This is a genomic window from Pantoea sp. AS-PWVM4 (genome assembly GCF_000468095.1).
Classification (GTDB): Bacteria; Pseudomonadota; Gammaproteobacteria; order Enterobacterales; family Enterobacteriaceae; genus Pantoea; species Pantoea phytobeneficialis.
In genome coordinates this window covers 1-57,671 of record NZ_ASZC01000005.1, presented here as the reverse complement: position 1 = coordinate 57,671, position 57,671 = coordinate 1, and the positions used below count along the sequence as shown (strand labels likewise).

Genomic DNA, 57,671 nt, shown 5'->3' with positions numbered 1-57,671 from the left:
GGCCCTGCAACTTGTCTGCCGGGATCCCGGCGCGTTCCAAATCGCCGCGCCGCAGCCAAAAATCCCCGTTCTTTTGTTCAACCGGGACGATATTGCCCTGTTCTCCCTGATTGATGATCAGCTCCAGCATGTATTGCTGTCCCGCCGCGTTATTTTGCAGGGCAGGGGGAGGCGGCAGCTCGGAGAACGTCTCCGCGCTACTTATCAGGGGGATCAGACAGCACAGGGCGCTGGTCACCGCCAGCGCGCAGGGATGTGGCGAAAATCGCATTAGCGCAGAGCAGCGCTACGCCAGTGGCCTTTATTCATCTCGGCCTCCAGTTCTCCGCTCACGCTGCTGTTAAGCGGCCAGCGGTTGCTGCTGTTTGCCAGAACGTAGCCGAACAGACCGTCACCCAGCTTGCGCCCGCCAATGGTGACATTGCTCAGGCGCGCATGGCCGTTGCCGTGATTGGTCAACAGCAGCCAGCGCCTGCCCCCGCTGTTCTCCACCTGCCAGCTCAGGTCGGGTTTGGCACTTTCGACAGTCAGACCGCTGCCATACACAAACAGAGGCACCGAGTAGCGCATCTGGAAAGTGAGCCCAGCCTGATTGGCACCGGGACTCCGTGGCGTAGGGATTTCATCCAGTACCACGCGATAGGCCATCTCCTGACCGGCAGCAGGCGGGGTTTGCTTGATTAAGCGCACCAGCTGTTTCTGCCCCGGCTCGACGCGGACCAGTGGCGGGCTGGCGACCACCTCAGTCTGGGTCTGATATTGTTCACGTTGATTTACCTGCTGCCAGGCGAAAATCCGTACCTGCATTAAGGTGGTCGCATCGCCACGATTCTCCAGCCAAAGCTCACTGGCTTTGTCGTCGGGATTGATGGCGGGATCAATCGGCCAGATCATCAGCGAGTTAGCAGCATGGCTGAGAGCGCTGAACGTGAGCAGCCATATCAGCAGCAGGTTTTTCATGTGTTATTCCTTCTTTGTTGTTCCTTCACCAACTCAGGGTGACGGTTAGCGTATCGGTGTAAACCCCGGCGCGCGTCGGCCCGGGTAACTGCAACACGCCGTAAATCGGCAACGTGATGTTGTTGGCGTTGCTGTAACTCAGCGTGATGGGTGAATTCACCCCAATCGCGGTGGTGTGGCTGGCGTTGCTGTATAAGCTGTAGGCCACGGTATTGGTGAAACTGGCCAGTTTCAGGTTGCGGGTGGTGGTGTAGTTGCTGCCGCCATTGATCGACATGCTGACCGTGGTGCCTGGCGTGCAGGCAAGGCTGATGGTGGAACTCTGGACAAAAGTGGCACTGACGCTGTTGCTGGCGACGCCAGACTGGGTGCCAAAATTGAGCGTGCCAAAAACGCCGGGATTAGTACCGGAAACCACGCAGCCAGCCACCACTGAGGCAGAGACCTGAAAGGTTGCGCTCGGCAACCCCCAGGCGTTGACACTCCCTATCAGCAGGGCCAGACCGCCAACAATGCGCGTCCACCCATTGACCACTCTCACCCTGTTTAACCGAAGTTTCTGCCTCAGTAATTCACAGCAACGTTAATGGTATCGGTGTAAGTTCCCGCCGGAATCAACGGGTTGAAACCACCACCGACTACGCGACCATAAATGGCGTAGTTGGTCCCCAGGGTTGGATCGGTGGTTCCGCTCGGCGCGATATTGGTGTTATTGGCGATAGCGGTGGTGAAGGCTGCATCGCTGTACAGGGTGTAGGCGATGCCTTGTGTGTTGTTGGAACCGAGGATTAAATAGCGTGGTTGTCCACTCACGGTGCCATAAATGGTGGCTGGCGCAGCATTGCTGCTGGTGACCTGCACGTTAAAGGTTTGACCGGTGGTGCAGCGAACATAGATACCATTGCCAGATGCCCCAACCAGGGTGGCATTCAATGTATCAAAAGTGGCAGCGCTGCTACCGAAGTTCAATGTACCGAAGTTCACCCCGGTCGTGGCTGATTGACCATTCACCAGGCAACCGGTCGTCAGGGTGAGCGTCGCGTTAATGGTTCCCGTTGTGGTGGCGGCGAAAGCAGCGTACGGCGGGAAGGTGGCGCTCAGGCTGGCGGCCAAAAGAAAAAGCTTGAGTTTCATAATCATTCCTTACTGATTATCCAGGGTCAGTGCTTTTTCACCTGATGATGTATTTATGAAATCAACCGAAAAATAACAAGAAGCCATGTTTGGCGGTACAGCAAAACCCCTGCTGTCTAAGAAAGTTCTTATGCGGCAGGGAAATGATTTATATCAGTTTTCTTTACTATAGTTCAGCAAAGCGAAGCCTGTCAGGTCCACCAATAATTTTTCCCTAATCAATTTATTCAATTCGCCGATAATTCAGTGATAGCAAGGGATCCCGGCAGGTCAAAAAAACTAAACAAGGAATTATTTCTCCCTCTACCGCGATGCAAGGTTCAGTGTTATGTTCATGCATTAATCAGACATAATAACGATTCTCCACTTAGCGATAGATAATGAACATAAAAAAGCCCCAGCGCGCTAATCCCCAGATTCTCCTGGCTCGATTAGCGGCTGCATCGCTTTAAAAGTTAACTGACCGTTTATGCATGCTTTTTAATCTTTGTTCCTGTTCGATAATTCAGCACCTGCTCGCTAGCGGGTTAGTGAGGAGCGCTCATGTTGCTGATTACCTGGGATAGCGTTCTGGTGACGAGCTCATTAATCGTCGCTTTTATCGCCTCATTTACGGCACTGGATACTGCCGGACGCGTTGCGGTGTCGCGTGGCTGCATCGCTCGTTTGTGGTTGGTGGCTGGTGGCACCGCGATGGGTATTGGTGTCTGGGCGATGCATTTCATCGGTATGCTGGCGATGATGCTACCGATGACCATGCGTTACGATGTGCCGCTCACCTCATGGTCACTGGCGGTGGCGATCGTCGCAGCCATCTTTTCGTTTGCCCAGGTGGTACGCGGTAGCCACCTGACATGGCGTCGGTTGGTGCGCGGTACATTAATCCTCGGCAGCGGGGTGGTGGCGATGCACTATCTCGGCATGAACGCGCTGATGATCGAACCGGCCATTCACTGGAATATCGAGCTGGTTGCGTTGTCGGTGGTGATTGCTTATGCCGCATCCGGCGCTGCGCTCTGGCTGGCATTTCATCTGCGCCAGGGCGATGGCCTGTTGTTGATGCGGGGTTGTGCCTCCCTGGTCATGGGGGCTGCCGTTGCCGGAATGCATTATGTCGGAATGGCCGCTGCGCAGTTCAACAACACCAGCAGCATGATGGAACACGGTGTCAGCGATCAGGGGCTGGCAGTATGGGTGACCATCATCACCCTGACCATATTAGGGATCACGTTGTTGCTGTCGATGTTGGATGCGCAGCTGCGCGCGGCGCGACTGGCAGCGAAGCTGAAGCATGCCAACAATGAATTACGCCAACTGGCGATGCACGACAATCTCACGACCTTACCTAACCGGGTGTTGCTGGAGCAGCAACTGGACGCCGCCGTCAAACATGCCACGCTCAACGACCAAACCTTCGCATTGATGTTTATGGATCTGGATGGCTTTAAGGCGGTCAACGATACCTGGGGACATCACGTTGGTGATCGCTTACTTGTCGCGGTAGCTGCGCGCCTGCGTAATCAACTGCGTGAGGATGTCATTCTGGCGCGTCTCGGGGGCGATGAATTTGTGCTACTCAGTCCCGACAGTGACGGTTTACAGGCCGCGACCATCGCCCAGCGCCTGGTGAATACCATCGATGCCCCTTTTGAACTCGACCGTTATTCGCTACGGGTGTCACTCAGCGTTGGCATCGTCATCTTCCCGCTGCATGGCCGCAGCAAGCAGGAGATGATGTTCAACGCCGATTCCGCGATGTATCACACCAAACACAGTGGGCGTAACGGCTGGTGCCTGTTTGAACCGGCGATGAGCACGGTTGCGCAGCATCAGCTGGCGTTGGCTAATGATCTGTGGCACGCGCTGGAACATCAGGAGATGCGCCTGTTCTATCAACCGAAGTTTCGTGCCGGTGGGACCTTGCTGATGGGGTTTGAGGCCCTGCTGCGCTGGCAGCATCCGCGCCGTGGCTTGTTGATGCCGGATATGTTCCTGCCGCGAGCGGAGAAAACCGGGCAGATCATCGCGCTGGGCAACTGGGTGATCAACGAAGCCTGTCGCCAGCTGCGCCAATGGCATGAGGAGGGGAACAGCCACTGGAGCGTCTCCGTTAACCTGTCGGCATTGCAATTCCATCAGCGCGACCTGATCGACAGCATCAGTGAAATTCTGCAACGGCATGCTTTACCGGAAGGCGCGTTGATGCTGGAAATTACCGAAACTATCGCCATGCGTGACCCGCAATTCAGTCAGCAACGTATTGCCGAGCTGCACCAGTTGGGGGTGAAGGTCGCGATTGATAATTTCGGTATTGGTTATGCCAATCTGCTGCATCTGAAACATCTTGAAGCGACCGAGCTGAAAATTGATCGTAGCTTCATCAATAGCCTGCGTGCCGACAGCGAAGACGCCACCGTCGTCAGTGCGATGATTACCCTGGCACAAAGCCTGAATTTGCGCATGGTCGCCGAGGGTGTGGAGACGGAAGAACAGCAACGCTTATTAACCGGGTTGGGTTTTGATACGTTGCAAGGTTATTTACTGGGCAAACCTACCCCGGCAGATCGTATCGGCGAGTTCACGATGACAATGGCCGCACCGCTGGTTATTCCTGAAAATATCGCCCCCCTGGCGGGTGCGTGACGAGCAATTTTGATTTTCTGAATCGTAATCTTTCATCGTTCAACGACCAATAACGGCAGCATGACTGCCGATAAATAATACAATAATATTTATATATTTTACGTTTTATTAACAACACCACAGCTGTTAATCCAGCTATGACTTGGGAACTCACTATGTTAGTGACTTCGTACGATTGGTATACCGTCATCGTCTCGGTGTTGGTGGCGATGCTGGCCTCCTTCACGGCACTGGATATGGCGGGAAGAGTAGCGACTGCCAGTGGCAAATCAGCGCTGGTATGGCTACTGGGCGGCGGCTTTGCCATGGGGGTGGGCATCTGGGCGATGCACTTTATCGGCATGTTGTCGATGAGCCTCGATATGGTGATGAGTTACGACCCAATGCTCACCACGGCATCGATGGTGATTGCGGTGCTGGCATCGATCTTTGCATTGTGGCTGGTGTGCTCGGGCGAACTGCCCTGGCCGCGACTGTGCGGTGGCGCATTGGTGCTGGGTTTTGGCGTGGTGGCAATGCACTACACCGGCATGGCGGCGCTGATGTTCTCGCCTGGCATCGTCTGGAATGGTTACTGGGTTGCGGCATCTGTCGCGATTGCCCTGGTGGCTTCTGGCGTGGCGCTATGGCTGGCGTTTACCCTGCGTGAAGGCACTGGCCGCGTCACCCTGTTGCGCCTTGGCGCGTCGGTGGTAATGGGCTGTGCCATTGCCGGTATGCATTACACGGGTATGGCGGCGGCGAATTTCCCGATGCACAGCCACGCTACCCATATGGGGGTTAACAGCAACTGGCTGGCAATGCTGGTGACGGTAGTGACGCTCGCGATCCTCGGCATCACTCTGCTGGTTTCAATGCTCGATGCTCGCATGCAGGCGCGCACCTCGATCCTGGCCCGTTCACTGGCGGAGGCGAACCGGGAACTGGCGCAGTTGGCGCTGCATGACAATCTGACGCGCCTGCCGAACCGCATTTTGCTGGAAGACCGCCTCGATCAGGCGATCAACAAAGCTGACCGCGAACAGTCTCACTTCGCGTTGATGTTTATGGACCTGGATGGCTTCAAAGCGGTCAATGATGCTTTTGGTCATCATGTCGGAGACAACCTGCTGATTGCCGTGACCGAGCGCATGACCGGACAGATGAAAGGGCATTACACCCTGGCGCGCATGGGAGGCGATGAGTTTGTCCTGCTGATTGAGATTGATGATCCTAATGATGCGGCGGCGGCGGCTGATGCGCTGGTAAAAGCGATCGAGAAGCCGTTCAGCATCTCGCGTTACGAGTTAGTGGTGTCGTTGAGTATCGGTATCGCTGTGTACCCTGGCGATGGTGTGGATGAGCGCGAGCTGATGTTTAATGCGGATGCAGCGATGTATCACACCAAAAACAACGGACGCAACGGCTACAACTTCTTCCAGCCCTCGATGAACACCCTGGCGCAAAGCCAACTGCAACTGAACAACGATCTGTGGCAAGCGCTGGATAATGACGAGCTGCGGTTGTTCTACCAGCCGAAATATTGCGCACCGCGTGGACCCATTATTGGTTTTGAAGCCTTACTGCGCTGGCAGCATCCGACGCGCGGCCTGCTGACGCCGGACAAATTCCTGCCGATGGCGGAAAAGACCGGGATGATCGTCAATATTGGTAACTGGGTGATTAACGAAGCCTGCCGTCAGCTGCATAGCTGGCATTTGCAGGGGCATCCTCACTGGTCGGTGGCGGTGAACCTGTCGGCGTTACAGTTTGAGCAGTGCAATCTGGTGGAAACCGTCACCACCGCCTTAACTCAGCACCAGATTCCGGCAGAGCTGCTGACGCTGGAGGTCACCGAAACCACGGCGATGCGCGATCCTGAAGAGAGCGTGCGTATTCTCACGGAACTGACCAATATGGGGGTGAAAGCCTCGATTGACGATTTTGGTACCGGCTATTCCAGCCTGTTGTATCTCAAACGTTTACCGGCCAGTGAGTTGAAAATTGACCGTGCTTTCGTCAATGAACTGCAAGCGAAATCGGAAGATGCCACCATCGTCTCCGCGATTGTGGCGCTGGCGCAATCGCTGGATTTAAAAGTGGTGGCTGAAGGGGTAGAAACCGAGGAGCAACAGGCGTTTCTCACCGGGCTGGGATGTAATTCATTGCAGGGCTATCTGCTGGGGCGGCCCCTGCCGCCAGACCGCATCGGCGAACTGCCGGAGTTTGTTGCTTCCGCAACCGAACTTGAAACTGCGGCGAAGTAAGCATTTTGCACCGGGTAGCGGCGCGATTTATCGCGCAAGTTTTTCCCACAACGCGCAAGGTATGGCGCGATAAATCGCGCCACTACAATCGCTTGCGGGAGAGGGTTAGGGTGAGGGAAAATCCCCACATTACATTCTGACGGAGATTCAGGTGGCGAAATACCAGCAGCTGGTCGATCAACTGCGCGAACAAATCGAAGCCAATATCTGGCAACCCGGAGAAAAATTGCCTTCGCTGCGTCAGCAGGCCGATCAATCCGGCCTCAGCCTGATGACGGTGATGCACGCCTACGAAGTGCTGGAGAGTCAGGGCTGGATTTTGTCAAAACCACAATCCGGTTATTACATTGCGCCGCGCGCTGCGGCGCTGCGACCGCGTCTGGCGACGCAAACGGTCGAACGCCCGGAGCAGACCGATACCAACAGCTTTGTATTTGATGTCCTCCAGGCGACACGCGATCCGGCGATTATGCCGTTTGGTTCCGCCTTCCCCGATCCGGAGTTGTTTCCTCAGCGCCAGTTGATGCGTTCGCTGGTCAAAGTCTCGCATAACCTGAAACCGACGGACGCGCTCAACAATTTGCCGCCCGGTAACCCTGAGCTGCGCAAAATCCTGGCGCAACGCTACGCACAGCAGGGGATCACCATTTCACCGGACGACATCGTGATCACCAACGGGGCGATGGAAGCCCTCAACCTGAGTTTGCAGGCGGTAACCGAGCCGGGGGATTGGGTGGTGATCGAGAATCCCTCATTCTATGGTGCATTGCAGGCAATTGAACGCCTGAAGCTTAACGCCATCGCCATTGCCAGTGATGTCGAGCAGGGCATTGATTTCGACGAACTGGAACAGGCGCTGCAACGCTGGCCGGTCAAAGCTTGCTGGCTGATGACCAACCGGCAAAATCCGCTGGGTTTTACTCTCAGCAACACGCGCAAGGAACAACTGGTGGCGCTGCTGGCGCGCTATGGTGTGACGCTGATTGAAGACGATGTTTACAGTGAGTTATGGATTGGCGAGGAGAAACCATTACCGGCGAAAGCTTTTGATCGCCTTGGTGATGTCATGCATTGCGGCAGCTTCTCGAAAAATCTGGTGGCGGGCTTTCGCATCGGATGGGTGGCGGCGGGCCGGCATGCGCAACGTGTCCAGCGTATTCAGTTGATGAGTACGCTCTCCACCAGCGCGCCGATGCAACTGGCGCTGGCGGATTTTCTCTCCACCCGCAGTTATGACAGCCATCTGAAACGGCTGCGTCAGACCTTAGCAAAACGTAAACAGCTGGCACGCACTGCGCTGCGTCAGGTACTGCCAGCGGATGCCCGCATCAGCGATACGCCGGGCGGCTACTTTTTATGGGTAGCCTTACCCGAGGGCATCAATACCACGCAGCTTTATCATCTGGCGTTAGAGCAGGGGATCAGTATCGCGCCGGGGCAGCTATTTTCCAGCAGTGAAGATTTCCGCCACTGCTTCCGCTTCAATACTGCCTGGCCGTGGGATGCGCGCGCCGAAGCGGCGGTGGAAAAATTAGGTAAGTTAATCAAACAACTGCACCCGTAGCAGCGCGATTTATCGCGCAGTCTTCTGCTGCCAGACTCCCTCATCCCGACCTTCTCCCGCTAGCGGGAGAAGGAGATGTGCAGTATGCCGGTCAGGTTAAATTTAAACCTGCGCTGCCTGCCGATGTCCCCAGGTCAGGTAATACACATCGTAAAAATCCACTTCGCCTTTCTGCTGCATCAGGCGATGAATACCGCTACGCACGCGGTCCGGCGTGCCTGGGTTATCCAGAATCTTGTTGATGCCCTGGGAGGATACAGGCTGAATGTAATACCACTCGCCGTTGTAACAAACGCGCAGATCCAGCGCATCAATGTCCTCAAAGCGGTATTTCGGATTGATATCCAGCAGCATTAAAAAGCTCATCACCAGCACGAAAACCGTGGCAAACCAGAATGCGGGCCAGCCGAGCATGTCGGTGGAAAAAATCAGCGCTACGCACAGTCCGTAGCACAGGTACATCACCGCCCACAGGCCTGGGTGCGTTTTCAGAAACGAAAAGCTAAAACGTGGCAAATTGTCGCGACGTTCTTCGCGATTCAGTGTGGCGATTTCATCAAGCAGGATTTGTTTTATGGCGTCCATTGTTCACCTCTCTTTCACTGCCTGCCAGTAAAGCACGTAACAGTGAAGGGCGGCAGACACAGATCAGTGAAGAATTTTTATAACAGTTGCGCACAAAATCGCAGGGCAAGGTCATTACGCCCAAAATGTTAAAGAGGTTAATCATTAATTTGGCTTTAGTTAGCAAAATCATGCTTTTATGTGAATTTTGCGGGCCTGAGCACATTGTATTGTCATCCGTTTTTGCCACACTTAAGCAACGTGGCTAACCGGAGAAAGAGTATGACTGTCTACCCATCCAGCCTGCTGTTACTGATGTCTTTCGCCGCTGGCACCTTTTCCGCAGGGGCTTCCAGTAACCCGCAGCATCTGATGTTATCTATCCCGTCTGGCGGGGTGCCGAATAATCCGTTGCCGCTGATCATCTGGCCGGGGGTTGCCCCCGACAACGACAGCGAAGACGAGGAAAATCAGGACACCGCCATCTGGTTTGAAGAAACTTTTACCCGCAACGGCTGGCCCGCTGCGTGGCGTTCCCCCATCTTTCCGTATACCCATTACCACCCGAATACGCATGAAATAATCGGTGTCGGCGCGGGCTGGGCAGAAGTGTTATTTGGTGGCGACAGTGGTCGCATGGTGACGTTGCGCGAGGGGGATGCGGTGCTGATCCCGGCGGGGGTCGGTCATAAACAGATCCACGCCAGTGAGGATTTCTTCACCGTTGGCGCCTATCCTGAAGGTATATCGCCGGAAACGCTGCGCGATGAACCGCGTTTTCTGAGAACCTCTCAGGCGCAGATTCAGCGCGTACCCATGCCGAAGCGCGATCCTTTCACCGGCGGGGAGGGAGCAATGACGGAAATCTGGTTACCGGTCGCGCAGCAGCTTCTGCACCAATAAGGTGCGTTGCACCCATTTCCGGCGTTAACTCACTGATAAGGTGCGCGTGCGGTGCAGCACGCACGCGCCTGGCACAGTTTGTGCAGCAGTGAAATCAGGTCCTCTGATAAGCGCCGGGTAAATCATGAAAGAAAGCTACCAGATAGCATCACACTTCTATGATGAGATGTTGCTGAGCGACGGCCAACACCGCGCTCACTATCAGCACTACTGGGAATGGTTGCAAGCGGCGGACAAAGAGGCAGTGGCGCGTAAACGTGAGGAAGCGGAACTTTTGTTTCATCGCGTTGGCATCACCTTCAACGTCTATGGCGAGGACGGTGGTGCAGAGCGCCTGATTCCGTTCGACAGCGTGCCGCGTATTATTCCTGCCAGCGAATGGGCAATGCTCGATCGCGGTATCCGACAACGGGTACAAGCCCTCAACGCCTTCCTGCACGATATCTACCATCAACAGCACATCCTGAAGGCGGGCATCATTCCTGCCGAGCAGGTGCTGGTCAACGATCAGTACCAGCCTTGCATGCAAGGTGTTGATCTGCATCGTAATATCTATGCGCATATCGTCGGCGTGGATATGGTGCGCAACAACGATGGCGAATATTACGTGCTGGAAGATAACCTGCGCACCCCGTCTGGCGTCTCCTATATGCTGGAGAACCGCAAGATGATGATGCGCCTCTACCCGGAGTTATTTGCCGAGCAGCATGTGGCCCCGGTCGAGCGTTATCCGTCGCATCTGTTGCAGACGTTGCGTGAAAGCTCGCCGGTGAACGATCCGGTGGTGGTGGTTCTGACGCCGGGCCGCTTCAACAGCGCCTATTTTGAGCACAGCTTCCTCGCCCAGCAGATGGGCGTCGAGTTGGTGGAAAGCGCCGATCTGTTTGTTAAAGATGGCGCGGTGATGATGCGTACCACCGCCGGACCTTGCAAGGTGGATGTGATCTATCGACGCGTGGATGATGCCTTCCTCGATCCGCTGGCGTTCCGCCCGGACTCGATGCTCGGCGTACCCGGATTGCTGTCGGTGTATCGTGCCGGGAATGTGGTGCTGGCGAATGCCATCGGCACCGGGGTTGCGGATGACAAATCGATCTACCCTTATGTGCCGGATATGATCCGTTTCTACCTCGACGAAGATCCGATCCTCAATAACGTGCCAACCTGGCAATGCCGCAACCCGAAAGATCTGTCCTACGTTCTGGCCAACCTCGATCAGATGGTGGTGAAGGAAGTGCACGGCGCAGGTGGCTACGGCATGTTGATTGGTCCGGTGGCGAGTCAGCAGGAGCTGAGCGACTTCCGGGCGCGTCTCCAGGCAAGGCCGGATAACTATATCGCGCAGAATACCCTGTCGCTTTCGACCTGCCCGACCTTTATCGACAACGGCCTCGCACCACGGCATATCGACCTGCGTCCGTTTGCGCTGTGCGGGGCGGATATCCGTCTGGTACCGGGCGGTTTAACTCGCGTGGCGCTAACCGAAGGTTCGCTGGTGGTGAACTCATCGCAAGGCGGTGGCACCAAGGATACCTGGGTTCTGGAGGATGACGCATCATGCTAAGCCGCACGGCCAGTGGCCTCTATTGGATGGCGCGCTATCTGGAGCGCGCGGAACAACTCGCCAGGGTATTGGATGTGACTAACCGGCTGTCGTTGATGCCGGTGCGTAACAGCCACGGTGATGAGCTGCTGTTGCCGCTCAATCTTACTGGCACGCGTCAGCTGTTTGAAACGCTCAACGGGCGTTTCACCATGCCGCAGTTGTTCAACTTCTTTGCTCTCGACGATCGCAATCCCAGCAGCATTTTTTGTTGCTGGCAATCGGCATGGAACAACGCCCATGCGGTGCGCGGTAGCCTCTCGTCGGAAGTGTGGGAAAGCATCAACTCCACCTGGATTGAGATGCGTAGCATGCGCCGTCGTGGCATTTCCAGTGCCAATGCCGACAGCTTTTTTGACTGGGTCAAGGAGCGTTGCCATCTGTTTCGTGGTGCGATGTTTGGCACCCTGTTGCGCGGCGATGCCATGAGTTTTATTCGCCTCGGCACCCTGATGGAGCGTGCTGACGGCAGTACGCGCCTGTTGAGCGTCAATCAACAATTGCTGGAGCAGCATCCTGATTCGGTACGCGAATATTATTGCCTCGACACCTTGCTGCGTGCGGTATCCGCTCGCGAGGCCTATAACGCCATCTTCAAACAACAGCTGATGCCGGATCTGGTCAATGAAATGCTGATCCTGCGCAGCGAAAGCCCGCGATCCTTGCACTCCTGCATTGAAGAGATCGCTAACCAACTGGAGCAGATCGGCAGCAGCGGTGAAGATCGCCCGCGCTATCTTGCCACTGTATTGCTGGCTGAGATGCGGTTCAGCACCTGGGAAAGCCTGACGCGTGACGGCCTGAATAACTGGCTGAACCATTTCCTGGCAGACATTAACGCATTGGCTGACAGCATCAATCACACCTATCTGGAGGCGAAATGAGACTGAACATCGAGCATAAAACCTGGTATGCCTGGGAGCATCCGGTCAAACTCAGCACCCAGTATCTGCGCCTGACACCGCAAAACTCGGTGCATCAAAAAATTCTGTCGTGGGAGCTGGCGCTGCCCTGCGATGCGACCCGTACCGTCGATGCTTACGGCAACGTGATGCATGTGCTGACGCTGGACACGCCGCATCAGATGCTGGAGATCGCCGCGCGCGGTGTGGTGGATATTCTTGATGATGGCGAACTGGCGGCCGATCCGGAGTCAACGCTGTCACCGCTGATTTTCCTGCGCGGCACGCCGCTGACGCAACCGGATAGCGCCATCCGCGATTTTGCCCTGCGTTACTGGCGACCCGAAGCACCGCTCGCCAGCCTGGAAAAATTGATGGGAGAACTGCTGCTGAAAATGCCTTATCGTCCCGGCAGCACCCAGGTGAGTGATACCGCTGCGAAAGTATTTGCCGCCGGCTCTGGTGTTTGCCAGGATCACAGCCATGTGTTTCTCGCCTGCTGTCGCAGTCTGGGGATTCCGGCACGGTATGTCAGCGGTTATCTCTATACTGACAATGTCGAACACGTTGCCACCCATGCCTGGGTTGAAGCCTGGTTGGATGGCAGTTGGCACAGCTTTGATATCACCAATAATACCCGCAGCACCCGGCAGCACTTACGGCTGGCGGTGGGCGTGGATTATCTCGACGCCTGTCCGGTTCGCGGCATGCGCCTGGGCGGCGGGGGTGAAGATATGCTGGCGGTGGCTGCGGTGCAACAGGTGCACTCGCAGCAGTAATTCTCTTTGCAGGCGTGACTATGACTTATTGTGTGGCAATGCGTTTATCATCAGGGATGATTTTTGTTTCCGACTCACGCACCAACGCGGGCGTCGACCATATTTCGTCGTTTCGTAAGTTGCATGTGTTTCAGGTGGATGATGAACGCACGTTGGTGCTGCAAAGCGCTGGCAACCTCGCCACCACGCAAAGCGTGATGAGCCTGCTGCGACGCGGTAATGATGACAGCGACCAGCCCAATCTGCTCAACGGGAAATCGTTGTATGACATTGCGTTACTGGTGGGCGAAACGCTGCGCGAAGTGATCAAGCGCGATGGTGAAGAGTTTGGCGGCACGTTGCTGCTGGGTGGACAGATCCGTGGCGAAGAGCCGCGGCTGTTCCAAATCTATCCGCAGGGGAATTTTATTGAAGCCAGCGTCGATACCCCGTATTTCCAGATTGGTGAGAGCAAATACGGCAAACCGATCATTGACCGTGTGCTGCGCTATGAAACGCCGCTCAGTCAGGCGATGCAGTGCGCGCTGATTTCGATGGATTCGACCCTGGCGAGTAATATCTCGGTGGGGTTGCCGCTGGATGTGATGATTTATCACAGCGACAGTTTCAGCGACAACGAGCAGTACCATATCACCGATCAGCACCCCTATTTTTCACAGATCCGCCAGCTATGGAGCAAGGGGCTGCTCAGCGTGTTCTCGCAGCTCCCGCCGCTGAAATTGTAGTTCCTGCCAACAAGCGCGATAAATCGGTGCTGTAGCGGCGCGATTTATCGCGCGTCTGTTAAACCTGATAACGACGTTCATAAATCTGAAAACAAGCCGTTTTACCTTCGGGGCGATAACCGCTCCCTATAAGAAGGTGAACAATGTTTTCTGTTGATCAGGTTCTCAATACTTACTGGCCGGGCTTCCAGGCGGCGGGATGGCAAAAACGCCTGCTGAAATGGGCGCTGCGTGAACACGAATTCCAACAATTTGCCGCTCGCTATCGCCACCTGCAAGGGGTGGACATGGTGGAGCAGGTGCTGGAGCACCTTGATGTGCGCTGCGAGTTAAGCGAGCGCGATCTGGAGCAAATTCCTTCTCATGGCCCGGTGGTGATTATGGCTAACCACCCCCTGGGCGCGCTGGATGGTCTGGCGCTGCTGGCGGCGGTATCGCAGGTCAGGCGCGATGTGAAAATTGTCGCTAACCGCATGCTGATGATGCTGGAACCGCTGAATAACCTGATGCTGCCGGTGGATAACATGGGCAACCGCACCAGCCGTGAGCAGCTGACGCGTATGCAGCAGCATCTCGACAATCAGGGCGTACTGATTGTTTTCCCGGCAGGGGAAGTTTCACGTCTGACCACCCGTGGCGTGCGCGATCGCCGCTGGCATCACAGTTTCCTGCGCCTTGCCGCCCGCGCCCGTGCGCCGCTGGTGCCGGTGCATGTGGTGGGGCGTAACAGCGCGGCTTTTTATGCCGTCAGCCAGATTGCCCAGCCGCTGGCCTTGCTGATGCTGGTGCGTGAGATGTTTCGCCAGCGCGGTTCGCGTATCAAGCTGCATATCGGTGAGCAGATCCCCTTTGCGCACTGGCACGACGGCCACACGCCAGGTAAAGAGCTGGCGAAGCGGTTGCGCAAGCATCTGTACCGTATCAGTCAGGGGCGACGTGGCCTGTTTCAGACCGAGGCAGCCATCGCTCGCCCGGAAGATCGTGCTGAGCTGAGAAAAGCGTTGCTGGAGAGCGAGCGGCTCGGCACCTTGCCGGATGGCAAGCAGATCTACCTGTGGCGGCGCAACGGCGCAAGTTGGGTGCCGCTGTTGCGAGAACTGGGCCGCCTGCGTGAAATTGCTTTCCGCGCGGTAGGCGAGGGCAGCGGCCGACGACGTGACCTGGATAAGTACGATGATGATTACTATCACCTGATTTTGTGGGATGACGCCGAGCTGGAGATTGTGGGCGCGTACCGTTTTATTCCGGGGGCAGAGCAGCTGGAGCGGCGCGGCCTGGAAGGGATCTACAGCGATAGCCTGTTTCATTATGACGAACGTATGCTGCCGATAATTCGCCAGGGACTGGAGCTGGGACGCAGCTTTATCCAACCCGCTTACTGGGGCAAACGGGGTCTGGATTACCTGTGGATGGGGATTGGTGCCTATATCGCCCGCTACCCGGAAACCCGTTATCTGTTTGGCCCGGTCTCGATCTCCGGCGGGATGCCGCTGGCGGCCCGCGACCTGCTGGTGGCGTTTTATCGCCTCTATTTCCCGACCGAGCTGCCGCTGGCAACATCGCGTCGTCCCTATCCGGCTTCGCTACCGGAAGTGCTGGCGCAGTTTACTGGCGACAATTACCAGGAAGATTTACGCCGCCTGAAGCATCTGCTTGCCAACCTCGGTACCGCTATTCCGACGCTGTACAAGCAATACTCGGAACTGTGCGAACCGGGTGGAGTGCAGTTTATTGATTTCGGTAGCGACCCCGATTTTAACCATTGCATCGATGGCCTGGTGTTGGTCGACCTGACGCGCGTCAAAGCCGCACGTTATGAGCGCTATATCGCGATGCATCTGGTCCCGTAGCGGCGCGATTTATCGCGCAGGTTTGTCCCACATCACGCACGTATGGCGCGATAAATCGCGCCACTACTTTTCAGTGGATATCACGGTGCTGTCATCTGAATGCCGTCAACACAACGTAATTCATTGCGTATCCCACTGAACAATTTCTCGCCACTGCCGATAACCAAACTACCAACTTTCGCCTGTAAGCTGATAGCGCTTGTCAACGCTGCGTATTTGCTATTAAGTCTGCAGAGCAATTAAGAATTTTCCTGGGTTACCAGGTGACATCAGGCCAGCAATAGGCAAATAACAATGGATAATAATTCTGACGTCATGTACCGCTTGCTTGTGCAAAGCGTGCTTGATTACGCCATTTACATGCTCAAGCCGGACGGTACGGTAGCGAGCTGGAACGCTGGCGCACAACGCGCCAAGGGCTACACCGCTGAAGAAATTATCGGCAAGAATTTCGCGCTGTTTTACAGTGAAGACGATCGTAAAAATGGCGCACCGCTGCGTGGTTTAGCCAATGCCACCGCCACCGGACGTTTTGAGACTGAAGGCTGGCGTTACCGCAAAGATGGCAGCGCCTTTTGGGCGCATGTGATTATTGATGCGATCCGCGATCAATATGGCGAGCTGCTCGGCTTTGCCAAAATCACCCGTGATTGTACCCAGCAACAGGAGCAACAACGCAGGCAGCGTGAGCAGGAAGAACGGTTCCGCCTGCTGGTGGAGGGTGTCACCGATTACGCCATCTATATGCTGGATCTGGACGGCAACGTCGAAAATTGGAATGCCGGTGCGCAACGCGCCAAAGGGTATGTCGCGGAAGAGATCGTCGGACAGCATTTTTCACGCTTTTACAGCGCACAGGATCGCCTCAACCATATCCCGGAGAAGAACCTCGGTATCGCGTTTAAAACCGGGCGTTTTGAAGATGAAGGCTGGCGTTATCGTAAGGATGGCAGTGCCTTTTGGGCGCATGTGATTATCGATGCCATCCGTGATGATGCCGGCAAGTTGATCGGCTACGCCAAAATTACCCGTGACTGCACCGAACAACAGGCGTTACTGCGCGCCCAGCGTGAGCAGGAAAAAACCTTTCGGCTGTTGGTCACCGGGGTGCGGGATTACGCCATTTACATGCTGGATGTGCAGGGGCGGGTGGTGAACTGGAATGCCGGGGCGCAACGGGCGAAAGGCTATCGTTCCGAAGAGATTGTCGGCCAGCATTTTTCGGTGTTCTACGGTGCACAGGAGCGCCAGTCGAAAGCGCCGGATGCCAATCTGGGTATCGCGCTGAAAACCGGCCGCTTTGAGGATGAGGGCTGGCGTTATCGTAAGGACGGCTCCGCCTTCTGGGCACATGTGGTGATCGATGCAATCCACAATGAAGAAGGCCGACTGATTGGCTTTGCAAAAATTACCCGTGATGTGACTGAACGTCGTGAACATGAGCAGCAGTTGCTGCGTGCACGGGATTTGGCCGAAGCGCAGAGCGCCAAAGCCTCTGAGCTGTCGAAATTCCTCGACACCATCATTACCCATATCCCGTCGTGTGTGATTGTTGAAGACGCCATCACCCGTGAAATTCTGATGGTCAACGACAAAGCCGAGCAGTTGTTCGGCATCAACAAGTTATTGATCATGCATAAACGGCCGCATGAATGTATGTCGGCAGAGCTGAGTGATTACTTCAACAGCCTGGCGGATATTGCCCTGCGCAGTGAAGGTATCCATACACGCGAGCAACTGTTGCTGACGGCGGGCGGCGAGCGCATTCTGCATACCCGCGCCACCACTATCGCCGGAAAAGATCTGCGGCAGAACTTCGTGATGCTGATTGTGGAGGACGTGACCGACCAGCGTGAAGCGGATGCGCGTATTCACCATATGGCGCACCACGACAACCTGACCAGCCTGCCCAACCGCATTCTGTTCCGCCAGAAACTGAGTGAGGCACTGCGCGCGGATACACAGGGCGGGTATATCACCGCCACGCTGTGTCTCGATCTCGATAACTTCAAAAACGTCAACGATGCGCTGGGCCATCAGATTGGTGATGACCTGTTGCGTACGGTGGCGAAGCGTTTGCGGAATGTATTGCGCGATCACGACACCCTGGCACGTATTGGCGGTGATGAGTTTGCGATTGTGCTGCCTGGCATTCGTAACGCCGATGAAGCCGCCGTGGTGGCGCAGCGACTGATTGAAGCGATTCGTCCTCCGGTCAATCTGGAGGGACATAATCTGTCAGTCGGGCTGAGCGTCGGGATTGCGCTGAGTTCACAGGCCGCTAACACGCCGGAACATATGTTGCGCTGTGCTGATATGGCGCTGTACGAAGCCAAACGTAATGGCCGAAATCGTTATGAGCATTTCACGCTGGAGATGGATGACCTGGCACGGAGTCGCCGGGTGATCGAGAACGATCTGCGCGATGCGATTAGTGGACGTCAGCTCAAGCTCTACTATCAGCCGATCACCGATGGTGATGAGAAAGGGATCATTGGCTATGAAGCGCTGATGCGCTGGCATCACCCGATCAAAGGGTTGATCATGCCGAACGATTTTATCCCGATCGCCGAAGAAACCGGTCTGATCCATCTGCTGGGGGCGTACGCGCTGTATGAAGCCTGTCGTGAAGCAGCAAGCTGGGAAGGGGAGCAATCGGTGTCAGTTAACCTGTCGCCGTTGCAGTTCAAAAACAGCTCGTTGGTATCGGTGGTAGAAGGCGCGTTGCGTGAGTCCGGACTGGCACCGCATCGTCTTGAGGTGGAGATCACCGAATCGGTGTTGCTGGATGATACCCTCGGTAATATTCGTACTCTGCAAAGTCTGAAAGCGCTGGGCGTGCAAATTGCGCTGGACGATTTCGGCACGGGTTATTCATCTCTCAGCTACCTGCGGTCCTTCCCGTTCGACAAAATCAAAATCGACAAGTCGTTTATCAACGATATGGGTGACAGTCGTGAAGCGCTGGCGATTATCCGGGCTATCACCGGGATGAGCCGGAGTCTGGATATTCAGATCACCGCAGAAGGGGTGGAGAGCAGCGAGCAGTTTGCCCGGTTGCGTGAAGAGGGTTGTACCCTGTTCCAGGGCTACCTGTTTGGTCGGCCGCAGCCTTCAGAGCTACGCTTAAAAACGCTGGAATAAAACAAATCGGCCCGCAATGCGGGCCGTTTTATCTTATGCGCCGTGGCTTTCGGTATTCATACGGCCCAGATCTTTATCGATCAGGAATAGGCCTTCACCTTTGCTGCCCACCAACGCCAGTTTATCCAGCACGGTTTTGAACAGCTTCTCTTCTTCATGCTGCTCCGCCACGTACCATTGCAGGAAGTTGAAGGTGGAGTAATCCTGCGTGGTCATCGCCGCATGAGCCAGTTCATTGATTTTGCTGGTGATCAGCTTTTCATGATTTAACGTTTCTTCGAACAGTTCAGCCAGGGAGTTCCAGCTGACCGGCGGCGCCGCGATGCTGCCCAGTACTGGCAGCGAACCGGCATCGCTCAGGTAATCAAACAGGCGCTGCATATGTTCCATCTCTTCGCGAGAGTGCATTTTCAGGAAGGAGGCAGCCCCTTCAAAACCTTTGTCACTGCACCAGGCACTCATTTGCAGGTAGAGGTTGGCAGAGAAGAATTCCAGATTCAGTTGGTCATTCAGACGAGCAGTCATTTCAGCAGTTAACATGGCTGATTCCTTTTTTAAATTTTTCAGGTGAGTGCGGTGAATTATGCATCAACCTATACTTTTTTGTGAAGTGATTTTCGTCAAAAAGTTGAATTTATCTTATTGATTATAAATGGAATTATTCAGGTTTTTGAATGCGACCGATTCTCATTTTTGTCTTCTTTTCATTCTGATTTATTGCACCATTATGGTGCGTCGAGGTTGCCTGTTTAGCGTGCACTCACTGCGTTATTGATTTTATTTTCAGCGATCTGATTACCTGACGAAAATATTGATGTGAGAAATAAAGGCATCTGCGCTGAATTTTTTCAGGCAGAAAGATTGATATTTCGGTCATTTAATTGTTACTGAACAAAATTAGCGCTTTCGCAATTAAAGAAAATACCAGCTGGCATAAATCCTGCTTAGAACTTAGTTCCATATATTGCAACTGTTTGGTTAAAAAATAACGCCAGCAGGAGGGTTTTATGTCTGAAGAAAAAATCATTGCTACCCATGAACGGGTGTCGGCGGGTATCGGCGGTTACGTCGCGTTGATATTGGCCATTCTGTTTTTCTCCGGCTTATTTTATAAGGTGGACGGTTTTAGCTGGTTAGGGGCGTTTGATTTCACCACGCTGGGCGGCAGTTTCGGCACCATGAAAGAATCGACCAATACCTTCCTCGGTGCCGGTGGCCTGAGCGCCAAAGCAGGCTTTCTGTTTGCGTTGTCGCTGGCCCCAACGGTGATGCTGGCGCTGGGTGTACTGGAGATCTTTACCCATTACGGTGCGATTCGCGCCGCGCACAAGTTATTGACGCCGCTGTTGAAACCGTTGATGGGTTTGCCGGGTCGCTGTGGCCTGGCATTAATTACCGATCTGCAAAGTACCGATGCTGGCGCTGCATTAACCAAAGAGATGTACGACCAGCAACAGGTCAGCAAAAAAGACATCGTGGTGATGTCCGCCTGGCAATATTCCGGTGCCGGTTTGATCAATAACTATTTTGCTATCGGCTCGGCGTTGTTTGCTTCAATGACGGCTCCGATCATTATTCCGCTGGTGTTAATGTTTGTTCTCAAATTCGTCGGTGCGGCTTTTGTCCGTTTCATGTTAAATAGTGTTTATAAAAAGGATTTTGCCGATGTCAAATAATGCTCCGTCACGGGTGAATAATAACCCGTTCGATATTTTTATCGTGGGTGCGCGTAAAGGCTTCCATATCGCTATCCATAATCTGATGCCAAATGTGGTGATGGCTTATGTGCTGGCGGAAGTGCTGAATCTGCTGGGCATTATGCAATTCCTCGGGCATCTCTTTGCCCCGGTGATGGGGCTGTTTGGCCTACCGGGGGAAGCCATTACTGTGCTGCTGACGGCCTGGTTATCCTCCTCGGCAGCAGTGGGGGTGGCAGTCAGTCTGCTGACCAAAGGGACTCTGAGCGGAGCGGATATCACTATCCTGGCCCCGGCAATTTTCCTGATGGGATCACAGTTGCAATACATGGGTCGCCTGTTGGGTGTTGCCGATGTGCCGAAGAAATACTGGCCGCTGTTGATGCTGACCAGCATCATCAATGCGGTGATCGCCATGCTTGTGATGCGTTTTTTTGTTTAGGAGCTAACCGGTGTCCAACGTCTTAGAACATTATCATTTTCTGCATGAAATCCCGGAACTGGGTTTTCAGGAGTTTAAAACCTCAGCCTATATCGCCGACCAGCTGGAACAGGCGGGGATCAAAGTCATTCGCGGCATTAACAACACCACCGGCATTGTGGCGGAAATTGACAGCGGTGTGCCCGGCCCGGTGCTGGCATTGCGTGCGGATATGGATGCACTGGGACATGTCATTGATGGGGTCGCTTGTGCACGCCATACCTGCGGCCATGATGGTCACTCCTCGGTGGTACTGACTGCCGCGCAGGAGCTGTTGAAAGAAGGGGCAATCAAAAAAGGCCGCCTGAAGTTATTGTTCCAACCCGCTGAGGAACTGGGCGCAGGCGCGCTGTCGATGATCGAGGGCGGGGCAATGGAGGATGTCGAGATGATCCTCGGTTTCCATGTGCGCCCGCTGGAAGAATGCCATGTGGGACAGGCGACGCCTGCGGTGATCTATTCTGCCTGTAGCACGCTGGAAGCAACCATCAAAGGCGTTCCGGCCCATGCGGCACGCCCGCACCTTGGCGTAAATGCGCTCGACGCGGCGGTACAGGCGGTGCAGGCCGTGAACAGTATCCATCTGTCACCGGGGCTGAACTGGAGCGTCAAAGCGACACGTTTTCTCTGTGATGCCGGTGTCACCAACTCGGTACCGGATGAAGCGCGCGTGGTGTGGGACCTGCGTTCGCAGGAAAACGAACCGATGGATATCCTCAAACAAAAAGTGACGCAGGCGGTGCTCAATAGCGTTGCGGCACTGGGGGCAACTGCCGAGGTGGTGGTGCTCAAGGAAATGCCTGCGGCGGAGATCCATGAGGAAGCGACGGCGGTGATTCGGGCGGCGATTGTTGATGTGCTGGGCGAAGAGGGGCTGCTGGGCGCGAAAACGACGCCAGGCAGTGAAGATTTCTTCTATTACCCGGTGAAATGCCCAACGGTGAAAGCCGGATTCTGGGGATTAGGCACCAACCTGGTGCCGGGCCTGCATCACCCTGAGATGCGTTTTGAACTGAGTTCGCTGGAAATTGGGGTGAAGATCTTCAAAGCCGCGGTGACGAGAGTGTTGGGTTAATCTGAGCTTCCTCCGTAGCGGCGCGATTTATCGCGCAGGTTTTTCGGCAACGCGCACGGAATTGCGCGATAAATCGCGCCGCTACCCATGCTGCATTGTTCCTCTCGTCGCCAATTTCCCCACCTCACTGAAATATTGTATGCTATGCCGCCTGAATAACCGCTGGCTCAGCCCCGGTCACCCTGATTTATTCGCAGCGCGCGGCTCGTGCGTTGCCCTTTGAGAAGATTTCACTGATGTCTAATGCTCCCTTTTTACAAGAGGTGGCGCGCCGCCGTACCTTCGCGATCATTTCGCACCCGGACGCCGGTAAAACCACTATCACCGAGAAAGTTCTGCTGTTCGGACAGGCTATCCAGACCGCCGGTACGGTAAAAGGCCGTGGATCAAACCAACACGCCAAATCCGACTGGATGGAGATGGAGAAGCAGCGTGGTATCTCCATCACCACCTCGGTGATGCAGTTCCCCTATCGTGACAGCCTGGTGAACCTGCTGGATACCCCTGGGCACGAAGACTTCTCGGAAGATACCTACCGTACGCTGACGGCGGTGGACTGCTGCCTGATGGTGATCGATGCCGCCAAAGGTGTTGAAGATCGTACCCGTAAGCTGATGGAAGTGACCCGTCTGCGTGATACGCCGATCATCACCTTTATGAACAAACTTGACCGTGATATCCGCGACCCGATGGAGCTGCTGGATGAAGTCGAGAACGAGCTGAAGATCGCCTGTGCGCCTATTACCTGGCCGATCGGCTGCGGCAAACTGTTTAAAGGCGTGTATCACCTCTACAACGATGAAACCTATCTGTACCAGACTGGTCAGGGGCACACCATTCAGGAAGTGCGTATCGTTAAAGGGCTGAACAATCCGGATCTCGACAAAGCTGTCGGTGAAGATCTGGCGCAGCAGCTGCGCGATGAGCTGGAGCTGGTGCAGGGTGCATCCAATGAATTTGATGAAGAGTTGTTCCTGAGCGGCGAAATCACCCCGGTGTTTTTCGGCACCGCGCTGGGTAACTTTGGCGTTGACCATATGCTGGATGGTCTGGTTTCCTGGGCACCGGCACCGATGCCGCGTCAGAGCGACACCCGTACCGTGGAAGCTAAAGAAGAGAAGTTCAGCGGCTTCGTGTTCAAGATTCAGGCCAACATGGACCCGAAACACCGCGACCGCGTGGCTTTTATGCGCGTGGTATCCGGTAAATATGAGAAGGGCATGAAGCTGCGTCAGGTTCGCATCGGCAAAGATGTGGTGATCTCTGACGCGCTGACCTTTATGGCCGGTGACCGTTCACATGTGGAAGAAGCCTATCCGGGCGATATCATCGGTCTGCACAACCACGGCACCATCCAGATTGGCGACACCTTCACCCAGGGTGAGAACATGAAGTTCACCGGTATTCCGAACTTCGCCCCTGAGCTATTCCGTCGTATTCGCCTGCGCGATCCGCTGAAGCAGAAACAATTGCTGAAGGGTTTGGTACAGCTGTCGGAAGAGGGCGCGGTACAGGTATTCCGTCCGGTGCATAACAACGATTTGATCGTTGGTGCGGTGGGTGTGTTGCAGTTTGACGTGGTGGTCGCGCGCCTGAAAAGCGAATACAACGTTGAAGCAATTTACGAATCGGTCAACGTGGCAACCGCGCGTTGGGTTGAATGCGCTGACGTGAAGAAATTCGATGAATTTCAACGTAAAAACGAGATCAACCTTGCGCTGGATGGCGGTGATAACCTGACCTATATTGCCCCGACCATGGTGAATCTGAATATCACCCAGGAACGTTATCCTGACGTGACTTTCCGCAAAACGCGCGAGCATTAATCGCCGTTTTCTCCAGGGCCTGTGGTTTCCACTGGCCCTGTTTTTCCCTTCCAGACTCCTCTTAAAAACGCTGTTTTTTTCGCTTTTTGGCGAGATATCAACCACAAAAACCGGCAAAACCCTCAGTCCCGTCTATGATCATTCTGTCGGACGAGAAAAGAAACTTCAGGTTTCATTGCGTCCATTATCGCAGCAACGCCGTTTGTTGCTGGCTCATTCGCGGTTGCGGATGCGTAAACGGATAGAAGGATGATATCGATGATTAAGACTAAGATTGCCAAAACCCTGATTGCCGCGCTGGCGGGTTCGGCCCTGATGAGTGGCGCTGCACTGGCCGATGAATCCCTGACGCAAAAAGCGCAGGCGACCGCCGACAGTGCCGGGGCAAAAATCGATAGCTCTATGAAAAAAGTCGGTGGGTATATGGATGACAGCGGCATCACCGCCAAAGCGAAAGCGGCGCTGGTGGATGATGAAGCGATAAAAAGCACGGATATCTCAGTAAACACGCATCAGGGCGTGGTGACCTTGAGCGGTTTTGTCACCTCTCAGGACCAGGCGGAAAAAGCCGTGGCCGTGGTGCAGAAAGTTGAAGGGGTGAAATCCGTCAGTGACAAACTGCACGTTAAAGACAGCAAAACCACTTCACTGAAAGGTTATGCCGGGGATGCGGCAACCACCAGTGAAATCAAAGCTAAACTTTTAGCGGATGACATCGTGCCATCACGCAACGTGAAGGTGGAAACCACGGATGGCGTGGTGCAGTTGTCCGGTACGGTCGCCAACAAGGCGCAGTCGGACCGCGCGGAGCAAATCGCCAAAGCCATTGAAGGCGTGAAAAGTGTCAAGAATGACCTGACGATTAAATCTTAACCGTGGGCGCTGCGGCTTTTCGTATCCGCCGCAGCGTAATAACAACATCTTTCTGCACACCCACATTGGGATGAACTAAGCAGTTCGATTTTCACGATGGTAAGGAGAGGCTTATGTTTCGTTGGGGCATTATCTTTCTGGTGATCGCACTGATTGCTGCAGCATTAGGATTTGGCGGTCTGGCGGGTACGGCAGCATGGGCGGCTAAAATTGTCTTTATTGTCGGTATTATTCTGTTCCTCATCAGCCTGTTTACCGGGCGTAAACGACCCTGACTCTGAGTCATAGTTCGCTCACCCGGCAGTAGCCTGAAGCGGAGACCAGTCAGGGCATAATAATGACTGGTTCTCCGGGTTGCGGGCGGTGGCGATTCTGCGCTTTAGCACCCCTCAGAGAAAGAACCGCTGAGGGACACATCTTGGGTATACGCATCCCTGTGACGCTGGGAACCATCGAACCCTTAGCGCTCACGCCCTTCAAATCAAACAAAATTGCGCTGGTGTGCGAAGGTGGCGGTCAACGCGGCATCTTTACCGCCGGAGTGCTGGATGAGTTTCAGCGCGCAGGCTTCAATCCTTTTGATCTGATGCTTGGCACCTCCGCAGGCGCACAAAATCTCTCAGCGTATGTCTGCGCCCAACCGGGTTATGCGCGGCGCGTGATCACCCGTTACACCACCAGCAAACTCTTCTTTGATCCGGTGCGTTTTGTGCGTGGCGGAAATCTGATCGATCTGGACTGGCTGGTAGATATCACCAGTCAGGAGCTGCCGTTGGCGATGAGCACGGCGGAGGGGCTGTTTGCCAAAGGCAGTGAATTTTATATGTGCGCTTGCCGCAGCGATGATTACAGCGCGCATTACTTCAGCCCAACCCGCAATACCTGGCTCGATATCATCAGAGCCTCCAGCGCCATTCCAGGGTTCTATCGCAGCGGGGTGGAGATGGATGGCATCAGTTATCTGGATGGCGGTATCAGCGATGCCATTCCGGTGCGTGAGGCGGCCCGGCGGGGTGCCGATACCGTTGTGGTGATTCGCACCGTTCCGTCGCAGATGTCGTACACACCGAAATGGATCAAGCGCATGGAACGCTGGCTGAGCGACAGCGCTTTGCAGCCAATGATCAACATTTTGCATCAGCACGAAGAAAGTTATCATGATATTCAACAATTTATCGATCAGCCGCCGGGGGATTTGCGCATTATCGAGATCTTCCCACCCAAACCGTTAGCCAGTAACGCGCTGGGCAGTCGCATCGCCTCGTTGAATCAGGATTACCATCTGGGTCGGCGCTGCGGCCGCTATTTCCTGGCCACGCTCGGTCAGTGGCTGAGTGATGCTGAGCCATTTGTGCGGCATACTGTCGTTACGCCACCTGCTGCGGTGGCGAATGCGCCGGATAACCGCGAGGTCAACACGCCTGACGTGGCCGGTAACGATGCTGATTATGATGCAGGTTCGCTGGCATGAGATTTATCGATACCCACTGTCATTTTGACTTCCCGCCGTTTGTTGATGCGGCGGAAGCGAGCATTGTGCGTGCTGCGCAGACAGGGGTTGAACGTATTATTGTACCCAGCGTCGATGCCAGTCGCTTTGCGCTGGTCAGCCAGTTGGCACAACAACATGCCGCGTTATATGCCGCGCTGGGGCTGCATCCGATTCAGATCGCCGTGCATCAGGATACGCACCTCGATCAACTGACGGATTGTCTGCACACCCCGGACGTAAAACGCGTGGCATTGGGGGAGATCGGACTCGATCTGTATATGGACGATCCCCAGTTCGACAAACAAACCCGGCTGTTGGATGGGCAGTTGAAGCTGGCCAAACGTTTCGATCTGCCGGTGATCCTCCATTCACGTCGTACCCACGATCAGCTGGCGCTGCATTTGCGCCGTCACGATCTGCCGCGCCGTGGTGTGGTGCACGGTTTTGCCGGTAGCCTGCAACAGGCACAGCGTTTTATTCAACTTGGCTATGCGATCGGCGTCGGTGGCACCATTACCTATGAACGCGCCAGTAAAACGCGTAACACCATCGCAGCATTGCCGCTGGATTCCCTGTTACTGGAAACCGATGCGCCTGATATGCCGCTGAACGGTTATCAGGGCGAACCCAACCGCCCGGAGCGAGCACGGCTGGTGTTTGATGTCTTGTGCCAGCTACGCCGTGAGCCGCCGGATATCATCGCTGATGCGCTTTGGCAAAACAGCCTGCGCGTCTTCAATCTCCCCGACTGAGCCTGGTCTGATCCCTGCGTGCTGCTCTGAATTGGCTACATTTACAGGGTGGTGGCGACACAACTTTCTCAATTAATGTGATAATAATAACATCTGCATTCCCGATCATGTCGGGCGCGCAATGGCGATATTTTGTGATGTTTATCACTTAATAAATGTATTATTTGCACAGTTTTCTTTTTTCATGTGATGAGTGATCGAATATTTCGTCGCTCAAATTGTTAGAATTATCACATTCCCTGGCGGGCGACTTCCGCCCAGGCTGACTTTTTTGGAGAGCACCATGACTGATTTCACCGCAGCCGCGCAGCGCGCACTGCAACTGATGGATTTGACCACACTGAACGATGACGATACTGACGAAAAAGTGATCGCGCTGTGCCGCCAGGCCAAATCACCCGCCGGTAACACCGCCGCTATCTGTATCTACCCGCGCTTTATCCCGGTGGCGCGCAAAGCGCTGCGTGAGCAGGGCACACCGGAAATCCGCATCGCCACGGTGACCAACTTCCCGCATGGCAATGATGATCTGGTTATCGCACTGGCGGAAACCCGCGCGGCGATCGCTTACGGTGCTGATGAGGTGGACGTGGTGTTCCCGTATCGCGCGCTGCTGGCGGGCAATCGTCAGATCGGTTTTGATCTGGTGAAAGCCTGCAAAGAAGCTTGTGCGGCATCCGGTGTATTGCTGAAAGTCATTATCGAAAGCGGTGAACTGAAAGATGCGGCGTTAATCCGTGAGGCTTCCGAAATCGCTATCGATGCCGGTGCCGACTTTATCAAAACCTCCACCGGTAAAGTGCCGGTCAACGCCACGCCGGAAACCGCCGCTATCATGCTGAGCGTGATCCGCGATAAAGGCGTGCAGCAGCAGGTCGGTTTTAAACCGGCAGGTGGCGTGCGCAGCGCAGAGGATGCGGCCCACTATCTGCAACTGGCCGACGATATCCTTGGTGCGGGTTGGGCGGATGCGCGCCATTTCCGTTTTGGCGCTTCCAGCCTGTTGGCGAGCCTGCTTAATACGCTGGGCCATGCCACCACCGCCAGCAAAGCTGGGTATTAATTGTTTTCGTAGCGGCGCGATTTATCGCGCGATTTTCAGCCGGGGAGGCAACCTTGTTCCTGCCACAAGAAATTATTCGCAAAAAACGCGATGGTCGTGAGTTGAGCGAAGCGGAGATCCGTTTCTTTATCAACGGTGTGCGTGATAACAGCGTATCAGAAGGACAAATTGCCGCGCTGGCGATGACCATCTGGTTCCACGATATGTCGCTGGCCGAACGCGTGGCGCTGACGATGGCGATGCGTGATTCCGGCACGGTGTTGAACTGGCAGGCGCTGAATCTCAACGGGCCAATTGTCGATAAACATTCAACCGGCGGCGTGGGTGATGTGACTTCGCTGATGCTTGGCCCGATGATCGCCGCCTGCGGTGGTTATGTGCCGATGATCTCGGGTCGTGGTCTTGGCCATACCGGCGGCACGCTGGATAAGCTGGAAGCGATCCCCGGTTTTGACATCTTCCCGAGCGATGATCGTTTCCGCGAGATCATCAAAGAAAATGGGGTGGCGATCATCGGGCAGACCAACTCGCTGGCACCGGCTGACAAACGTTTTTACGCGACACGCGATATCACCGCCACCGTTGATTCGATCCCGCTGATCACCGCCTCGATCCTGGCGAAAAAGCTGGCGGAAGGGCTGGATGCGTTGGTGATGGATGTCAAAGTGGGCAGCGGTGCCTTTATGCCAACCTTTGAAGCCTCAGAAAATCTGGCACAGGCGATTGTCGGCGTTGCCAATGGCGCAGGGTGCAAAACCACCGCGCTGCTGACCGACATGAATCAGGTGCTGGCTTCCAGCGCCGGTAACGCTCTGGAAGTGCGCGAAGCAGTGCAGTTCCTTACCGGCGAAGCGCGTAATCCCCGTCTGCTGGAGGTAACGCTGGCGCTGTGCAGTGAAATGCTGATATCCGGCAAGCTGGCGTCAAATGACTCCGAGGCTCGGCAGCAGTTGCAACGGGTGCTGGATAACGGCCAGGCGGCAGAGGTGTTTGGCCGTATGGTAGCCGCGCAGCAAGGCCCGACGGACTTTATCCAGCGTATGGACCATTACCTGCCTGCCGCCATGCTGAGTAAAGCGGTGTATGCCGACCAGCCGGGCATTGTCAGCGCGATGGATACCCGCGCCCTCGGCATGGCGGTGGTGGCACTGGGCGGTGGCCGTCAACGCGCCAGCGATACCATTGATTACAGCGTCGGTCTGAGCGAAATGATTACACTTGGGGCGCAGGCTGATGCACAACGCCCGCTGGCGGTAATCCACGCCGCAACCGAAGCGCAATGGCAGCAGGCTGCCGCTGCGGTCAAAGCAGCCATCACCCTGAGTGACAGTGCGCCGCCTGAGACGCCGGTGGTTTATCGCCGCATCAGCGAATAGTTGCCGCCGCTGCGTGCCAGGCCGAAGCCATTCGGGTATACTGATCTGATCGCTTTTTTTTGACTTGTCATCGCGCAGTTGCGCAGGAGACTTGCATGAAACGTGCTTTTATTATGGTGCTCGATTCCTTTGGGATCGGCTCCAGCAAAGACGCCGCTAAGTTCGGCGATGAAGGATCGGATACGCTCGGCCATATCGCCGAAGCGTGCTTTGCAGGCCAGGCCAATGAAGGCCGCGAAGGTCCGCTGCACTTGCCAAACCTCACCGCGCTGGGGTTGGGTAAAGCCGCTGAACTCTCCACCGGGCGTTTCCCGCCAGGGTTGGATCCGCGTGCAGAAATTATCGGTGCCTATGCCTACGCCAGTGAACTCTCCTCCGGTAAAGATACGCCGTCAGGCCATTGGGAAATCGCCGGTGTGCCGGTACTGTTCGACTGGGGCTACTTCAGCGACAAGGAGAACAGCTTCCCACAGGAACTGCTGGATAAACTGGTACAACGCGCCGATCTGCCAGGCTACCTCGGCAACTGCCACTCATCCGGGACGGTGATCCTTGACCAACTCGGCGAGGAGCACATGAAAACCGGCAAGCCGATTTTCTACACCTCGGCGGATTCGGTATTCCAGATTGCCTGCCATGAAGAGACGTTTGGACTGGAGCGGCTGTACGAGCTGTGCGAAATCGCCCGCGAAGAGCTGACCGAAGGTGGCTACAACATTGGCCGTGTGATTGCGCGCCCGTTTGTTGGCGACAAGGCCGGTCACTTCCAGCGCACCGGCAACCGCCACGATCTCGCGGTTGAACCACCGTCACCGACCATGCTGAAAAAGCTGGTGGATGAGAAGGGCGGCGAAGTGATTTCCGTGGGCAAAATCGCGGATATCTACGCGCAGCAGGGCATCACGCAAAAAGTGAAAGCCACCGGTCTGGATGAATTGTTCGACGCCACGATCGCGCAAATGAAGAAAGCGCCGGATCAGTCGATTGTGTTCACCAACTTCGTCGATTTTGACTCGACCTGGGGCCATCGTCGCGATATCGCCGGTTATGCTGGCGGGCTGGAGCTGTTTGACCGTCGCCTGCCTGAGCTGATGGAACTGGTGAAGGAGGATGACATTCTGATCCTGACCGCCGACCACGGTTGTGACCCCAGCTGGCACGGTACCGAACATACCCGTGAGCATATTCCGGTGTTGATCTACGGCCCGAAAGTTAAACCCGGCTCTCTGGGTTATCGTGATACCTTTGCCGATATCGGCCAGACAATCGCACACTATTTTGGCCTGTCCAGCATGGACTACGGCAAAAGCATGCTGTAAAACAGCGACCAATTTTTAATAAGGAAAATAACGATGGCAACGCCTCATATTAATGCAGAAATGGGTGATTTCGCGGACGTGGTTCTGATGCCGGGCGATCCGCTGCGTGCGAAGCACATTGCAGAAACCTTCCTCGAAAATGCGGTTGAAGTGAACAACGTACGCGGCATGCTGGGCTACACCGGGACATACAAAGGTCGCAAAATTTCGGTGATGGGCCACGGTATGGGTATCCCATCCTGCTCGATCTACGCCAAAGAACTGATCACCGAGTTTGGTGTGAAGAAGATTATCCGTGTAGGTTCCTGCGGCGCGGTGCGTGCGGATGTGAAACTGCGCGATATCGTAATTGGTATGGGTGCCAGCACGGATTCCAAAGTGAACCGTATGCGCTTCAAAGACCACGATTTCGCTGCGATTGCCGATTTCGACATGGTGCGTAACGCCGTTGATGCGGCTAAAGCTCTGGGTGTTGACGCGCGCGTTGGTAACATCTTCTCCGCTGACCTGTTCTACACCCCGGACCCGCAGATGTTCGACGTCATGGAAAAGTACGGCATCCTCGGTGTGGAGATGGAAGCGGCGGGTATCTACGGCGTGGCAGCAGAATTTGGTGCCAAAGCGCTGGCGATTTGTACCGTGTCGGATCATATCCGTACCCACGAGCAGACCACTGCGGCTGAGCGTCAGACTACCTTCAACGATATGATTAAGATCGCGCTGGAGTCGGTGCTGCTGGGGGATTAATTCCTCTGCGCTTGGTTACCCTCACCCCGGCCCTCTCCCATGAGGGAGAGGGAGACGTGCAATATGCTCGATCGTTCCCTCTCCCGCAAGCGGGAGACGTGCAATATGCTCGATCGTTCCCTCTCCCGCTTGCGGGAGACGTGCAATATGCTCGATCAGTTCCCTCTCCCGTTTGCGGGAGATAGAAACACGCTCGATCGGTTCCCTCTCCCGCTTGCGGGAGATAGAAACACGCTCGATCGGTTCCCTCTCCCGCTGGCGGGAGAGGGTTAGGGTGAGGGGTGAAACCATCTGTCACACTTTTACCCAGGCTTGTGCATCTTCCTGCTGGCTCTGACGCGAGAACTCCCTATCATTAGCGGGCTAACGATGAGATAAAGCCCCCCGATGAATTTCCGTAATTTCGAAGCCGAAGAGAAACTGTTTGTTCGCCGCGCGATCGTGGCCTTTGCGTTGGTGGTGATCTGTTTCACTATCCTCGGTGTTAACCTCTACCATTTGCAGGTGGATGAGCACAGCTACTACGCGACGCGATCCAACGAAAACGACATCAAAATGATCCCCATCGCGCCGACGCGCGGGCTGATTTACGATCGCAACGGCATTCCGCTGGTGCGTAATGTCACCTGGTACGACATCCTGCTGACCCCTTACAAAATCGATGATATGAAGGCGACCATCGCAGCGCTGACGCCGATTGTCGATTTAACCCCGGAAGAGATCGACACCTTCTGGAAAAACCTCAAGCAAAACAGCCGCTACAAACCGGTGGTGCTGAAAGAAGAACTGACTGACGAGCAGGTGGCGCGATTTGCAGTCAACCAATTCCGCTTTACCGGCGTGAGTATCGATACCTACCAGGATCGCCAATATCCCTATGGTGCTGACCTGGCGCATGTGGTCGGTTACGTGTCGAAAATTAACGATAACGACTACAAACGCCTGAACGAAGAGGGCGTGGGTGAAAACTATGCCGCTGACCACAACATCGGTAAGCAGGGCATTGAAGGCTATTACGAATCGGTTCTGCATGGCAAAACCGGTTATCAGGAAGTCGAAGTGGATAACCACGGTCGCATCGTGCGCGTCCTGAAAGAAGTGCCGCCGGTTGCCGGGAAAAATATCTATCTGACGCTCGACCTGCATCTGCAACAGTATGTCGAGAGCCAACTGGTGGGGCAACGCGCGGCGGTGCTGATTGAGGATCCGCATGATGGCAGCGTGCTGGCAATGGTTTCCAGCCCCAGCTATGACCCGAACCCCTTTGTGAAAGGCATCAGTTATCAGGCGTATAAAACCCTGTTGCAGGATAAGAACCTGCCGTTGATTAACCGTGTGACCCAGGGCCTTTACCCGCCTGCTTCAACGGTGAAACCCTATATGGCGATGTCGGCGCTGCTAACTGGCGTCATCACCCCGCAAACCACCTTCTTTGGCGCGCCGACCTGGACGCTGCCGGGGACCGATCGTAAATACCGCGACTGGAAAAAAAGCGGCCACGGCATGCTGGATGTGACGCGCGCGATTGAGGAGTCGGCGGACACCTTCTTCTATCAGGTGGCGTTTATGATGGGGATTGACCGCATCCACCATATGCTCAGCCAGTTTGGCTACGGTAAACCGACCGGTATCGATCTCAATGAAGAGTACGCCGGACTGCTGCCGAGCCGCGAATGGAAACAGAAAGTTCATAAGAAGGGCTGGTATCAGGGCGACACCGTCTCGGTGGGGATTGGACAAGGCTACTGGATTGCGACGCCGATTCAGATGGTAAAAGCGTTGGTGGCGTTAATTAACAATGGTCGGGTGATTAATCCGCATCTGTTAGGGAAAGTGCAGCTTGGCACCACCCAGCAGGCATATGAGCCAAAAGATCCGCAACCGCAAATTGGCGACCCGAAATCACCCTACTGGTCGCTGGTACGCCATGCCATGTTTGGCATGGCGAATGCACCTAACGGCACCGGTTATAAATATTTCCACACCGCCCCTTACGGCATAGCGGCAAAAAGCGGGACATCACAGGTATTTAGCCTGCGGCAGAACCAGGTCTACAACGCGAAAATGATCCCGACGCGCCTGCGTGACCATATTTTTTACACCGCCTTTGCGCCGTTCAACGATCCTAAAGTGGCGGTGGCGTTGATTCTGGAAAACGGCGGGAATGAAGGGATTACCGCTGCGCCGGTGATGCGTAATATCCTTGACCATATCTTCCTGCCGCCGCCAGCCGTGCCGCTGGAGACCGCGAATATCGCTAACGCGCCTGCGGCTCATTAATGGAACCACCCCGCTGTGTCACCAGGTCAGCGGGGTCGTGCCGATTACTCGCCTTTTAACGTCTTGGTGACGTGGCTAATGGCACGCACGACATCGTCGGCACTGTCACGGATTTCTGTCATCACGCCGCCAGCCTGTTGGGCCAGCGCAACGCCCTGATCGGCGCGCTTCAGGTTGGATTCAATCCCTTTCAACGCCTTATCCGCCAGTTGGTGGTTCTGCTGCACCTTGCTCTCAATTTCGCTGGTGGCGCGGTTGATGTTGGCCGCCAGGGTTCGCACCTCGTTGGCGACCACCGCAAAGCTGCGACCGTGTTCACCGGCGCGCGCAGCTTCAATTGCCGCGTTAAGCGCCAGCAGATTGGTTTGATTTGCGATACTGCGAATACTTTCCACAATCGCGCCGATACGGTCGGAGGAATTGCTCAGGTTATGGATATCGCCGGAAATATCCTGAAGCTCACTGGCAAGGTCATGCATGGTTTGCACGCTGTTCTCAATCACCGTTGCGCCAAGTCGGGTGTTTTCCGTGGTTTGTTGGGCGGTTTGATAGGCCTGCTGGGCCGCCTTGCGCTCCTGTTGGTTCTTCTCCACCTGTGCCGTGACGTCTGTGGCAAACTTCACCACTTTATACAGCTCACCGTGTTCGCTAAATACCGGGTTATAGGTGGCACGCAGCCAGACGATGCTGCCTTGTTTGTTCACGCGCTGAAACTGGCCGGAAATAAACTCACCTCGATTCAGTTTCTGCCAGAACTGCTGATATTCTGGGCTGTTACGTAGCTCCTCCGTGCAGAACAGGCTGTGATGGCGACCCACGATCTCATCGGCATGATAATGCATGGTGTTGAGGAAGTTAGCATTGGCTTGCAGCACTTCACCTTTCAGGTTAAAGGCAATGACGGCCATAGAGCGCTCAATGGCCGTGGTCATGGCGCGTTGTTCCTGGGCATCAACAATATGCTCAGTAATATCCGTCGCCAGCTTAATGATTTTAATCACCCGACCGCTGCGATCCTGCACCGGCACATAATTGGCTTCCAGCCAGATGGGACGGCTGTTTTTAGCCACCCGCAGAAACTTATCGCTGAAGGCTTCGCCGCGATTCAGCCGCCGCCAAAAATCACCATATTGGGGTGACTGGATCAGATCGGCCGTACAGAACATGTTGTGATGTTGACCGACGATTTCCGCCAATGTGTATCCCATACAACTGAGAAACAGGTCATTGGCGGTCAGGATACGTCCTTGCGGTGTGAACTCGATGATGGCGATAGCATCATGCAACGCGTGAAGCGTGGCTGAGGGATGGCTGCGCCGCTGCCACGCCAAACGTGACAGAATGCCTGATGTGATAGTGGTAAACATGGTGAACCTTATTTTATTGGTATGGTATCAGTTCGGTTATCGGCGCGATCGATTAAAAATTCACCGAAAAAGCGTGGCTGGACATGAATTTTTACCACTTAGTCCGTTGGTTGCTGCAAAAGACGGCAGTCAGTTGCATTTCGCTGAAAAGCGTTTGACGGTACGGGCTGGTTAGGGTTTAATGCGCCCCGTTGCCCGAATAGCTCAGTCGGTAGAGCAGGGGATTGAAAATCCCCGTGTCCCTGGTTCGATTCCGGGTTCGGGCACCAAAATTCAGAAAACCCAGCCTTATGGCTGGGTTTTTGCTTTTGGGGCCAGAAGAAACCTTTTGCTCAGGGTAACGAATCAGCAAGGATTAATGGTATTTCCACGCCTGAGTCCAACTGATTCCTTTACCTGGCTCATAATGCATCTGTGACCACTGGCCTGTCTGGCTGCACCAGCCGGCAACGGTACACTCAAACAGCTTACCGTCATGTTTCACCACATCACCTTTCGTATAACGGGTGCCATACACCCAGGCTGGGTAATCGCTACCTCCGTTCGCAATAGCCGGAACCGTAATTCCCTCCTCCAGATCGCGACTGTGGTTACCTGCGGTGACGGTCACTTTAACCTTCAGGGTTTGTGGCTGAGTGGTTTTGGTCACCGTGAAACTTTGGTTAGCCCAGCCGTTAGTGCCACCGTGAGCAACGGTGGGTAAGGTCCAGCGATAAGACGGGGTGCTGGTTGCGGTGACGTCAGCGGATACGCCGCCGCTAAAGACCATGCTTTCACCTCTGTCATTGGCAATCATCTTCAGCTTCGCAGCGGTGACAAATGCCTGATCACTATTCTGTACCGGCGTTGTCACATTGATGGTGTGGTTTTGTGAGGCGGTGCGTGCACCTGCGACACTGGTTGCGGTCACTTTTACGGTGTAGCTACCGGCTTCCAGACCGGATTTCACCTGCCCATGTTGGTCAACTCCTGCGGTAACAACCTGGTTGCCTTTTAACAGTGACCAGTCATAACTGGCTTGTTCAAAGTTAGCCTGCGCCTCCAGTTGAACCGGTGAAGTGGAATCCATACTTACCGGGCCGATAATGTCGACTGCTGGCGCGATGGCGGAGACGGTCAGCGTTTTTCTGTCGCTTCCGTGCTTACTGCTCGCCGTAACTTCAAAACGCGTAGAGACGTTAGCCACATTCTTAGGAATCACCACCTCCACTGTCGCGGTGTTGTTGGTTTTGGTGTAGATACGCGCATCGCCATCAATGCGCTTCCATTGATAGCTGACATCATTCTGGTCGCTGCTGGCGGTGACGCTATAACCAAAACCATTGTTGTAAGTTGCGACAGCGACGATGTTGTCCCGACTCAGATTCACCTGGGGTGCTGGCTGCTCGCCTTGCTCTTCACCTGGTTGTGGTAGTTTGAGATCAGCAACTTTCTGTCCAGCCTGGGCGCTGAAATTCAGTCCCCACTGCGTGAAGTACTGGCGCAAATCCTGCCCGGCAGCCTGGCTGTAAGCCACCACACTAAAGTCGATGACCTTTTGTTTTGAACCTATAACGGAATCGGTCTTTTCTGCGATGGTAGTGCCTGGTGCCTGCTGAATTGCCTTCAAACGCCTTTGGTTAACATGAGGAAAGAAATCTTCACCATACGAGAAGCGTAAACGTGAAAAGAAGTTGAGTTGCTTCCAGAGGTTATTAATGGCGCTGTAATCTGGATAATGCATGCCGGAAGCAATAAAGTTAGCCACTGCCTGCTTGTCCCAGATACCCTCTTCAGGAGAAATATCGACATGGCACTGGTTCAGGGGAACTTCGCGACCCTTAAACATTTGGCAAGCTTCAATGGAATAGCGGTTAACCTGGATTTCAGAGAAGGTACTAAATGCCTCTTTAATCGGCTCGTACTCATGACCAATTTCATGCCAGACTCCCCAGTTATCGCCGTTCTTATCATTCATGCGATTGGCATGGAAGCCGACACCGATATAACCGTTGCGATAATCCGCGAAGCAACAGTTATCGTAATTCGTGAACATCGAACCCCTGGGGGAGGTGAACAGATATTCTGTGCCATCCATACCATTGATCTTCTCGTACAGCGCCGCGACACGCAGGTTGTCACCCAATACTTTGCCAACCATTTCATCGGTTTGCTGTGCGATTCGGTTCGGAACTACCGTGTTTGCATGCCCGTCATATAAGAGCGCAAAACCAAATTTACCTGCAACCGTTTTACTTCCCGCCCAATCATTTTGGCTACTCTGCCCTAAAATAAATAAATGGCTGTTGCTGCCGCCATTTATTTTAAAGGGAACAAATTCGCTCACTTGTTGTTTATCCGGATCACCACAGCCTAATAATAAAACGCCGGATTTTTTAAACGTGTAGGTGTTGTCGCTTTGCGCGGTTAATTGTTGTTGATCCAGATACATGGCATCTTTATCCGCAAACTCACGCCCAGTCGCCGCATAGCACTTTGCGCCCGCAGGGATATTGCCAACACTCACGGTGATATTTTGTCCGGCTTCACCAAAGGTGCGGGTAAAAAAGAAAATACCACGACCCATGGTGGCATAAGGCGCGTTGACCCAATCTTTGGTTTCATGGTGGGCCACCGGCATATTGTAACGATCCGGGAACCCGGGAGGGTACATCTCCATCGTTCGTTTCAGCCAGAACAAAGGTGTGCGGCTATCGAACGAATCTCGGAGTCCTTTCTCCGTATCCTGACGTAATTCTTCCAGGCTGGTGCCAATATGCGGCAGCGCCTCAATAAACCCGGCATTGCTGCTAAATTCTTCCCACCACGGAGAGCTGCTGGCGCTTGCATGACCTGTAAGCAGCAGCGGGGAAAGTGCCAGGGTGATCCCCATAGCTAATTGATTTAACTTCACGATTTTTCATTCCATTGAGATGTAGTCCCGGTATTCTTGTTGCTGTTGAAATATTTTGAAATCAGATAGTGGAAGGGATGACCAAGATAATTCCTGGTCGCACTCAGATGTGACGAAGGATTGCCTGGTCGTTACACCGACCAGGCATGATTCACTGCTACGGCTTTAATACCCAGATGTGATAAACACCGTCTTTCATTTCCGCGCCTTCCAGCTCTTTCTCGAAGCCTGGAAAGCGTTCGCCCCATTCGGCAATACTGCGGATATAACTGAGCCACGGGCCGTCTGCTTCACCAAAGCTTTCCCCAGGCATCACGATTGGGATACCGGGAGGATAGGGTATAACGCCGACGGCGGAGGTTCGTCCGGCCAGTTGCGTCAGCGGTAACTGCTCGCAATGACCAGCCATGTGCTTCTGAAACGCGTCACGCGGTAGTGTCACCGGTTGTGGCAGCTTGCCAAAGGCTTCCGATTGCAGGCGATCCATCTGGCTGGTGCGCATATAAGCGAACATCTCATCACAAATATCTTTCAGGCCCATTTTGCCGTAACGATCTTCATGGCCAGCAACCAGGTCAGGCAGGCAGCTTACCAGCAGCGTATTGGCATCATAATGCTGCTTAAATTCCAGCAAAACGTTAATCAGCGTGCCCCATTTTCCTTTGGTCACACCAACCGAAAACAGGCACAACACCATAAAGTCAGTAGTACGTGAAGGGACAATGCCATGCTGGCTCAGAAAGGCCGTCAGCATCGCAGCAGGGATACCACTTGCCTGCATTTCACCATCATCACCCATTCCGGGGCACAAAATGCCGGCTTTGATGGGGTCCAGCAGACACCATTCCTCCTCCAGATCGCCAAAACCGTGCCAGGCTTCGCCAGGTTTCAGTACCCAGCAGTTGGGATCACTAACCAACTGTTGGCGTGAAGCATCAACAAACGGAATGCGTTTACCGCTGGCGGCATCGGTGATTTCGGTCGCGTTCCACGGGGCGAAAAACCACTCCCCACGAGATTTGTAGGTCGCATTGACCTTTGCCAACGCGAGGCGAAAATCGACCGCTTCGTTAATCACCTCTTGGGTCAAGGTTTCCCCTTGCTTGCCGTCCATCATGGCGGCACCAACTTCGTTTGCGGCGATGATGGCGTAGAGCGGGGAGGTGGTAGCCTGCAACATATAGGATTCGTTAAAACGCGAATGCTCGACCGGCTTTTTGCCGTTGCGCACATGAATCCACGATGCCTGCGACAGTGCCGCAAGTAATTTATGCGTTGAATGCGTGGCAAACACCGTCGGTCCGGAAGAATCGTGATCGGCGGGATCGCCGCGCATCGCGAAGCGATCTTTATAGAATGGATTGAAGCGGGCATAGGCATACCAGGCTTCATCGAAGTGGATCTGATCAACGCTCTCAGCCAGCAGCGTTTCCGCCACGCTGGCGTGATAGCACATACCGTCGTAGGTGCAGTTGGTGACCACCGCGTACACCGGCTTATCGTGAACTGCCAGTTCAGCAAACGGATGATGTTTGATTTTTTCCCGGATGGCGGCAGGTTCGAATTGACGCCGGGGGATCGGGCCAATAATGCCGAAGCGGTTACGTGTTGGTACGAAGAAGACCGGGATCGCACCGCTCATCACCAATCCTTGCTCGATCGATTTGTGGCAATTGCGATCGCACAGGGCGAACTCTTTATCACCCAACACGGCTGCCATGATGGCGCGGTTGGAACCGGAGGTGCCGTTCAGCACTGAATAGCTTTGATGCGAGCCAAATATCCGTGCGGCATAGGCTTCAGAGTCTTTTATTGGTCCGGCGTGATCCAGCAACGAACCCAGAGAACCGCGTTCAATACCGGTATCGGTGCGGAACAGGTTTTCACCGAAAAAGTCATAAAACTCACGGCCCACGGCGGTTTTAGTAAAGGCAATTCCTCCCTGATGCCCCGGCGCTGCCCATGAATATTCCGGGGAGTGCTGGGTGTAATTAAACAGCGCTTTGGTAAAGGGGGGCAGCAGGCGGTCAAAATAGCGATCAATCAGCGTGATGGCGCGGGCGGCAATAAATTCCGCGGTATCCTCCAGCATCCAGACGAATTCATTCACCAGTTGCAGGACATCGAGATTGAGTGAATCGATGCAGGAGTGTTCAGCCATCAGTAATACCGGCACTTCACGATTGCGCTGACGAATGGTCTGCAACAGAGTAAAGGCCTCACGGTGGGTATCGTCGTCATTTTTACCTAAGGTCCAGTCGACAAACACGCAACACACCGATGAATCAGACATGATGGTGGCGACGGCATCGGTAAAACTGGCTGAGCCAATGACCGCCAGATTGTTCTCTTCCAGTGCTTCAATCAGCTCCAGCACAGCGCGACCACCGGTGGTATTGGGGGCAACAATGCTGTCGTCTACCACCAGCACGGTGCGTTTCTTATGTTGGCTCATATCTAACATCGTTGACTCCTTGTTTAGTCGTTCTGCGGCTGGGCATCAAGGGGATAGGGGTTTTTATGGCGGCGGTTGTAGTTGATGGTATACATCGCGGTGATCACCATCAGGGCGACAAAGGACCACATGACTTCCTGGGCACCAGAACCCACCACTGCCCAGATGCAATACAGGAACGCGAGCAGGGTGATGCCAGCATAGGCAGGACGTTGATTACCCAAATGACCATGTCCCACCAGCAGCAGGGCGGCGCAGGTGTAGAGATAAGGGACAAGGGTAAAAATCACCGATACGGAAGAAACCAGGGCGAACTGGGCGGTGGCATTGGGGGAAATGGTGGTCAGCTGAAATATCGTCATCAGAATGCCGAGAATCACCAGCCCGGCGACCGGTACGCCCTGTTTATTGGTTTTTCTGAATATCGGCGGGAAGAGACCATCATTGGCGGCGGCCTGCGCGGTCTGGCTGGCTAGCAGGGTCCAGCCACCTAACGATCCCAGACAACCTGCGGCGGCACAGAAGGTCACCAGTGCACCCGCGGTATTCCCCAGTGCCATGCGTGCCGCATCGCCAAAGGGCGAGTCGGACACGCGCAAGTCAGCATTGGGTATCATGCCCATAATCGCTGTGGTGGAAAGGACATAGCACACTGCCGCAATCAGCACTCCGCCAAGGGTGGCTATCGGTACGTTACGTTTGGGATTCTCCACCACGGCGGCTGCCACTGAGGCACTTTCGACGCCAATAAATGACCAGAGCGTCACGCTTAAGGTACTTTGGATGGCACCAAACGTACCCTGTCCGCTGACATTCCACGCGCTCATATAAGTGGCACCGCTAAACCAAAACCAGCCAAAGATGGCGACGGCCAAAATAGGAAATAATGCCAACACGGTGGCAATGGCTTGCACTTTAGTAATCATCCGTGGGCCAACAATATTTAAAATCACGAACAACCACAGAACCGCAATACAGGTAAAGGTCAGTACCAGTGGGTTTTTTAATGCCGGGATGAAATAACTTAAATATCCGACACCTATCACCACCATCGCAATATTACCAATCCAACAGGCCAGCCAATAAAGCAGGTTGGTCTGGTAGCCTAAAAATGGACCAAAAGCGCGTCGGGCATAAGCATAAGAGCCACCAGGGCTGGGATCGAGCGAGGACATTTTGGCATAGACAATCGATAATGACAGCGCGCCAATAATGGTCACCAGCCAGCCGTAAATGGCGATGCCACCGGTGTTGGCAAGGCTGGCGGGCAACAGAAAAACGCCGGAACCCATGATATTGCCAGCCACCATTAATGTCACAGGCACTAATCCAACTTTCTTACTTTCAGGCGTAGCCATACACCCTCCATGTCGTGTTATTTAGGGTATAAACAGCGGGGAATTTTTTTAGTGAATCATATCTATAGTTGATAATTATTTGTTTTGCACAAGTGGAAGTGGGTAATTTTTATCGTCGCTTCGTTTAAATTTATCCTTTGTGTTGTTTTATAGGGGTTTTTAAATTTTCAAACTGACATATCAGAAAATAAAATAAGGTTTTTTTTCATTGGTGATATCTGTTAAATAACGTTTAAATTAGTAACCAATTAAATTTATCCCCCTATAACAATCAGGGCAATCAGCCGGGTTGACAGAACACAGCAAATTCGCGCAATCTGCCAGCCTTCTTTGTTCCAATGACCTGACAGGAAACATTGCACTGTGAATGCTACTGGGGGTGTGAACTCCTGCGTGACAGAGTGCGTGCCATCGGTTTTGCTGTGCGGGTGTATGTGCCCTATGGTGCCGACTGGTATGGTTACAGCACCCGACGTTTGCAGGAGAATCCGCGCATCGGCGGTTACATACTGCGAGCATTGATTAAGCGCTAACGACAAAACCGCCAGTCACTTGTGACTGGCGGTTTTCGTTGGTGAGGCAGAAAAATCCGATAAACTGTACTTCCCGGCATTTATCAATTTAAAAATGGATCTGTTTTTTATTATTAACTACATGAAAAATATATCTATTAATTTTATTAATAGATCCATTTAATCATCATGTTTTTGTTTGCTGTCAGGACCAATAATTATCAAACCTTCGCCACAATACCCGGTACAATTTGCCCCAGTTCTGCGTTATTTCTCTTAGGGTAATGCCGGGATCTATTCATATTTCGACGACGATGGTAAAATTTTACCCATAACCTTCAGGGATGGATGTATGCCAATAAAATCAGAAAAACTCCGCATCCCGAGTGGAATGCATTCCTTTATGTCGGTTATTACCCTGACCAGGATGTTCATTATCTCTCTCCCTTGTATCTTCCTGTTTATTTTAATGCCCTCGCGTGCCGTCGCTGCACAAGACGACGCTGCGAATCGCATTGTCAGCGGGATTATCAGCTTTACGCATTGGCCGGGTCTGGAACGTCTGCCGAAACTCTGTGTGCTGCCTTCTTCACAGCATCTCTCTTTGCCGTCAACCCAGACAGGCAATGGCTATACGGTGAGTTATCTCGTCAGCGAGAATGATCTGTTAACCGCGCAGTGTGATGCCGTGTATTTTGGCGATCAGTCCCCGCAGCAGCAGGCACAGTTGCTGGAGCAAATCAGCAGCAGACCCGTTCTGGCGATTGCTGAAAATAACCCGGAATGTACCATTGGCGCGGCTTTTTGCCTTATTTTCCATCAGGATAAAACGGTGTTTTCTGTCAATCTCGATTCACTGGCCCGGAGCGGTGTGAAAGTAAATTCAGAAGTGTTGTTACTGTCTCGCAAAGGAAGTCAGTAAGATGAAATTCGAAGATATAAAAACAGAAAAATCATCTATACGGAATAAGTTACGCAAAATCAGTACCATCAATGCTGCGGTTATTTTACTGCTGTGCTGGTTATTACTTTTTTCCACCTCCATGTTGTTTATTAAAAGTTATGAGAAAAGAAATCTCGAACTTATCGCGAATACGTTAAGTACCAGCCTGACTGCGGCCACCGTATTTGAAGACAGCTATGACGCGAAGAAAAAAGTGGTACTGCTGGGTTCGCAGGGGATGTTCTCTGCGGCAAAACTGGTCTCGTCGGAACAAACGGTGTTAGTGGACTGGCAGGATACGACCAATGACGATAGCCGGTTTCAGCGTCTGCTGCGCCAATGGATCTATGCCGAACCTTTAACGGTGAATGTAACCCATGAAGATGCTGTGGTGGGGACGCTGACGCTGTCAGGGACCGTAACCAATGTGGCTGATTTCATTGAATACTCAGTCATTATTCTGTCCTGTAGCATGATTTTCGTTTTTATTGTTTCGTTTCTGGTCAGTGAGCTTTTGCATCGTGGCATTCTTGCCTCCTTCAGAAATATCACCAGCACCATTCATTATGTCATCCGTTCCGGGGATTTTTCCCCACGTATTTCTGGCAGTTCCACCAAAGAGTTTCAGGTGTTCTCCGAGGACCTCAACTCGTTGCTGGCAGAGATGCAAACCCTGAAAGCTTCATTGCTGCGGGATAATAAGTCACTGGCGGCTAAAGCGCTGAAAGATCCATTGACCGGGCTGGCAAACCGGACGGCATTTATCAGCAAACTGAATCAACTGCTGGATCAGCAACTGGCGCAGGAAAATTTCGTGCTGTTGTTTCTGGATGGTGATCGTTTCAAAAGCATTAACGACACCTGGGGCCATGCCGCAGGCGATGAAGTGCTGCAAAGCATCGCTTCCCGACTCTCTGGCCTGGTGACGAAGAGTGACCTGGTGGCGCGTCTGGGAGGCGATGAGTTTGCTATTTTGATCACCAGTATGACCAGTGAAGAGGAGTTGCAGCAGCTCACCAGCAGGATTGAAACGAGTATCACGCAAAAGATCGCCATTTCGGCAGGCGTCAATATCACCACGTCCGTGACGATTGGTTATGCCTGGTCGCAACACGGTGATTCTGTGACCTCGATTCTTGAACGTGCAGATATGCACATGTACAAAAATAAAGGGATTACAAAGGTATCAGGATGAAAATTAAAGCGTTCCTTCTCTTGTGCATCATTGCTTGCGCCGGATGTCAGTCAAAAAGAACCTTCACGGACGAGCAAATTGCGGCTATGCGTCAGGAGGGATTCAGCCCGAATGCCGAAGGCTGGGGGCTGGGGATGTCTGACAAAATTCTGTTCGGGATTAATGAGTCAGAGCTGACGCCAGAAAGTAAAACTACCATTAACCGTATGGCGACCAACCTGGCCGCGACCGGTATTGAGCATTTGCGTATTGATGGTCACACCGACAATTACGGCACCGACAGTTACAACGAACAGCTGTCACTGAAGCGCGCCAACGCGGTGGCAACGCAATGGGCTGAGGGGGCGTCGCTGCCGCGCAGCAACATTGAAACCCGCGGATTAGGAAAGAAATATCCGGTAACCAGCAATAACAACGCCCAGGGACGTGCGCAGAACCGGCGTGTGGCGGTGGTGATTACCGCACCATAGCCCTCTCTGTCGCGCGATAAATCGTGCCGCTACAAACTATCGAACATTCCTTAGCGGCGCGATTTATCGCGCAGAAAAGTTGGCTACCCCAGATACTCAATAATCGATAACCCACCGTTGTAATCGGTGCTGTAAATTATCCCCTGCGCATCGACAAACACATCACAACTCTGAATCACCCGCGGGCGATCGGGCCGGGTGTCCATCATGCGTGCAGGTGCTGCGGGCACCAGCGCGCCCGTTTCTTTGGGTTGATACGGATTGGAGATGTCGTATGCGCGCACGCCAGCATTCTGGTAAGTGGCGAAAATCAGCGTGTCACTAACAAAGCTGCCGGGTCGATTCTCATGCAAATTATGCGGGCCAAAATGCGCCCCTTTTGCCACATAATCGCGTTCATCAGGTTGCGGGAAGGTGGCGATGCTCACCGGGTTGGCCGGTTCGCGGATATCAAACAACCAAATCAGCTTCTCGCCATCTTGTTGGTTATCCAGCACCGCTTCATCCAGCACCACCAACAGATCGCGCGCCGGTAACGGCAGCGCGGTATGAGTGCCGCCGCCAAAGGGAGGGCTCCAGTTGCGATGGCTGATGAGTTGCGGCGCGCTGCGATCGCTGACATCCAGCAGCGTCAACCCGCCATCGCGCCAGCATCCATAAGCGGTATCGCCGCTGATAATCGCGTGGTGCAATGCATAACGTTTCCCTTCCGGCCAGTCAGGCGTTTCACCGCCAGCGGTATGCATGCCCGGCAGCCACCAGCGTCCGGCGACGGCAGGGCGTTGCGGATCGGCTAAATCAATGGTCAGCAAAATATAATCGCTGAAACCCGCAATCAACGCAGATACATAGGCCCAGCGCCCGCCAACATACCAGATACGATGGATGCCAATGCCATCGAGCGCGAGAAAGGCGATTTCACGCGGCTGCGCCGGTGAGGAGATATCAAAAATGCGCAGCCCGGATTGCCAGCTTGTTTCCTGAATATCCGCCGTGGTCTGGCCAACCGCGCGGGTGTAGTAGACCTTTTCATCCGCGAAACGCACATCAGCAAACAGATCACGCGCGTTGATCACCAGCAACAGGTCGTCATGGGCCTGCAAATGCACATTCCAGGTACCGGGTGGCGCGGCGACATAGTTGACGGTTTTGGGTTGGCGCGCATCGCGCACGTCAATCACGCTAAAGCCTTGTGACACCATATGGCCGACGTAAGCAAAACCGCGATGCACCATCACCTGCACGCCATCCGGGCGTCCGCCCTGATCGCTGTGCCCAATCAGCCGCATATTGCGGCTGTATTCCGGGGTGGGGAGTGAGGTTGTCATGGCTGACCTCATTGCGCTTTGGTGGCCAGGGTGGCAAACCACGGCGCGACAAAATCGTTACTCTGGCCCCAGCCGGGGATCACTTTTTGCAAAGCTGCCACGTTGGCCGCGCCGGGTTGGCCGGTGACCAATGATTGTGGGATAGCCGAAGCTTTAAAGTCATAACTGGCCGGAGTGGCTTCACCCGCCAGTTTATACGCAATCAGGCGCATATTGATGGCACCAATCAGCCGGGGATCGACTGCCACGCTGACCTTCCACGGGCTGTTTTTTTCGCGCATCAACTGCAAATCACCGTTGGAGATATCGATGCTGTAGAGTTTGATTTCAGTGCGTCCATTCTCCTGCAAGGCTTTATAGGCACCCTGGCTGAAGGCATCCCAGGTACCCCAGATGGCATCGATTTTCCCTTTCGGGTATTTCGCCAGCAGCGCACCGACTTTGTTGGCGGTATCGCCCTGCACATCGGCAGAAACCGCGCCTACGGACTCCAGTTCATGAATGCCGGGATTGGCTTTCTTGATCTCCGCCCAGGCGGCCTGGCGGCGCTCCATCGGCGGGAAGCCCGCCACCCACAATTTGATGATGTTGGCTTTGCCGTTGAAGTCTTTGATTAACGGTTGCAGCGACAGTTGTGTCAGTGACGCGTCATCCTGCTGCGTCACCGTAACGCCCGGCGGCGTGTTATCCACCGATGTATCAAAAACGGACAGCGCAATGCCGCTGTCATGAATACGTTTCACCAACTCGGTGGAGTAGGGCGCGCGTCCCTGTGACAGGATGATGCCGTCATATTTCTGGCTGATCGCCTGATTCACAAAGTCCTGAAAACGCGCATCGTCGCCCTGACTCAGGAAGGTACTGACTTTAAAGCCCAACTGTTTACCCTGCTGGATGGCTCCGGCGACAAACTGGGTGGTGTTATCGTCGGAACCCAGATTGCGGATCACTGCCACCCGAATCGGTCCCTGATGATTTGCCAACGCCGCAGGCAGCGGTGCCAACGTTTGTGCGGCACTGGCAAAGCTGCTGATCAGGCTCAGCGATAACAACGTAACGGCCAATGATTTCATGCAATTTCCCCGAATGGTGATGAATGATAAGCAGGTGGCGCGCCGCCGATTTTTATTGTGGTAAGCGGGCGATCTGTGCGGATTTTTCATCCTCCGCGTAAGGTTGGCAATCAAGGAAAAGGCATAAGTAATGCCAGATAAATCATTAGCTTTGCAGGCAGCGGAGGCTGACGATAACGGTTTCTTTTTCAGGGAAACCCCATTATGAGCGAACATCCGATTCAGGTCGTACCCGGCCCGGCCAACTACTACTCACATCCCGGTGCCATTGCCCGACTACGTGATTACTACAGCGAAGATCAGCTGCGCCATGCCATCTGGGTGGGTGGGCGCCAGGCACTGGCAGCGGCACGGCACTGGCTGGAGCCGTTGACGTTGCCAGGGGCGATTGTTGATATCTTTGGCGGCCATTGCAGCGCGCATGAGGTCACGCGGTTGGCGCAACGGGCAGGCAACGATCGTCAGGTGGTGATTGGCGTCGGCGGCGGTACGGTACTGGATACCGCCAAAGCGCTGGCGCATCGGCTGAGCTTGCCGGTGGTTACTATCCCGACCATCGCCGCCACCTGCGCAGCCTGGACGCCGCTTTCCGTCTGGTATAACGAGGCAGGCGAAGCGCTGCATTTTGAAATCTTTCCCCACGCCAACCATCTGTTGTTGCTGGAACCGGAGATCATCTTGCAGGCACCAGCGCGTTATTTGCAGGCGGGCATTGGCGATACGCTGGCGAAGTGGTATGAAGCGGTGGTACTGGCACCGCAGCCTGAAACCCTGCCGCTGACGGTACGGCTCGGGCTGGATGTGGCGCAGACGCTGCGTGATGTATTGCTGGAAAAAAGCGCCGCCGCGCTCAGCGACCAGCGTGCGCAGCAACTGACGCTGGCGTTCCGCGATGTGGTGGACGCGATTGTCGCCGGGGGCGGCATGGTCGGGGGACTTGGTGAGCGCTATACACGGATTGCGGCGGCGCATGCGGTGCATAACGGCTTAACAACCCTGCCGCAAACGGCAGCGTTCCTGCACGGCACGAAAGTCGCGTATGGGATTCTGGTGCAGAGCGCGTTACTGGGGCAACACGACATCACCCGGCAACTGATTGCCGCCTATAAACGCTTCGATTTACCCACCACGCTGGCGCAGTTGGACGTGGATATCCGCCAGCGCGATCAGGTCGATCGTGTTATTCAGCACACGCTGCGTCCGGTAGAATCGATTCATTATTTGCCGGTTACGTTGACGCCTGCAACGCTGTGGGCAGCGATTGAGCAGGTAGAGGCGCTGGGCGTTTAAACAAAACTGCGCGATAAATCGCGCCGCTACACAATGTTCCGTGCTGTAGCGGCGCGATTTATCGCGCATGTCAGTACAAAAGGATCAACGCTTACTCAGCGCTTCCCACAGTCCCAGCAGGTAGGTGGTGCCCAGTGCGCGGTCATACAAACCATAACCCGGGCGGCCGGTTTCTCCCCAGATAAAGCGACCATGATCGGAACGGATATAGCCGTCGAAACCATTGTCGTACATCGCCTTCAGCACCTGATACATATCCAGCGAGCCATACTCGGTGGGGTGTGCGCATTCATAGAAATCCTTGTCCTGAATGATTTTGATATTACGCACATGGGCAAACGGGATGCGCTTGCGGCGTGAGAATTCGGCCAGAATCGCATACACATCGTTCTGCGGATCTTCGGCGATCGAGCCGGTACACAGGGTAATACAGTTGGCTGGTGAATCGACCACATTACAAATCCAGTCGAGATCGTCGCGGTTTTTGACCACGCGCGGCAGACCGAAGATCGAGTACGGTGGATCATCCGGGTGGATCGCCATCTTCACACCCACCTCTTCACACACCGGGATCACCGCTTTCAGGAAATACGCCAGGTTTTCACGCAGTTTTGCGTCATCCACCCCTTCATATTTAGCAAACAGCTCCTGCACTTTTGCCAGTCGCTCCGGCTCCCAGCCTGGCAGAACAAAACCGTTGGAGCTGGCCAGTACCTCTTTCACCACTTCGTCGAGACTTTTATCGATACCTTTCTTCTCGAACGCCATAGTAATGGAGCCGTCTGGCAACACGTAATTCATTTCGGTCTTCATCCAGTCGAACACTGGCATGAAGTTGTAGCAAATCACCTTCACCCCGACTTCGGCCAGGTTACGGATGCTTTGCTTGTAGTTCTCAATATATTGGTCGCGACTTGGCAGGCCGATTTTGATGTCGTCATGAATGTTGACGCTCTCAATCACTTCCACGGTCAGGCCCGCAGCATGTGCCTGATCGACCAGCGCTTTGATCTTATCTTTCGGCCAGGTTTCACCCACTGGCACATCGTAGAGCGCACCGACGATGCCACGCACGCCCGGCACCTGGCGAATATATTCCAGCGAAACTTTATCTTCTTTCGGACCAAACCAACGCATTGTCAGCTGCATAATGTCATCCACCGTCATCGTGTTTCTGTGATAACTGCTAAACTACCATTCTAGTATTCATGATGACAGCACCCTGCTGCCGATAACCCTTGATCCGTGTCACAGAACACAATTTATCCGTTGGCCGCGCGCTGGTGACCACGGATAAACCGCACCAGCCCAAAATGCAATCTTAATCCGGTCGCAGATATGTCTTATTCACTACCAGAAATAGTTAAAAACAGCGTGGTTTGCTGCTAATCAGCAAGCGGAACGGTATAACATCTGATTTTGTGGCGATTTAACGCTACTGATCGGCTTTTCAATTGGAGCATTTACAGAATATTCCTGGCAGGCACAATAAACCTTATTTGCTCGCCGTCCGTGAATTATGTCCGATGAAGCGCTGCTCCAGCAGATTCAGAACCTGAAAAAGCACAATGCGCGACTCAAGCGTATAGCGCATGACGCCCGCAATAAGCTGAGCGCAGCGCTGGACGGCACCGGGCTGTGCCTGTGGCAACTGGATATCCCCAGCGGCAAATTGGTAATTTTTAACCGACGTTGGGGAGCGATGCTGGGCTTCCAGCCGAAAGAGTTGAACGCGAAGTTTGAAGTGTGGCGCGAGCATCTGCACCCCGAAGATGCGGATGAGGTGCTGAAAGCGTTCTACGACCATATCGAAGGCCGTGCTCCTTATTACGAAGCGTTGCATCGCATGGTGGCGAAAAACGGCACCATCACCTGGGTGCTGGATCGTGGACGCGTCAGCGAATGGGACGAGCAGGGCAACCCGTTGAAGGTGACGGGTACGCATATCGACATGACCAAAGAGAAGAATTATGAAGCGCAGCTATCGACGCTGGCGAATCATGATCCGCTCACCGGTCTTACCAACCGTCATTCGCTGCAAACCCATTTCAGTCAGATGAAAAAGCAGGGGCCGCTGTGCCTCGCTTATATCGATCTGGATAACTTTAAACACGTCAATGACACCCTCGGGCATCGCAGCGGCGATGAAGTGTTGATGCAGCTCAGTCAGCGGATGCGGGATGCGGTGCTGTCTTCGGTGGTGATTGGGCGTATTGGCGGTGATGAGTTTGTGCTGTTGATGCCGTTTTTGATCGACTTCCCTAAGGTGAGAATCATGGCTCAGACTCTGCTGGACGCCGCACTCACACCGTTCGAACTGGGGAATGGCACGGCAGAAATTGGCGCGTCGATTGGGATTGCGCAGGTACAGATGCAGGATGGCTTCGACGACGCTCTGATGCGCGCCGATGAAGCCATGTATAGCATTAAAAAGAACGGCAAACAGGGCTTTGGCCTGGTGCCCTAACAGCACGATAAATCGCGCTGCTACGTCTCAAAACAGCGCACCATCTTAAAACGCAAAGCAGGAACACCCCAGCGCGCCCCAGAAGGCATTGTTATCGGACACTGGCACCGATGACTGACGCGCAACATCATGCGCATGGCTGTGCACGCCACACGGGCCGCTGCATTGATGCACTTTCGGCATCATCGCGGCGCGACCCGTTGCCTGCGGTGGGGCGCTACGATAATGACCTGGCACCGTCACCACTGGCGACCACTCCGGCAACACCGGCACCGGCGGCGGTGCCAGCGGGGTAAAGCTACCTGCCGCATACACCACAGCGCCATCAACAAGGGTCAGCACGGATTCAATTCCCTTGATCTCCTCTTCTGCCACGCTGAAGAAATCTTTCGACAGCAGCACCAAATCTGCCAGTTGGCCGACTTTGATCTCTCCTTTAGCATTTTGTTCGCTGGAGAACCAGGCGCTGCCTTTGGTCCACAGCATCAGCGCGGTTTCGCGGTCGATGCGGGCGTTGTCATCATACAGTTGCATTCCGCCGACGGTGCGGCCAGAAACCAGCCAGTAAAGCGCAGTCCACGGGTTGTAACTGGCAACACGCGTTGCATCCGTACCCAGACCCACCGGGACATCTGCATCCAGCATCCGCGCTACCGGCGGCGTCTGTTTTGCGGCTTGTTTGCCATAGCGATCGACAAAATATTCCCCCTGGAACGCCATGCGGTGCTGCACCGCGATGCCGCCGCCCAACGCTTTGACGCGCTCGATATTGGCTTCGGTGATGGTTTCGGCGTGATCGAAGAACCAGTGCAGGCCGTTAAACGGAATGTCACGGTTAACTTTCTCGAACACATCCAGCATGCGACTGATCGATTCGTTGTAAGTGGCGTGCAAGCGGAACGGCCAGCGATGCTCCACCAGGTGGCGTACCACACGCTCCAGCTCATCTTCCATACCGGGTGCAAGGTCAGGGCGTGGTTCAAGGAAGTCTTCAAAATCTGCCGCCGAGAACACCAACATTTCTCCCGCACCGTTGTGCCGCAGGAAATTGGTGCCCTGGCCGGGTTTCAGCATATCGGTCCATTTTTCAAAATCTTCCAGCTCATGGCCGGGACGCTGGGTAAACAGGTTGTAAGCGATGCGCACCGTTAGCTGCTTTTTGGCGTGCAGCTCAGAAATCACATCATAATCATCCGGGTAGTTCTGGAAACCGCCACCGGCGTCGATGGCGCTGGTCAGGCCGAGGCGATTCAGCTCGCGCATAAACTGACGGGTGGAGTTGACCTGCTGCTCTAGCGGCAATTTTGGCCCTTTCGCCAGCGTGGCGTACAGCAACATGGCGTTGGGACGGGCAATCAACATCCCGGTCGGGTTGCCGTTGCTGTCGCGCTGGATTTCGCCGCCCGGCGGATTCGGCGTATCTTTGGTGTAACCCACCACCTTGAGCGCCGCACGATTCAGCAATGCACGATCATACAGGTGCAGAATAAACACCGGCGTATCCGGTGCTGCCGCGTTGATTTCATCCAGCGTCGGCATGCGACGTTCGGCAAACTGGAATTCGGTCCAGCCACCCACCACGCGAACCCACTGTGGCGAGGGGGTGCGCAGTGCCTGCTCACGCAACATTCGTAGCGCATCCGCCAGTGACGGCACGCCTTCCCAGCGCAGTTCAAGATTGTAGTTCAGACCGCCGCGAATCAGGTGCAGGTGCGAGTCGTTCAGGCCGGGAATGCCGGTATGGCCTTTAGCATCAATAATTTGCGTGTCGCTACCGGCAAAGCGCATCACCTCGGCTTCGCTGCCTACGGCAATGAATTTGCCATCTTTAATCGCCACAGCAGTTGCCAGCGGATTGGCGCGGTCAACGGTGTGGAATTTGCCGTTGGTCAAAATCAGTGAAGCGGTGGTCATGTTTCTTCTCCTGTCAGATTATGCTTTGCGGCCAATCAGCCATTGTTTCAACACGCGGGTCAGCAGTGGCATCCACAGGAAAACCACCAAAGCCACGACGCTGGCATTATCGAGAAAGTTCCCCCACAGCGTGCCGTGACTGACCGGCAACACCGTATTCCAGAACCAGGGGACCAGGTTGGCTGAGGGAAAAATCACCCCCAGCGTGAGTAAGTATTGTTTCCATTTGGCCGGTTTGACCTGGCCTTTTTGCGTCGGGGTAAACCAAAACGCGGCGCCGGGACGCACTTCAATATGTTCCGGTTGCGCCAGGATGGCCGGGAGTTCCTTGACCAGGTCCTGACGGGCCGGTGATTTCAGCCAGGCGTACAGCTCATCCATACCGACAAAACGAATCAGCACGGTGTAGGCGTTGTCGCCGTGGACCGGGCGCAGCACGTTCACTCCGAGGTGTCCCGGAAAGCTGGCTGCCTGCGGCATGATGGTTTCCAGCCACTTTTCATAGTCGGCCTGTTTTTCCGGCTGGATGCTGTGCGTGATCACCAGCGTGACGTGATGAGCCTGTTGTGGGTAATTCATGATGGATTCCTCGCTGGTGAAAGTGCTTGCGTCGTTGAGGAAAAAAATACGAAATGAGAGCGTTTATTGATAACGGATTGTTTTTGGGTTGTTGTTCAACAAATTTTGGGGAGGCGGTTGGAATGCGTTTAAACCTCGAGGCGCTGCTGATTCTGGATGCGCTCGATCGTCATGGCACCTTTGCCGCGGCGGCGGCACGGCTGTTTAAAACCGCGTCTGCACTCAGCTATACCGTGCAGAAGATGGAGAGCGATCTCAAAATCACGCTGCTGGATCGTTCCGGTCATCGTGCCACCTTTACGCCAACCGGGCGTCTGATGCTGGAAAAAGGCCGGACGCTGCTGCGGGCGGTGAATGAGCTGGAGCAGCAGGCGCGCTACGTGGAGAGCGGTTGGGAGAGCCAACTGGTGATCAGCGTCGATGCCTCGGTGCCGTTTAGCCTGCTGACGCCGCTGATTGATGAGTTTTATCAGCAGCATTCGCATACCCAGCTGCAATTCCGTCATGACGTGCTGGCGGGGTGCTGGGAAGCGCTGCATTACGGTGAAGCGGATATCGTGTTTGGTGCGGTGCAGGAACCGGCCACGCGTAAAGAGATTGGCTGTCAGCCGTTGGGTTGGCTGGAATACGTGTTTGCCGTTGCGCCGGAGCACCCGCTGGCGTCTGCGCCGGAACCGTTGTTGCGCGAGCAAATTCGTCAGTATCGTGCGGTGACGGTGCATGATTCATCACGCCACGGCGCAGGGATGGATTTGCGCGTACTGGATGAACAGAAGACCCTCAGTGTGCACGATTTTCCGTCTAAGTTGCAGGCGCAGCTTGCCGGATTGGGCTGCGGTTACCTGCCGCGCTATCTGGCGGAGCCGCATTTGCGCAGTGGGGCGCTGGTGGAGCGTCAATTGGATAGCGAATGCCGACGCGATATGGCCTATCTGGCTTGGAACGAAAGCGCCAGCGGTAATGCCGCCAACTGGTGGCGTGAGCGCTTACTCACGCTACCGGGGCTGAACGACATCTACCTGCCAGCCTGAGATTAGATAGAGATATGGTGGCTGACCTGTGGCGGTTCGTCACCCTGATGATATTGCAGCACCGCCTGTTGCAGCGCCACATCGGCGCGTGAGACGCGCTGGTGTTGGCGCAGGTGCTCCTGCCATGACTCCACCAGGAACCACTCCAGCAGGGCGGTGGGGTCGTCGCTCTGCTCCATCAATCCCCAGGCATAGGCACCATCACGACGGCGTGCGGCGGCCAGTTTGCGCATGGCGCGTTTGAAATCGGCACGATCCTCCTGCGGAACCTGATAGCGCACCTGAATCATCACCGGGCCACGATGGCCGTTCATTTCACCGCTTACCGTCGGATCAGCCCAGTGCTGCGCCGGTTGCAGATCCGCCTCACCGGCAGGCAGCACCAGACGTTTCAGCAGCAGGGCGGTGATCAGCAACATGCCACCAGCCAGCAGCAGCGCCTGCGCCAGCCCGATATGCTGGGCAATCAACCCCCACACCAAGCTACCGCCTGCCAGCGTACCGTTGAATACCATCAGATAGACCGCCAGACCGCGTCCACGTACCCAGTCCGGCAGCACCGCCTGCGCCACCCCGTTCAGGGTAGTGAGGGCGATAATCCAGCCAACGCCGAGCAGTACCATCAACAGCAACGCCAGCCACTGTGCCGGGCTGATTGCCAGCGCCAGCATCACGCCCGCACTGAGCAGGGCGGAGAGCAGCAGCAGGCCATCGTTACCCATGTGCTGGCGCAGACGTGGCAACAACAAAGCCCCGCCAATCGCCCCGACACCGACCGCGCCGAGCAGCAAACCGTAGAACCCGGCGGTGCCCTGCAACATATTACGCGCCACCAGCGGCAGCAGCGCCCAGACGGCGCTGGCGAAGGCGAAGTACAACGCGGCGCGCAGCAGCACGCGGTGTAAATCGCGGCTGGCGCGCACATAACGCAGCCCGGCACGGAAGGCACCGAAGAAGTGTTCGTTAAGTTCGGTTTTGGCCTTCGCCGGACGTTTCCAGTACAGCAGAGCGGCGACCACGAAGAAGTAACTGGCGACATCTGCGCCGTAGGCCGCCATCGCGCCGAAACTGGCCAGCAGCAAACCGCCGGTGGCCGGTCCGATAGCGCGCGCGATATTGATCCCCAGTGAGTTGAGCGCCACGGCGTTTTTCAATTCATGGCGTGGCACCAGTTCCGGCACAATCGCCTGCCACGCCGGACCAAACAGCGCCGCTCCGATGCCGCCGACGAAGGTCAGACCGATCAACCATTCGGTGGTCAGCCAGTTGTTGTGTGACAGTACCAGCAGGGTGCCGCTGACACTCGCCATCAATATCTGTACCGCAATCAGCAAACGGCGACGGTCAACGATATCGGACAACACACCAGCCGGCAGCGCCAGCAGAAACACTGGCAACGTGGCGGCGGTTTGCATCAGAGCGACGGCGGCAGGGTTATCCGACAGTCCGGTCACCAGCCAGGCGCTGGCGACATCCCGGATAAAGCTGCCGGTGTTGCCCAATACCGAGGCGGTCCAAATCAGGGCAAACAGCCCGTAGGCGAAGGGGGAAAAAGCGCTGCTGCGCAGGGCGTTGGTTGGGGGCTGGCTCATGGTCATTCTCCAATAAGGTTGCGATAACTGCACCTTACGAACCCTGGCCGATGGTTGATAGCGGAAAAAATCGGCCATCTTGTCCAGGCTTTTTTGACAGCTTAGAAGCGCAAAAAAGTTTGAACAAGTTGTCAAAATCTCTGCTTTAGGTTTTTCCGGCAGTGCAGGGTAGTTTGATTAGCGAGACACAACATTACTCACCTGACGGAGAAAAATTATGAGCACTTTCAAGACTAAAGACGGCGTGAACCTCTACTACAAAGATTGGGGCAAAGGCCAACCGGTACTGTTCAGCCACGGCTGGCCGCTGGATGCTGACATGTGGGACAGCCAGATGAATTTCCTGGCGGAACGTGGCTACCGGGTAATTGCCTTTGACCGCCGTGGCTTCGGTCGCTCCGAACAGCCGTGGGAAGGTTATGACTACGACACCTTTGCCGATGATATTCATGGCCTGATTGAGCATCTGCAACTCAGCGATGTCACCCTGGTGGGCTTCTCGATGGGTGGCGGCGATGTGTCGCGTTACATTGGCCGTTACGGCACCGCGAAGGTGAAAGGACTGGTGTTGCTGGGCGCAGTCACCCCCATTTTTGGTAAAACCAGCGATCACCCTGAAGGGGTGGAAAGTGCGGTATTTGATGGCATTAAAGCGGGATTACGTCAGGATCGTGCGCAATTTATTAAAGATTTCGCGGTTCCATTTTATGGCACCAATGCCGGACAGACGGTGTCGGATGGCGTGATGATCCAGACGCTGAATATCGCGTTACTGGCTTCGCTGAAAGGTACGCTGGATTGTGTCACGGCGTTTTCTGAGACTGATTTCCGTACCGATATCGCCAAAGTGGATGTGCCGACGCTGGTAATCCACGGCAGCAATGACCAGATTGTCCCGTTTGAAGCCACCGGTAAGCTGGTGCATGAGATGATTAAAGGGTCTGAGCTGAAGGTGTATGAGAATGGTCCGCACGGCTTTGCGGTAACGCACCAGGATCAATTGAATGCGGATTTGTTGGCGTTTTTACAGCGCAACTGAAACCCGCGCGATGAATCGCTGAAAACTTGCGCGATAAATCGCGCCGCTTGTATCTTGAAGTTGTAACTGGTTAGCTACCCGTTACACGAAACGGAGGCAGCTTGTCGCGCCGCTTAAGACTCGATCTTGTGCCGTAGCTTAAAGCCCTCCGTTTCTCCTTTCACGCC

General features: G+C 54.6%; 47 protein-coding genes and 1 tRNA gene (1 of these 48 running past the window's edge). 32 read left to right on the top strand and 16 right to left on the bottom strand.

Going from position 1 to position 57,671, the window contains the following annotated elements; genetic code table 11:
• The 4 genes in view from L579_RS06200 to L579_RS06185 are tightly spaced (at most 29 nt apart) and all read right to left on the bottom strand, a layout consistent with a single transcriptional unit that may run on beyond the window.
• Positions 1–271, bottom strand: the 5' portion of a protein-coding gene (locus L579_RS06200; protein WP_021183426.1) for a fimbria/pilus outer membrane usher protein. It extends 2,168 nt beyond the left edge of the window; the window shows 271 of its 2,439 coding nt (coding positions 1–271); its start codon is at positions 269–271; the stop codon falls past the left edge of the window.
• Positions 271–960, bottom strand: a complete 690-nt coding sequence (locus tag L579_RS06195; protein WP_021183425.1) for a fimbrial biogenesis chaperone — start codon at positions 958–960, stop codon at positions 271–273. The genes L579_RS06200 and L579_RS06195 overlap by 1 nt, the downstream gene beginning before the upstream one ends.
• Positions 961–985: 25 nt before the next feature.
• Positions 986–1,495 carry a Csu type fimbrial protein gene (locus L579_RS06190; protein WP_036625498.1) on the bottom strand — a complete coding sequence of 170 codons (510 nt, stop codon included), beginning with the start codon at positions 1,493–1,495 and terminating at the stop codon, positions 986–988.
• A gap of 29 nt (positions 1,496–1,524) precedes the next feature.
• Complete coding sequence (locus L579_RS06185; RefSeq protein ID WP_013510497.1) at positions 1,525–2,094, bottom strand: spore coat protein U domain-containing protein; 570 nt, start codon at positions 2,092–2,094, stop codon at positions 1,525–1,527.
• Positions 2,095–2,637: 543 nt separating this feature from the next.
• Between L579_RS06185 and L579_RS06180 the strand changes: the two genes are divergently transcribed.
• The 3 genes from L579_RS06180 to L579_RS06170 all read left to right on the top strand — a co-directional run bounded on the left by L579_RS06180 (position 2,638) and on the right by L579_RS06170 (position 8,547).
• On the top strand, positions 2,638–4,737 hold the full coding sequence (locus L579_RS06180) for a putative bifunctional diguanylate cyclase/phosphodiesterase (RefSeq protein ID WP_021183422.1): 2,100 nt from the start codon (positions 2,638–2,640) through the stop codon (positions 4,735–4,737).
• Positions 4,738–4,892: 155 nt separating this feature from the next.
• On the top strand, positions 4,893–6,983 hold the full coding sequence (locus tag L579_RS06175) for a putative bifunctional diguanylate cyclase/phosphodiesterase (protein WP_021183421.1): 2,091 nt from the start codon (positions 4,893–4,895) through the stop codon (positions 6,981–6,983).
• A gap of 151 nt (positions 6,984–7,134) precedes the next feature.
• On the top strand, positions 7,135–8,547 hold the full coding sequence (locus L579_RS06170) for an aminotransferase-like domain-containing protein (RefSeq protein WP_021183420.1): 1,413 nt from the start codon (positions 7,135–7,137) through the stop codon (positions 8,545–8,547).
• Between the two features lie 102 nt (positions 8,548–8,649).
• On the opposite strand, the gene L579_RS06165 is transcribed toward L579_RS06170, so the two are convergent.
• Positions 8,650–9,132, bottom strand: coding sequence for a YlaC family protein (locus L579_RS06165; protein ID WP_021183419.1), 483 nt, complete (start codon positions 9,130–9,132; stop codon positions 8,650–8,652).
• 261 nt (positions 9,133–9,393) lie between these two features.
• On the opposite strand from L579_RS06165, the gene L579_RS06160 reads away from it, so the two are divergent.
• The 7 genes from L579_RS06160 (at position 9,394) to L579_RS06130 (ending at position 19,017) form a co-directional block, all read left to right on the top strand.
• Complete coding sequence (locus L579_RS06160) at positions 9,394–10,014, top strand: cupin domain-containing protein (RefSeq protein ID WP_021183418.1); 621 nt, start codon at positions 9,394–9,396, stop codon at positions 10,012–10,014.
• 124 nt (positions 10,015–10,138) lie between these two features.
• Entirely contained in the window at positions 10,139–11,578 is a 1,440-nt protein-coding gene (locus L579_RS06155) for a circularly permuted type 2 ATP-grasp protein (protein WP_013510490.1), read from the top strand.
• Positions 11,572–12,501 carry an alpha-E domain-containing protein gene (locus tag L579_RS06150; protein WP_021183417.1) on the top strand — a complete coding sequence of 310 codons (930 nt, stop codon included), beginning with the start codon at positions 11,572–11,574 and terminating at the stop codon, positions 12,499–12,501. Before L579_RS06155 ends, L579_RS06150 begins: the two co-directional genes overlap by 7 nt.
• Positions 12,498–13,298, top strand: a complete 801-nt coding sequence (locus L579_RS06145; RefSeq protein ID WP_021183416.1) for a transglutaminase family protein — start codon at positions 12,498–12,500, stop codon at positions 13,296–13,298. The genes L579_RS06150 and L579_RS06145 overlap by 4 nt, the downstream gene beginning before the upstream one ends.
• 20 nt (positions 13,299–13,318) lie before the next feature.
• Positions 13,319–14,023 (top strand): proteasome-type protease, encoded by a 705-nt coding sequence (locus L579_RS06140; protein WP_021183415.1) that lies wholly within the window; start codon positions 13,319–13,321, stop codon positions 14,021–14,023.
• 143 nt (positions 14,024–14,166) lie between these two features.
• Positions 14,167–15,873, top strand: a complete 1,707-nt coding sequence (locus tag L579_RS06135; protein WP_021183414.1) for a lysophospholipid acyltransferase family protein — start codon at positions 14,167–14,169, stop codon at positions 15,871–15,873.
• A gap of 294 nt (positions 15,874–16,167) precedes the next feature.
• Positions 16,168–19,017: a sensor domain-containing protein gene (locus tag L579_RS06130; protein WP_036625491.1), complete on the top strand. Its 2,850-nt coding sequence runs from the start codon at positions 16,168–16,170 to the stop codon at positions 19,015–19,017.
• A 33-nt stretch (positions 19,018–19,050) separates the two neighbouring features.
• Here L579_RS06130 and ftnA read toward each other — a convergent pair whose 3' ends face one another.
• Entirely contained in the window at positions 19,051–19,557 is a 507-nt protein-coding gene (gene ftnA / locus L579_RS06125) for a non-heme ferritin (protein WP_021183412.1), read from the bottom strand.
• A 467-nt stretch (positions 19,558–20,024) separates the two neighbouring features.
• Between ftnA and L579_RS06120 the strand changes: the two genes are divergently transcribed.
• From L579_RS06120 to mrdA, 13 genes are all read left to right on the top strand, one after another.
• Positions 20,025–20,693, top strand: a complete 669-nt coding sequence (locus L579_RS06120) for a nucleoside recognition domain-containing protein (RefSeq protein ID WP_021183411.1) — start codon at positions 20,025–20,027, stop codon at positions 20,691–20,693.
• Positions 20,683–21,156, top strand: a complete 474-nt coding sequence (locus L579_RS06115) for a YjiG family protein (protein ID WP_021183410.1) — start codon at positions 20,683–20,685, stop codon at positions 21,154–21,156. The genes L579_RS06120 and L579_RS06115 overlap by 11 nt, the downstream gene beginning before the upstream one ends.
• 10 nt (positions 21,157–21,166) lie before the next feature.
• On the top strand, positions 21,167–22,270 hold the full coding sequence (locus L579_RS06110) for an amidohydrolase (RefSeq protein WP_021183409.1): 1,104 nt from the start codon (positions 21,167–21,169) through the stop codon (positions 22,268–22,270).
• 236 nt (positions 22,271–22,506) lie between these two features.
• Positions 22,507–24,096 carry a peptide chain release factor 3 gene (gene prfC / locus L579_RS06105; RefSeq protein ID WP_013510477.1) on the top strand — a complete coding sequence of 530 codons (1,590 nt, stop codon included), beginning with the start codon at positions 22,507–22,509 and terminating at the stop codon, positions 24,094–24,096.
• Positions 24,097–24,354: 258 nt separating this feature from the next.
• Positions 24,355–24,969, top strand: a complete 615-nt coding sequence (osmY, locus tag L579_RS06100; RefSeq protein ID WP_021183407.1) for a molecular chaperone OsmY — start codon at positions 24,355–24,357, stop codon at positions 24,967–24,969.
• A gap of 113 nt (positions 24,970–25,082) precedes the next feature.
• Positions 25,083–25,244: a DUF1328 domain-containing protein gene (locus L579_RS23215; RefSeq protein WP_013510475.1), complete on the top strand. Its 162-nt coding sequence runs from the start codon at positions 25,083–25,085 to the stop codon at positions 25,242–25,244.
• A 143-nt stretch (positions 25,245–25,387) separates the two neighbouring features.
• Positions 25,388–26,440 (top strand): patatin-like phospholipase family protein, encoded by a 1,053-nt coding sequence (locus L579_RS06095; RefSeq protein ID WP_036625486.1) that lies wholly within the window; start codon positions 25,388–25,390, stop codon positions 26,438–26,440.
• A complete protein-coding gene (locus tag L579_RS06090; protein WP_021183405.1) occupies positions 26,437–27,213 on the top strand; it encodes a TatD family hydrolase in 777 nt (258 codons plus the stop codon). Before L579_RS06095 ends, L579_RS06090 begins: the two co-directional genes overlap by 4 nt.
• A gap of 283 nt (positions 27,214–27,496) precedes the next feature.
• Positions 27,497–28,276 (top strand): deoxyribose-phosphate aldolase, encoded by a 780-nt coding sequence (gene deoC, locus L579_RS06085; RefSeq protein ID WP_021183404.1) that lies wholly within the window; start codon positions 27,497–27,499, stop codon positions 28,274–28,276.
• 53 nt (positions 28,277–28,329) lie between these two features.
• Complete coding sequence (deoA, locus tag L579_RS06080) at positions 28,330–29,652, top strand: thymidine phosphorylase (protein ID WP_021183403.1); 1,323 nt, start codon at positions 28,330–28,332, stop codon at positions 29,650–29,652.
• Between the two features lie 95 nt (positions 29,653–29,747).
• On the top strand, positions 29,748–30,971 hold the full coding sequence (gene deoB, locus L579_RS23740) for a phosphopentomutase (RefSeq protein ID WP_021183402.1): 1,224 nt from the start codon (positions 29,748–29,750) through the stop codon (positions 30,969–30,971).
• 33 nt (positions 30,972–31,004) lie between these two features.
• A complete protein-coding gene (deoD, locus tag L579_RS23735; protein WP_013510469.1) occupies positions 31,005–31,718 on the top strand; it encodes a purine-nucleoside phosphorylase in 714 nt (237 codons plus the stop codon).
• A gap of 387 nt (positions 31,719–32,105) precedes the next feature.
• The gene (gene mrdA, locus L579_RS06060; RefSeq protein ID WP_021183401.1) at positions 32,106–33,998 is read left to right on the top strand and encodes a penicillin-binding protein 2; all 1,893 of its coding nucleotides are present in this window, start codon (positions 32,106–32,108) and stop codon (positions 33,996–33,998) included.
• A 44-nt stretch (positions 33,999–34,042) separates the two neighbouring features.
• Here mrdA and L579_RS24295 read toward each other — a convergent pair whose 3' ends face one another.
• Positions 34,043–35,365: a methyl-accepting chemotaxis protein gene (locus L579_RS24295; RefSeq protein WP_021183400.1), complete on the bottom strand. Its 1,323-nt coding sequence runs from the start codon at positions 35,363–35,365 to the stop codon at positions 34,043–34,045.
• Between the two features lie 193 nt (positions 35,366–35,558).
• Between L579_RS24295 and L579_RS06050 the strand changes: the two genes are divergently transcribed.
• A tRNA-Phe gene (locus L579_RS06050) sits at positions 35,559–35,634 on the top strand.
• A gap of 86 nt (positions 35,635–35,720) precedes the next feature.
• On the opposite strand, the gene L579_RS06045 is transcribed toward L579_RS06050, so the two are convergent.
• The 3 genes from L579_RS06045 to adiC form a co-directional block, all read right to left on the bottom strand.
• Complete coding sequence (locus tag L579_RS06045; RefSeq protein ID WP_021183398.1) at positions 35,721–38,258, bottom strand: M60 family metallopeptidase; 2,538 nt, start codon at positions 38,256–38,258, stop codon at positions 35,721–35,723.
• A gap of 157 nt (positions 38,259–38,415) precedes the next feature.
• A complete protein-coding gene (locus tag L579_RS06040; protein WP_021183397.1) occupies positions 38,416–40,722 on the bottom strand; it encodes an Orn/Lys/Arg decarboxylase N-terminal domain-containing protein in 2,307 nt (768 codons plus the stop codon).
• 14 nt (positions 40,723–40,736) lie between these two features.
• Complete coding sequence (gene adiC, locus L579_RS06035) at positions 40,737–42,071, bottom strand: arginine/agmatine antiporter (RefSeq protein ID WP_021183396.1); 1,335 nt, start codon at positions 42,069–42,071, stop codon at positions 40,737–40,739.
• A 401-nt stretch (positions 42,072–42,472) separates the two neighbouring features.
• On the opposite strand from adiC, the gene L579_RS24275 reads away from it, so the two are divergent.
• The 4 genes from L579_RS24275 to L579_RS06020 all read left to right on the top strand — a co-directional run bounded on the left by L579_RS24275 (position 42,473) and on the right by L579_RS06020 (position 45,191).
• Positions 42,473–42,604 carry a Proline dehydrogenase (Proline oxidase) gene (locus L579_RS24275; RefSeq protein ID WP_021183395.1) on the top strand — a complete coding sequence of 44 codons (132 nt, stop codon included), beginning with the start codon at positions 42,473–42,475 and terminating at the stop codon, positions 42,602–42,604.
• A 331-nt stretch (positions 42,605–42,935) separates the two neighbouring features.
• Positions 42,936–43,505: a YfiR family protein gene (locus L579_RS06030; RefSeq protein WP_021183394.1), complete on the top strand. Its 570-nt coding sequence runs from the start codon at positions 42,936–42,938 to the stop codon at positions 43,503–43,505.
• A gap of 1 nt (position 43,506) precedes the next feature.
• Complete coding sequence (locus L579_RS06025; RefSeq protein WP_021183393.1) at positions 43,507–44,721, top strand: diguanylate cyclase domain-containing protein; 1,215 nt, start codon at positions 43,507–43,509, stop codon at positions 44,719–44,721.
• Positions 44,718–45,191, top strand: a complete 474-nt coding sequence (locus tag L579_RS06020; protein WP_036625454.1) for an OmpA family protein — start codon at positions 44,718–44,720, stop codon at positions 45,189–45,191. The genes L579_RS06025 and L579_RS06020 overlap by 4 nt, the downstream gene beginning before the upstream one ends.
• A gap of 83 nt (positions 45,192–45,274) precedes the next feature.
• Here L579_RS06020 and L579_RS06015 read toward each other — a convergent pair whose 3' ends face one another.
• The gene (locus tag L579_RS06015; RefSeq protein ID WP_021183391.1) at positions 45,275–46,519 is read right to left on the bottom strand and encodes an LVIVD repeat-containing protein; all 1,245 of its coding nucleotides are present in this window, start codon (positions 46,517–46,519) and stop codon (positions 45,275–45,277) included.
• Positions 46,520–46,527: 8 nt separating this feature from the next.
• Positions 46,528–47,592, bottom strand: coding sequence for a sugar ABC transporter substrate-binding protein (locus L579_RS06010; protein WP_021183390.1), 1,065 nt, complete (start codon positions 47,590–47,592; stop codon positions 46,528–46,530).
• A gap of 204 nt (positions 47,593–47,796) precedes the next feature.
• Between L579_RS06010 and L579_RS06005 the strand changes: the two genes are divergently transcribed.
• Positions 47,797–48,882 (top strand): oxidoreductase, encoded by a 1,086-nt coding sequence (locus L579_RS06005; protein ID WP_021183389.1) that lies wholly within the window; start codon positions 47,797–47,799, stop codon positions 48,880–48,882.
• Between the two features lie 84 nt (positions 48,883–48,966).
• On the opposite strand, the gene uxuA is transcribed toward L579_RS06005, so the two are convergent.
• Complete coding sequence (gene uxuA / locus L579_RS06000; protein WP_036625611.1) at positions 48,967–50,031, bottom strand: mannonate dehydratase; 1,065 nt, start codon at positions 50,029–50,031, stop codon at positions 48,967–48,969.
• Between the two features lie 370 nt (positions 50,032–50,401).
• Here uxuA and L579_RS05995 point away from each other — a divergent pair, with 370 nt between their 5' ends.
• Positions 50,402–51,349 carry a sensor domain-containing diguanylate cyclase gene (locus tag L579_RS05995; protein WP_021183387.1) on the top strand — a complete coding sequence of 316 codons (948 nt, stop codon included), beginning with the start codon at positions 50,402–50,404 and terminating at the stop codon, positions 51,347–51,349.
• A gap of 45 nt (positions 51,350–51,394) precedes the next feature.
• Here the strand turns inward: L579_RS05995 and L579_RS05990 are convergent, their stop codons facing one another.
• Together L579_RS05990 and L579_RS05985 are read right to left on the bottom strand one after the other, a co-directional pair.
• Positions 51,395–53,263 carry an amidohydrolase gene (locus L579_RS05990; RefSeq protein ID WP_021183386.1) on the bottom strand — a complete coding sequence of 623 codons (1,869 nt, stop codon included), beginning with the start codon at positions 53,261–53,263 and terminating at the stop codon, positions 51,395–51,397.
• Between the two features lie 18 nt (positions 53,264–53,281).
• Positions 53,282–53,842 carry an antibiotic biosynthesis monooxygenase gene (locus L579_RS05985; protein WP_021183385.1) on the bottom strand — a complete coding sequence of 187 codons (561 nt, stop codon included), beginning with the start codon at positions 53,840–53,842 and terminating at the stop codon, positions 53,282–53,284.
• A 122-nt stretch (positions 53,843–53,964) separates the two neighbouring features.
• On the opposite strand from L579_RS05985, the gene L579_RS05980 reads away from it, so the two are divergent.
• Positions 53,965–54,873 carry a LysR family transcriptional regulator gene (locus L579_RS05980; protein WP_021183384.1) on the top strand — a complete coding sequence of 303 codons (909 nt, stop codon included), beginning with the start codon at positions 53,965–53,967 and terminating at the stop codon, positions 54,871–54,873.
• A gap of 2 nt (positions 54,874–54,875) precedes the next feature.
• Here the strand turns inward: L579_RS05980 and L579_RS05975 are convergent, their stop codons facing one another.
• A complete protein-coding gene (locus L579_RS05975) occupies positions 54,876–56,465 on the bottom strand; it encodes an MFS transporter (RefSeq protein WP_036625608.1) in 1,590 nt (529 codons plus the stop codon).
• Positions 56,466–56,682: 217 nt separating this feature from the next.
• On the opposite strand from L579_RS05975, the gene L579_RS05970 reads away from it, so the two are divergent.
• Positions 56,683–57,504 carry an alpha/beta fold hydrolase gene (locus tag L579_RS05970; protein ID WP_021183382.1) on the top strand — a complete coding sequence of 274 codons (822 nt, stop codon included), beginning with the start codon at positions 56,683–56,685 and terminating at the stop codon, positions 57,502–57,504.
• The last annotated feature ends 167 nt before the right edge of the window (positions 57,505–57,671 follow it).

What these genes read in the sequence shown, in the direction of transcription:
- L579_RS06160 (WP_021183418.1), top strand. Translation starts at nt 9,394, where the DNA reads ATGACTGTCTACCCATCCAGCCTGCTGTTACTGATGTCTTTCGCCGCT.
- L579_RS06185 (WP_013510497.1), bottom strand. Translation starts at nt 2,094, where the DNA reads ATGAAACTCAAGCTTTTTCTTTTGGCCGCCAGCCTGAGCGCCACCTTC.
- L579_RS06115 (WP_021183410.1), top strand. Translation starts at nt 20,683, where the DNA reads ATGTCAAATAATGCTCCGTCACGGGTGAATAATAACCCGTTCGATATT.
- L579_RS06090 (WP_021183405.1), top strand. Translation starts at nt 26,437, where the DNA reads ATGAGATTTATCGATACCCACTGTCATTTTGACTTCCCGCCGTTTGTT.
- L579_RS06005 (WP_021183389.1), top strand. Translation starts at nt 47,797, where the DNA reads ATGAGCGAACATCCGATTCAGGTCGTACCCGGCCCGGCCAACTACTAC.
- L579_RS24295 (WP_021183400.1), bottom strand. Translation starts at nt 35,365, where the DNA reads ATGTTTACCACTATCACATCAGGCATTCTGTCACGTTTGGCGTGGCAG.
- L579_RS06020 (WP_036625454.1), top strand. Translation starts at nt 44,718, where the DNA reads ATGAAAATTAAAGCGTTCCTTCTCTTGTGCATCATTGCTTGCGCCGGA.
- ftnA (WP_021183412.1), bottom strand. Translation starts at nt 19,557, where the DNA reads ATGTTAACTGCTGAAATGACTGCTCGTCTGAATGACCAACTGAATCTG.
- L579_RS05995 (WP_021183387.1), top strand. Translation starts at nt 50,402, where the DNA reads ATGTCCGATGAAGCGCTGCTCCAGCAGATTCAGAACCTGAAAAAGCAC.
- uxuA (WP_036625611.1), bottom strand. Translation starts at nt 50,031, where the DNA reads ATGCAGCTGACAATGCGTTGGTTTGGTCCGAAAGAAGATAAAGTTTCG.
- L579_RS06155 (WP_013510490.1), top strand. Translation starts at nt 10,139, where the DNA reads ATGAAAGAAAGCTACCAGATAGCATCACACTTCTATGATGAGATGTTG.
- L579_RS05980 (WP_021183384.1), top strand. Translation starts at nt 53,965, where the DNA reads ATGCGTTTAAACCTCGAGGCGCTGCTGATTCTGGATGCGCTCGATCGT.
- L579_RS06025 (WP_021183393.1), top strand. Translation starts at nt 43,507, where the DNA reads ATGAAATTCGAAGATATAAAAACAGAAAAATCATCTATACGGAATAAG.
- L579_RS06165 (WP_021183419.1), bottom strand. Translation starts at nt 9,132, where the DNA reads ATGGACGCCATAAAACAAATCCTGCTTGATGAAATCGCCACACTGAAT.
- mrdA (WP_021183401.1), top strand. Translation starts at nt 32,106, where the DNA reads ATGAATTTCCGTAATTTCGAAGCCGAAGAGAAACTGTTTGTTCGCCGC.
- L579_RS06030 (WP_021183394.1), top strand. Translation starts at nt 42,936, where the DNA reads ATGCCAATAAAATCAGAAAAACTCCGCATCCCGAGTGGAATGCATTCC.
- L579_RS06175 (WP_021183421.1), top strand. Translation starts at nt 4,893, where the DNA reads ATGTTAGTGACTTCGTACGATTGGTATACCGTCATCGTCTCGGTGTTG.
- osmY (WP_021183407.1), top strand. Translation starts at nt 24,355, where the DNA reads ATGATTAAGACTAAGATTGCCAAAACCCTGATTGCCGCGCTGGCGGGT.
- L579_RS23215 (WP_013510475.1), top strand. Translation starts at nt 25,083, where the DNA reads ATGTTTCGTTGGGGCATTATCTTTCTGGTGATCGCACTGATTGCTGCA.
- L579_RS05990 (WP_021183386.1), bottom strand. Translation starts at nt 53,263, where the DNA reads ATGACCACCGCTTCACTGATTTTGACCAACGGCAAATTCCACACCGTT.
- L579_RS06130 (WP_036625491.1), top strand. Translation starts at nt 16,168, where the DNA reads ATGGATAATAATTCTGACGTCATGTACCGCTTGCTTGTGCAAAGCGTG.
- L579_RS06010 (WP_021183390.1), bottom strand. Translation starts at nt 47,592, where the DNA reads ATGAAATCATTGGCCGTTACGTTGTTATCGCTGAGCCTGATCAGCAGC.
- deoC (WP_021183404.1), top strand. Translation starts at nt 27,497, where the DNA reads ATGACTGATTTCACCGCAGCCGCGCAGCGCGCACTGCAACTGATGGAT.
- deoB (WP_021183402.1), top strand. Translation starts at nt 29,748, where the DNA reads ATGAAACGTGCTTTTATTATGGTGCTCGATTCCTTTGGGATCGGCTCC.
- L579_RS06145 (WP_021183416.1), top strand. Translation starts at nt 12,498, where the DNA reads ATGAGACTGAACATCGAGCATAAAACCTGGTATGCCTGGGAGCATCCG.
- L579_RS05975 (WP_036625608.1), bottom strand. Translation starts at nt 56,465, where the DNA reads ATGAGCCAGCCCCCAACCAACGCCCTGCGCAGCAGCGCTTTTTCCCCC.
- L579_RS05970 (WP_021183382.1), top strand. Translation starts at nt 56,683, where the DNA reads ATGAGCACTTTCAAGACTAAAGACGGCGTGAACCTCTACTACAAAGAT.
- L579_RS06140 (WP_021183415.1), top strand. Translation starts at nt 13,319, where the DNA reads ATGACTTATTGTGTGGCAATGCGTTTATCATCAGGGATGATTTTTGTT.
- L579_RS06135 (WP_021183414.1), top strand. Translation starts at nt 14,167, where the DNA reads ATGTTTTCTGTTGATCAGGTTCTCAATACTTACTGGCCGGGCTTCCAG.
- L579_RS06015 (WP_021183391.1), bottom strand. Translation starts at nt 46,519, where the DNA reads ATGACAACCTCACTCCCCACCCCGGAATACAGCCGCAATATGCGGCTG.
- L579_RS06120 (WP_021183411.1), top strand. Translation starts at nt 20,025, where the DNA reads ATGTCTGAAGAAAAAATCATTGCTACCCATGAACGGGTGTCGGCGGGT.
- L579_RS05985 (WP_021183385.1), bottom strand. Translation starts at nt 53,842, where the DNA reads ATGAATTACCCACAACAGGCTCATCACGTCACGCTGGTGATCACGCAC.
- L579_RS06040 (WP_021183397.1), bottom strand. Translation starts at nt 40,722, where the DNA reads ATGTTAGATATGAGCCAACATAAGAAACGCACCGTGCTGGTGGTAGAC.
- prfC (WP_013510477.1), top strand. Translation starts at nt 22,507, where the DNA reads ATGTCTAATGCTCCCTTTTTACAAGAGGTGGCGCGCCGCCGTACCTTC.
- L579_RS06180 (WP_021183422.1), top strand. Translation starts at nt 2,638, where the DNA reads ATGTTGCTGATTACCTGGGATAGCGTTCTGGTGACGAGCTCATTAATC.
- L579_RS06150 (WP_021183417.1), top strand. Translation starts at nt 11,572, where the DNA reads ATGCTAAGCCGCACGGCCAGTGGCCTCTATTGGATGGCGCGCTATCTG.
- adiC (WP_021183396.1), bottom strand. Translation starts at nt 42,071, where the DNA reads ATGGCTACGCCTGAAAGTAAGAAAGTTGGATTAGTGCCTGTGACATTA.
- deoD (WP_013510469.1), top strand. Translation starts at nt 31,005, where the DNA reads ATGGCAACGCCTCATATTAATGCAGAAATGGGTGATTTCGCGGACGTG.
- L579_RS06195 (WP_021183425.1), bottom strand. Translation starts at nt 960, where the DNA reads ATGAAAAACCTGCTGCTGATATGGCTGCTCACGTTCAGCGCTCTCAGC.